Origin of the sequence: Citrobacter sp. Ce104 (assembly GCF_030334595.1) — a bacterium.
Taxonomy (GTDB): Bacteria; Pseudomonadota; Gammaproteobacteria; order Enterobacterales; family Enterobacteriaceae; genus Citrobacter; species Citrobacter europaeus.
Genome location: NZ_JAOWDP010000065.1, coordinates 55,422 through 106,660, shown reverse-complemented (window position 1 = coordinate 106,660; position 51,239 = coordinate 55,422). Strand labels below are relative to the sequence as shown.

At 51.0% G+C, this 51,239-nt stretch carries 74 protein-coding genes, 3 tRNA genes and 2 pseudogenes (2 of these 79 cut by a window edge); 41 read left to right on the top strand and 38 right to left on the bottom strand.

Annotation, left to right across the window (positions count from 1 at the left end):
- Window positions 1-349, top strand: partial view of a hypothetical protein gene (locus OGW16_RS15445; RefSeq protein WP_174329911.1) — the 3' portion only. It extends 230 nt beyond the left edge of the window; only the last 349 of its 579 coding nucleotides appear in the window; its start codon lies off the left edge, out of view; it ends in the stop codon at window positions 347-349.
- 32 nt (window positions 350-381) lie between these two features.
- Here the strand turns inward: OGW16_RS15445 and OGW16_RS15440 are convergent, their stop codons facing one another.
- From OGW16_RS15440 to OGW16_RS15415, 6 genes are read right to left on the bottom strand one after another with little or no spacing between them, the layout of a single operon-like run.
- The gene (locus OGW16_RS15440) at window positions 382-612 is read right to left on the bottom strand and encodes a hypothetical protein (protein WP_286518597.1); all 231 of its coding nucleotides are present in this window, start codon (window positions 610-612) and stop codon (window positions 382-384) included.
- Window positions 590-796 (bottom strand): hypothetical protein, encoded by a 207-nt coding sequence (locus OGW16_RS15435; protein ID WP_104651450.1) that lies wholly within the window; start codon window positions 794-796, stop codon window positions 590-592. Before OGW16_RS15435 ends, OGW16_RS15440 begins: the two co-directional genes overlap by 23 nt.
- Window positions 753-1,022 (bottom strand): hypothetical protein, encoded by a 270-nt coding sequence (locus tag OGW16_RS15430; protein WP_286518596.1) that lies wholly within the window; start codon window positions 1,020-1,022, stop codon window positions 753-755. The genes OGW16_RS15435 and OGW16_RS15430 overlap by 44 nt, the downstream gene beginning before the upstream one ends.
- A 7-nt stretch (window positions 1,023-1,029) precedes the next feature.
- The gene (locus tag OGW16_RS15425) at window positions 1,030-1,647 is read right to left on the bottom strand and encodes a glycoside hydrolase family 19 protein (protein WP_286518595.1); all 618 of its coding nucleotides are present in this window, start codon (window positions 1,645-1,647) and stop codon (window positions 1,030-1,032) included.
- A complete protein-coding gene (locus tag OGW16_RS15420; RefSeq protein ID WP_008323297.1) occupies window positions 1,647-1,928 on the bottom strand; it encodes a phage holin family protein in 282 nt (93 codons plus the stop codon). Before OGW16_RS15420 ends, OGW16_RS15425 begins: the two co-directional genes overlap by 1 nt.
- Window positions 1,915-2,310, bottom strand: a complete 396-nt coding sequence (locus OGW16_RS15415; protein ID WP_104651417.1) for a phage holin family protein — start codon at window positions 2,308-2,310, stop codon at window positions 1,915-1,917. The genes OGW16_RS15420 and OGW16_RS15415 overlap by 14 nt, the downstream gene beginning before the upstream one ends.
- A 287-nt stretch (window positions 2,311-2,597) precedes the next feature.
- Between OGW16_RS15415 and OGW16_RS15410 the strand changes: the two genes are divergently transcribed.
- On the top strand, window positions 2,598-3,617 hold the full coding sequence (locus tag OGW16_RS15410; protein WP_008323294.1) for a hypothetical protein: 1,020 nt from the start codon (window positions 2,598-2,600) through the stop codon (window positions 3,615-3,617).
- Between the two features lie 14 nt (window positions 3,618-3,631).
- On the opposite strand, the gene OGW16_RS15405 is transcribed toward OGW16_RS15410, so the two are convergent.
- The 10 genes from OGW16_RS15405 to OGW16_RS15360 all read right to left on the bottom strand — a co-directional run bounded on the left by OGW16_RS15405 (window position 3,632) and on the right by OGW16_RS15360 (window position 8,949).
- Complete coding sequence (locus OGW16_RS15405) at window positions 3,632-4,009, bottom strand: antiterminator Q family protein (protein ID WP_286518594.1); 378 nt, start codon at window positions 4,007-4,009, stop codon at window positions 3,632-3,634.
- A 14-nt stretch (window positions 4,010-4,023) separates the two neighbouring features.
- A complete protein-coding gene (locus tag OGW16_RS15400) occupies window positions 4,024-5,013 on the bottom strand; it encodes a DUF968 domain-containing protein (RefSeq protein WP_286518593.1) in 990 nt (329 codons plus the stop codon).
- Window positions 5,010-5,726, bottom strand: coding sequence for a phage antirepressor KilAC domain-containing protein (locus OGW16_RS15395; protein WP_286518592.1), 717 nt, complete (start codon window positions 5,724-5,726; stop codon window positions 5,010-5,012). Before OGW16_RS15395 ends, OGW16_RS15400 begins: the two co-directional genes overlap by 4 nt.
- 118 nt (window positions 5,727-5,844) lie before the next feature.
- Window positions 5,845-6,213: a RusA family crossover junction endodeoxyribonuclease gene (locus OGW16_RS15390; RefSeq protein WP_286518591.1), complete on the bottom strand. Its 369-nt coding sequence runs from the start codon at window positions 6,211-6,213 to the stop codon at window positions 5,845-5,847.
- Entirely contained in the window at window positions 6,210-6,530 is a 321-nt protein-coding gene (locus OGW16_RS15385; protein WP_009364418.1) for a LexA family protein, read from the bottom strand. The genes OGW16_RS15390 and OGW16_RS15385 overlap by 4 nt, the downstream gene beginning before the upstream one ends.
- 1 nt (window position 6,531) lies before the next feature.
- The gene (locus OGW16_RS15380; protein WP_286518590.1) at window positions 6,532-6,750 is read right to left on the bottom strand and encodes a hypothetical protein; all 219 of its coding nucleotides are present in this window, start codon (window positions 6,748-6,750) and stop codon (window positions 6,532-6,534) included.
- Complete coding sequence (locus OGW16_RS15375) at window positions 6,737-7,405, bottom strand: MT-A70 family methyltransferase (protein ID WP_286518589.1); 669 nt, start codon at window positions 7,403-7,405, stop codon at window positions 6,737-6,739. Before OGW16_RS15375 ends, OGW16_RS15380 begins: the two co-directional genes overlap by 14 nt.
- On the bottom strand, window positions 7,405-7,848 hold the full coding sequence (locus OGW16_RS15370; protein WP_284306406.1) for a hypothetical protein: 444 nt from the start codon (window positions 7,846-7,848) through the stop codon (window positions 7,405-7,407). The genes OGW16_RS15375 and OGW16_RS15370 overlap by 1 nt, the downstream gene beginning before the upstream one ends.
- Before the next feature lie 2 nt (window positions 7,849-7,850).
- Window positions 7,851-8,834 carry a phage replication protein O gene (locus tag OGW16_RS15365; protein ID WP_286518588.1) on the bottom strand — a complete coding sequence of 328 codons (984 nt, stop codon included), beginning with the start codon at window positions 8,832-8,834 and terminating at the stop codon, window positions 7,851-7,853.
- Window positions 8,791-8,949, bottom strand: a complete 159-nt coding sequence (locus OGW16_RS15360; protein WP_249974438.1) for a DUF4222 domain-containing protein — start codon at window positions 8,947-8,949, stop codon at window positions 8,791-8,793. The genes OGW16_RS15365 and OGW16_RS15360 overlap by 44 nt, the downstream gene beginning before the upstream one ends.
- On the opposite strand from OGW16_RS15360, the gene OGW16_RS26475 reads away from it, so the two are divergent.
- Entirely contained in the window at window positions 8,893-9,021 is a 129-nt protein-coding gene (locus tag OGW16_RS26475) for a hypothetical protein (RefSeq protein WP_414446572.1), read from the top strand. The genes OGW16_RS15360 and OGW16_RS26475 overlap by 57 nt on opposite strands.
- Window positions 9,022-9,243: 222 nt before the next feature.
- On the opposite strand, the gene OGW16_RS15355 is transcribed toward OGW16_RS26475, so the two are convergent.
- Window positions 9,244-9,708, bottom strand: a complete 465-nt coding sequence (locus OGW16_RS15355) for a YmfL family putative regulatory protein (protein WP_049002095.1) — start codon at window positions 9,706-9,708, stop codon at window positions 9,244-9,246.
- A gap of 41 nt (window positions 9,709-9,749) precedes the next feature.
- Window positions 9,750-9,968: a Cro/CI family transcriptional regulator gene (locus tag OGW16_RS15350; protein ID WP_047416137.1), complete on the bottom strand. Its 219-nt coding sequence runs from the start codon at window positions 9,966-9,968 to the stop codon at window positions 9,750-9,752.
- A gap of 97 nt (window positions 9,969-10,065) precedes the next feature.
- Between OGW16_RS15350 and OGW16_RS15345 the strand changes: the two genes are divergently transcribed.
- The 13 genes and pseudogenes from OGW16_RS15345 to OGW16_RS15290 all read left to right on the top strand — a co-directional run bounded on the left by OGW16_RS15345 (window position 10,066) and on the right by OGW16_RS15290 (window position 17,999).
- A complete protein-coding gene (locus OGW16_RS15345; RefSeq protein WP_047416133.1) occupies window positions 10,066-10,785 on the top strand; it encodes a LexA family protein in 720 nt (239 codons plus the stop codon).
- 1,404 nt (window positions 10,786-12,189) lie between these two features.
- A complete protein-coding gene (locus OGW16_RS15340) occupies window positions 12,190-12,549 on the top strand; it encodes a hypothetical protein (protein WP_286518587.1) in 360 nt (119 codons plus the stop codon).
- Window positions 12,549-13,379, top strand: a complete 831-nt coding sequence (locus OGW16_RS15335) for a ParB-like helix-turn-helix domain-containing protein (RefSeq protein WP_286518586.1) — start codon at window positions 12,549-12,551, stop codon at window positions 13,377-13,379. The genes OGW16_RS15340 and OGW16_RS15335 overlap by 1 nt, the downstream gene beginning before the upstream one ends.
- Window positions 13,376-13,840 (top strand): hypothetical protein, encoded by a 465-nt coding sequence (locus OGW16_RS15330; RefSeq protein ID WP_286518585.1) that lies wholly within the window; start codon window positions 13,376-13,378, stop codon window positions 13,838-13,840. Before OGW16_RS15335 ends, OGW16_RS15330 begins: the two co-directional genes overlap by 4 nt.
- On the top strand, window positions 13,837-14,484 hold the full coding sequence (locus OGW16_RS15325; RefSeq protein ID WP_137398807.1) for a hypothetical protein: 648 nt from the start codon (window positions 13,837-13,839) through the stop codon (window positions 14,482-14,484). The genes OGW16_RS15330 and OGW16_RS15325 overlap by 4 nt, the downstream gene beginning before the upstream one ends.
- On the top strand, window positions 14,481-14,996 hold the full coding sequence (locus tag OGW16_RS15320) for an ead/Ea22-like family protein (RefSeq protein WP_286518584.1): 516 nt from the start codon (window positions 14,481-14,483) through the stop codon (window positions 14,994-14,996). Before OGW16_RS15325 ends, OGW16_RS15320 begins: the two co-directional genes overlap by 4 nt.
- A 1-nt stretch (window position 14,997) precedes the next feature.
- Entirely contained in the window at window positions 14,998-15,417 is a 420-nt protein-coding gene (locus OGW16_RS15315) for an HNH endonuclease (RefSeq protein ID WP_079223876.1), read from the top strand.
- Window positions 15,414-15,740 carry a hypothetical protein gene (locus OGW16_RS15310; protein ID WP_286518583.1) on the top strand — a complete coding sequence of 109 codons (327 nt, stop codon included), beginning with the start codon at window positions 15,414-15,416 and terminating at the stop codon, window positions 15,738-15,740. Before OGW16_RS15315 ends, OGW16_RS15310 begins: the two co-directional genes overlap by 4 nt.
- A gap of 168 nt (window positions 15,741-15,908) precedes the next feature.
- Window positions 15,909-15,998 (top strand): annotated as a pseudogene (locus OGW16_RS26370) (DUF551 domain-containing protein); the annotation flags it as partial.
- Between the two features lie 23 nt (window positions 15,999-16,021).
- Complete coding sequence (locus OGW16_RS15305; protein ID WP_353655706.1) at window positions 16,022-16,162, top strand: DUF551 domain-containing protein; 141 nt, start codon at window positions 16,022-16,024, stop codon at window positions 16,160-16,162.
- On the top strand, window positions 16,155-16,466 hold the full coding sequence (locus OGW16_RS15300) for an ASCH domain-containing protein (protein ID WP_286518581.1): 312 nt from the start codon (window positions 16,155-16,157) through the stop codon (window positions 16,464-16,466). Before OGW16_RS15305 ends, OGW16_RS15300 begins: the two co-directional genes overlap by 8 nt.
- A 295-nt stretch (window positions 16,467-16,761) precedes the next feature.
- On the top strand, window positions 16,762-16,989 hold the full coding sequence (locus OGW16_RS15295) for a DUF4224 domain-containing protein (protein ID WP_065944714.1): 228 nt from the start codon (window positions 16,762-16,764) through the stop codon (window positions 16,987-16,989).
- Window positions 16,989-17,999, top strand: coding sequence for a tyrosine-type recombinase/integrase (locus OGW16_RS15290; RefSeq protein WP_286518580.1), 1,011 nt, complete (start codon window positions 16,989-16,991; stop codon window positions 17,997-17,999). The genes OGW16_RS15295 and OGW16_RS15290 overlap by 1 nt, the downstream gene beginning before the upstream one ends.
- 125 nt (window positions 18,000-18,124) lie before the next feature.
- On the opposite strand, the gene OGW16_RS15285 is transcribed toward OGW16_RS15290, so the two are convergent.
- From OGW16_RS15285 to uvrY, 6 genes are all read right to left on the bottom strand, one after another.
- A tRNA-Leu gene (locus OGW16_RS15285) sits at window positions 18,125-18,211 on the bottom strand.
- Window positions 18,212-18,223: 12 nt separating this feature from the next.
- Window positions 18,224-18,297 (bottom strand) — tRNA-Cys (locus tag OGW16_RS15280).
- A gap of 51 nt (window positions 18,298-18,348) precedes the next feature.
- A tRNA-Gly gene (locus tag OGW16_RS15275) sits at window positions 18,349-18,424 on the bottom strand.
- A 151-nt stretch (window positions 18,425-18,575) separates the two neighbouring features.
- Window positions 18,576-19,124 carry a CDP-diacylglycerol--glycerol-3-phosphate 3-phosphatidyltransferase gene (pgsA, locus tag OGW16_RS15270; RefSeq protein WP_043016768.1) on the bottom strand — a complete coding sequence of 183 codons (549 nt, stop codon included), beginning with the start codon at window positions 19,122-19,124 and terminating at the stop codon, window positions 18,576-18,578.
- Between the two features lie 55 nt (window positions 19,125-19,179).
- Entirely contained in the window at window positions 19,180-21,012 is a 1,833-nt protein-coding gene (gene uvrC / locus OGW16_RS15265) for an excinuclease ABC subunit UvrC (protein WP_286518579.1), read from the bottom strand.
- Window positions 21,009-21,665 (bottom strand): UvrY/SirA/GacA family response regulator transcription factor, encoded by a 657-nt coding sequence (gene uvrY, locus OGW16_RS15260; protein ID WP_286518578.1) that lies wholly within the window; start codon window positions 21,663-21,665, stop codon window positions 21,009-21,011. The genes uvrC and uvrY overlap by 4 nt, the downstream gene beginning before the upstream one ends.
- Window positions 21,666-21,961: 296 nt before the next feature.
- Between uvrY and OGW16_RS26470 the strand changes: the two are divergent.
- The 3 genes and pseudogenes from OGW16_RS26470 to OGW16_RS15250 all read left to right on the top strand — a co-directional run.
- Window positions 21,962-22,042 (top strand): annotated as a pseudogene (locus OGW16_RS26470) (hypothetical protein); the annotation flags it as partial.
- Window positions 22,015-22,128 (top strand): hypothetical protein, encoded by a 114-nt coding sequence (locus OGW16_RS15255; protein ID WP_101706132.1) that lies wholly within the window; start codon window positions 22,015-22,017, stop codon window positions 22,126-22,128. The pseudogene OGW16_RS26470 and the gene OGW16_RS15255, both read left to right, overlap by 28 nt.
- Complete coding sequence (locus tag OGW16_RS15250; RefSeq protein ID WP_043016770.1) at window positions 22,125-22,349, top strand: DUF2594 family protein; 225 nt, start codon at window positions 22,125-22,127, stop codon at window positions 22,347-22,349. Before OGW16_RS15255 ends, OGW16_RS15250 begins: the two co-directional genes overlap by 4 nt.
- Before the next feature lie 66 nt (window positions 22,350-22,415).
- Here the strand turns inward: OGW16_RS15250 and sdiA are convergent, their stop codons facing one another.
- The 8 genes from sdiA to OGW16_RS15210 all read right to left on the bottom strand — a co-directional run bounded on the left by sdiA (window position 22,416) and on the right by OGW16_RS15210 (window position 29,898).
- Window positions 22,416-23,138 carry a quorum-sensing transcriptional regulator SdiA gene (gene sdiA, locus OGW16_RS15245; protein ID WP_043016771.1) on the bottom strand — a complete coding sequence of 241 codons (723 nt, stop codon included), beginning with the start codon at window positions 23,136-23,138 and terminating at the stop codon, window positions 22,416-22,418.
- 231 nt (window positions 23,139-23,369) lie between these two features.
- Window positions 23,370-24,122, bottom strand: coding sequence for an L-cystine ABC transporter ATP-binding protein TcyN (gene tcyN / locus OGW16_RS15240; RefSeq protein WP_003030477.1), 753 nt, complete (start codon window positions 24,120-24,122; stop codon window positions 23,370-23,372).
- On the bottom strand, window positions 24,119-24,787 hold the full coding sequence (gene tcyL, locus OGW16_RS15235; protein ID WP_003030474.1) for a cystine ABC transporter permease: 669 nt from the start codon (window positions 24,785-24,787) through the stop codon (window positions 24,119-24,121). The genes tcyN and tcyL overlap by 4 nt, the downstream gene beginning before the upstream one ends.
- Window positions 24,788-24,808: 21 nt before the next feature.
- Complete coding sequence (gene dcyD / locus OGW16_RS15230; RefSeq protein WP_032943823.1) at window positions 24,809-25,795, bottom strand: D-cysteine desulfhydrase; 987 nt, start codon at window positions 25,793-25,795, stop codon at window positions 24,809-24,811.
- A 107-nt stretch (window positions 25,796-25,902) separates the two neighbouring features.
- The gene (gene tcyJ, locus OGW16_RS15225; RefSeq protein ID WP_043016773.1) at window positions 25,903-26,703 is read right to left on the bottom strand and encodes a cystine ABC transporter substrate-binding protein; all 801 of its coding nucleotides are present in this window, start codon (window positions 26,701-26,703) and stop codon (window positions 25,903-25,905) included.
- Between the two features lie 225 nt (window positions 26,704-26,928).
- The gene (gene fliZ / locus OGW16_RS15220; RefSeq protein ID WP_016153478.1) at window positions 26,929-27,480 is read right to left on the bottom strand and encodes a flagella biosynthesis regulatory protein FliZ; all 552 of its coding nucleotides are present in this window, start codon (window positions 27,478-27,480) and stop codon (window positions 26,929-26,931) included.
- Window positions 27,481-27,537: 57 nt separating this feature from the next.
- Window positions 27,538-28,257: an RNA polymerase sigma factor FliA gene (fliA, locus tag OGW16_RS15215; RefSeq protein WP_016153479.1), complete on the bottom strand. Its 720-nt coding sequence runs from the start codon at window positions 28,255-28,257 to the stop codon at window positions 27,538-27,540.
- Window positions 28,258-28,419: 162 nt separating this feature from the next.
- Window positions 28,420-29,898 (bottom strand): FliC/FljB family flagellin, encoded by a 1,479-nt coding sequence (locus tag OGW16_RS15210; RefSeq protein ID WP_043016776.1) that lies wholly within the window; start codon window positions 29,896-29,898, stop codon window positions 28,420-28,422.
- 255 nt (window positions 29,899-30,153) lie between these two features.
- Here OGW16_RS15210 and fliD point away from each other — a divergent pair, with 255 nt between their 5' ends.
- The 4 genes from fliD (at window position 30,154) to amyA (ending at window position 33,907) form a co-directional block, all read left to right on the top strand.
- On the top strand, window positions 30,154-31,557 hold the full coding sequence (fliD, locus tag OGW16_RS15205; protein ID WP_043016777.1) for a flagellar filament capping protein FliD: 1,404 nt from the start codon (window positions 30,154-30,156) through the stop codon (window positions 31,555-31,557).
- A 15-nt stretch (window positions 31,558-31,572) separates the two neighbouring features.
- Window positions 31,573-31,980: a flagellar export chaperone FliS gene (fliS, locus tag OGW16_RS15200; RefSeq protein WP_043016778.1), complete on the top strand. Its 408-nt coding sequence runs from the start codon at window positions 31,573-31,575 to the stop codon at window positions 31,978-31,980.
- Window positions 31,980-32,351 (top strand): flagella biosynthesis regulatory protein FliT, encoded by a 372-nt coding sequence (fliT, locus tag OGW16_RS15195; protein WP_003030458.1) that lies wholly within the window; start codon window positions 31,980-31,982, stop codon window positions 32,349-32,351. The genes fliS and fliT overlap by 1 nt, the downstream gene beginning before the upstream one ends.
- Before the next feature lie 68 nt (window positions 32,352-32,419).
- A complete protein-coding gene (gene amyA / locus OGW16_RS15190) occupies window positions 32,420-33,907 on the top strand; it encodes an alpha-amylase (RefSeq protein WP_043016779.1) in 1,488 nt (495 codons plus the stop codon).
- Window positions 33,908-33,947: 40 nt separating this feature from the next.
- Here the strand turns inward: amyA and yedD are convergent, their stop codons facing one another.
- Window positions 33,948-34,361 (bottom strand): lipoprotein YedD, encoded by a 414-nt coding sequence (gene yedD / locus OGW16_RS15185; RefSeq protein ID WP_043016780.1) that lies wholly within the window; start codon window positions 34,359-34,361, stop codon window positions 33,948-33,950.
- A gap of 164 nt (window positions 34,362-34,525) precedes the next feature.
- Here yedD and yedE point away from each other — a divergent pair, with 164 nt between their 5' ends.
- Window positions 34,526-35,752 carry a selenium metabolism membrane protein YedE/FdhT gene (yedE, locus tag OGW16_RS15180; protein ID WP_370867271.1) on the top strand — a complete coding sequence of 409 codons (1,227 nt, stop codon included), beginning with the start codon at window positions 34,526-34,528 and terminating at the stop codon, window positions 35,750-35,752.
- Entirely contained in the window at window positions 35,749-35,982 is a 234-nt protein-coding gene (gene yedF / locus OGW16_RS15175) for a sulfurtransferase-like selenium metabolism protein YedF (RefSeq protein ID WP_000790504.1), read from the top strand. Before yedE ends, yedF begins: the two co-directional genes overlap by 4 nt.
- Before the next feature lie 54 nt (window positions 35,983-36,036).
- Here yedF and fliE read toward each other — a convergent pair whose 3' ends face one another.
- The gene (gene fliE / locus OGW16_RS15170) at window positions 36,037-36,351 is read right to left on the bottom strand and encodes a flagellar hook-basal body complex protein FliE (RefSeq protein WP_043016782.1); all 315 of its coding nucleotides are present in this window, start codon (window positions 36,349-36,351) and stop codon (window positions 36,037-36,039) included.
- Between the two features lie 216 nt (window positions 36,352-36,567).
- On the opposite strand from fliE, the gene fliF reads away from it, so the two are divergent.
- The 14 genes from fliF to rcsA all read left to right on the top strand — a co-directional run bounded on the left by fliF (window position 36,568) and on the right by rcsA (window position 48,077).
- Window positions 36,568-38,250: a flagellar basal-body MS-ring/collar protein FliF gene (gene fliF, locus OGW16_RS15165; RefSeq protein WP_043016783.1), complete on the top strand. Its 1,683-nt coding sequence runs from the start codon at window positions 36,568-36,570 to the stop codon at window positions 38,248-38,250.
- Window positions 38,243-39,241: a flagellar motor switch protein FliG gene (gene fliG / locus OGW16_RS15160; RefSeq protein WP_003030443.1), complete on the top strand. Its 999-nt coding sequence runs from the start codon at window positions 38,243-38,245 to the stop codon at window positions 39,239-39,241. Before fliF ends, fliG begins: the two co-directional genes overlap by 8 nt.
- Window positions 39,234-39,941 (top strand): flagellar assembly protein FliH, encoded by a 708-nt coding sequence (fliH, locus tag OGW16_RS15155; protein WP_043016784.1) that lies wholly within the window; start codon window positions 39,234-39,236, stop codon window positions 39,939-39,941. The genes fliG and fliH overlap by 8 nt, the downstream gene beginning before the upstream one ends.
- Window positions 39,941-41,311, top strand: coding sequence for a flagellar protein export ATPase FliI (gene fliI / locus OGW16_RS15150; protein WP_047410431.1), 1,371 nt, complete (start codon window positions 39,941-39,943; stop codon window positions 41,309-41,311). Before fliH ends, fliI begins: the two co-directional genes overlap by 1 nt.
- A 21-nt stretch (window positions 41,312-41,332) precedes the next feature.
- Window positions 41,333-41,776: a flagellar export protein FliJ gene (fliJ, locus tag OGW16_RS15145; protein WP_003839084.1), complete on the top strand. Its 444-nt coding sequence runs from the start codon at window positions 41,333-41,335 to the stop codon at window positions 41,774-41,776.
- Window positions 41,773-42,987 (top strand): flagellar hook length control protein FliK, encoded by a 1,215-nt coding sequence (gene fliK / locus OGW16_RS15140; protein ID WP_286518577.1) that lies wholly within the window; start codon window positions 41,773-41,775, stop codon window positions 42,985-42,987. The genes fliJ and fliK overlap by 4 nt, the downstream gene beginning before the upstream one ends.
- 104 nt (window positions 42,988-43,091) lie before the next feature.
- On the top strand, window positions 43,092-43,559 hold the full coding sequence (fliL, locus tag OGW16_RS15135) for a flagellar basal body-associated protein FliL (protein ID WP_003030435.1): 468 nt from the start codon (window positions 43,092-43,094) through the stop codon (window positions 43,557-43,559).
- A 4-nt stretch (window positions 43,560-43,563) separates the two neighbouring features.
- Window positions 43,564-44,568, top strand: coding sequence for a flagellar motor switch protein FliM (fliM, locus tag OGW16_RS15130; protein ID WP_003030434.1), 1,005 nt, complete (start codon window positions 43,564-43,566; stop codon window positions 44,566-44,568).
- A complete protein-coding gene (gene fliN / locus OGW16_RS15125) occupies window positions 44,565-44,978 on the top strand; it encodes a flagellar motor switch protein FliN (RefSeq protein WP_003030433.1) in 414 nt (137 codons plus the stop codon). Before fliM ends, fliN begins: the two co-directional genes overlap by 4 nt.
- A gap of 2 nt (window positions 44,979-44,980) precedes the next feature.
- Window positions 44,981-45,355, top strand: coding sequence for a flagellar biosynthetic protein FliO (gene fliO / locus OGW16_RS15120; protein WP_080624994.1), 375 nt, complete (start codon window positions 44,981-44,983; stop codon window positions 45,353-45,355).
- A complete protein-coding gene (fliP, locus tag OGW16_RS15115) occupies window positions 45,355-46,092 on the top strand; it encodes a flagellar type III secretion system pore protein FliP (protein ID WP_006684053.1) in 738 nt (245 codons plus the stop codon). Before fliO ends, fliP begins: the two co-directional genes overlap by 1 nt.
- Window positions 46,093-46,101: 9 nt before the next feature.
- Window positions 46,102-46,371: a flagellar biosynthesis protein FliQ gene (gene fliQ / locus OGW16_RS15110; RefSeq protein WP_003030425.1), complete on the top strand. Its 270-nt coding sequence runs from the start codon at window positions 46,102-46,104 to the stop codon at window positions 46,369-46,371.
- Between the two features lie 8 nt (window positions 46,372-46,379).
- A complete protein-coding gene (gene fliR / locus OGW16_RS15105; protein WP_047410421.1) occupies window positions 46,380-47,165 on the top strand; it encodes a flagellar biosynthetic protein FliR in 786 nt (261 codons plus the stop codon).
- 288 nt (window positions 47,166-47,453) lie between these two features.
- A complete protein-coding gene (gene rcsA, locus OGW16_RS15100) occupies window positions 47,454-48,077 on the top strand; it encodes a transcriptional regulator RcsA (protein ID WP_043016789.1) in 624 nt (207 codons plus the stop codon).
- Window positions 48,078-48,128: 51 nt separating this feature from the next.
- Here rcsA and dsrB read toward each other — a convergent pair whose 3' ends face one another.
- Window positions 48,129-48,317 carry a protein DsrB gene (dsrB, locus tag OGW16_RS15095; protein ID WP_003030419.1) on the bottom strand — a complete coding sequence of 63 codons (189 nt, stop codon included), beginning with the start codon at window positions 48,315-48,317 and terminating at the stop codon, window positions 48,129-48,131.
- Window positions 48,318-48,480: 163 nt separating this feature from the next.
- Between dsrB and yodD the strand changes: the two genes are divergently transcribed.
- A complete protein-coding gene (gene yodD, locus OGW16_RS15090; protein WP_003030417.1) occupies window positions 48,481-48,708 on the top strand; it encodes a YodD family peroxide/acid resistance protein in 228 nt (75 codons plus the stop codon).
- Between the two features lie 206 nt (window positions 48,709-48,914).
- Here the strand turns inward: yodD and OGW16_RS15085 are convergent, their stop codons facing one another.
- Window positions 48,915-49,097, bottom strand: a complete 183-nt coding sequence (locus OGW16_RS15085) for a YodC family protein (RefSeq protein WP_087051384.1) — start codon at window positions 49,095-49,097, stop codon at window positions 48,915-48,917.
- Between the two features lie 77 nt (window positions 49,098-49,174).
- Window positions 49,175-50,089, bottom strand: a complete 915-nt coding sequence (locus tag OGW16_RS15080; protein WP_286518626.1) for a DUF808 domain-containing protein — start codon at window positions 50,087-50,089, stop codon at window positions 49,175-49,177.
- A 175-nt stretch (window positions 50,090-50,264) separates the two neighbouring features.
- Between OGW16_RS15080 and yedA the strand changes: the two genes are divergently transcribed.
- A complete protein-coding gene (gene yedA / locus OGW16_RS15075) occupies window positions 50,265-51,185 on the top strand; it encodes a drug/metabolite exporter YedA (protein ID WP_043016792.1) in 921 nt (306 codons plus the stop codon).
- Here yedA and OGW16_RS15070 read toward each other — a convergent pair.
- Window positions 51,177-51,239 carry the end of a very short patch repair endonuclease gene (locus OGW16_RS15070; protein ID WP_043016793.1) on the bottom strand. The gene runs 405 nt beyond the window's last position, so 63 of the gene's 468 nt are visible here — the last part of the coding sequence; its start codon lies off the right edge, out of view — the gene reads right to left on this strand; its stop codon occupies window positions 51,177-51,179. The two genes, yedA and OGW16_RS15070, sit on opposite strands and share 9 nt — an antisense overlap.

Genomic DNA, 51,239 nt, shown 5'->3' with positions numbered 1-51,239 from the left:
CAAACAGGCCAGAAACTCTGCGCATCATGGAATTGCTGATACATCAAAATTAGTGTCTGGCGGTTTCACTATTAACCCTGTCACTCCTGGCGGTATGGTAAGTATTGAATCTTTGACTATAGACGCCCATGGCAATGCTACTTTAATTCCAGGAGGACCAATGAAACTAAATGTTTACCCCAGTTCTATAGAGGCTGTGCCTTGTCATAATAGAGGGGTAACTTATAATCCACCAGCCCAACATTTAGGAGAATCTGTTGACTCTAAAAGTCCAATAACCATAGCTGAGCACGGATGTGTTTTTTATCAAAACTACCTTCATGATGCGGAAAAGGCGTTTCTTAAATAATCTCTCTTTAGACTGTTGTAATGCCTGATATCTTAAGAGAAAGAGAGCCCCAACTTAACCAGCGAGGCTTTCTTTTCCTCAATACGGCGATCAAGTTCAGCTACTGCATGCGGACGTATAGCCTCTAGAAAGGCATTATCTTGATAGGCAGACTGGATTGTCACACCAAGCCCAGCACCACTTTCCAGTATACCTTTCTGTCGCTGTAGCTCTTTCATCTCGTTGTAGATGTAATGCGCGTTACTTAGGTTCTCTACGTTCACGCCCTGACTCCTTCCTGCAGTTAGCCTGCACTGATTTGTTATGCGCCAATATGTCCCGCTTCGTTTGCTTATCCAGCACAGCAATATCGTGCTCGGTGAGGTAAATGATGTTCACCCAGTCACAGGCCGTGTCCGTTACTTCAGGTTTTGCGGGTAAAGTTTTCGCGCAACTCACGGTCAACATCGTCATCAGGAAGATGATTAACAGTCTGCTGTACATCCCTGGCTCCTTTTGTTGTTTCTACCCGGCGTTCTGCAACGGCTTCAGTAGCTGCTGCTCGTTCTTCAGTGCGTTGCTGGTCCGCTTTTGTCTCAGCGATGTTAGTACCGCGTGATTTACCCAGACCAAAAGCACCTGCAATTGCAGCCAGCACAGCAACAGCCAGGCCGATAATCATTTCAAGTCCCATTGCGACCTCATACCAGTGCAGTTTTTGCTTTGGCGTAACGTGCACGGCGGTCGTTAATGCCGTTCTGTCCACCATTGATGATCTGAGTGATGCGAACCAGATCGCCGGAGTAGCTCAGGCATCCGCTGGTGGCGTAGAACCATGCTGCTGATCGTGCTGCGTTGATATCCTTTTCCAGCAACTCAGGATTACTGACTAAATCCAGTTTTAATCCCGTTCCGCAGCGGCGGTAATTATCAAGACCGGTAATCTGAATCAGGCCACGGCCACGATATTTCCACCCATCGCCTGATGCTTTGTTACCGAGTCGATTGCTGTACACCAGATTTGCAATGGCTGGCTGATTTGCTGCCTGCCCTTTTTCTTTGTCACGCCCAAGCATATATGCCTGATAGTTCGTGATACGGCGTCCAAAGGTGGTCAGCAGAGCGGCTGGGGTGTAGTTGAAGCTCTCCACCAGCGCAGAGAATCCCGCTGATTCATGTCCTGACTGAGCAATAAACATTGCCTGGTCTTCAGGCTTAACAATGCCGAACTCTTTCATTGCCGCGTCAATGTGCGGAAACCAGCGCGTAGCTAACCCGACGCTTACACCAGCCGCCTGTTGAAATTGTGATTGGTTCATTAATGCCTCAGCGTATCAACGAGACGCGCCACGTTCCCACGAGCCCATAAGACGGCAGCGCAAATAAGAAGGTTTACGATGACCACCATCCAGTGTGACTCCTGGTAGAGGCCGAACAGATATCGGAATGGAACGCTGGCATAAACCAGCACAACGAAGTACGCCAGCAATGATATAGCGGGACGATGTCTTGCCCCTTCACGCTGGTAGAACATCAGGACAAGGACGATGACTGCACAAATACCTGCATTCACCATCGCTGACGGATCACTTGTTACCATTGCTGGCCCCTCCTCCACGGAATCGCGAAAGAATACTGAACAGGCTTCCCAAATCCTGACTGTTGAAAAATGTGAGCACTTTGATTGTCATCGCCGCCACTACAACAGCACCAAGTGCGTCTAATGGTCTGTCACTGTACCCGGTAGCTTGTGACAACTTTGAACCAACCAGGCCAGCAGCAAGAACGCCAACAATGAATGACGTCATGAAGTAAGCAACCAATCGTACTCGTGTGATATTTGCCGCTGTCGCTACATAAAATACTGCACCAGCGAATGCGCCAAATACCACGCCATAATCAATACCGGTTGCGAGACCAAATACGCTGGCTCCCATCAGGCCACCAGCCGCGACCGTAGTGCCAGAAACAGGATCGGACATTAAGCCCCCTCTTATTGCTGTGAGTCCTCTCAGAACGAGGGGAAATAAAAAGGGCCACCAATTGGCAGCCCTGAATACGACAAAACCCCGCTGCGGCGAGGTTTTTAAATGATGTTAAGTACGTGTCTAAGTGACCACTCTTAACACAATAATCCACAAAATGCGGACCGCGTTAGTGCTTTTTATCTGTTTTTCCATTATTTTCTTGCTACACAGCTAAAAACTAAAAGAAAAGCAGGCGTTGCCAAACCTCACGGTGACAGTTGGCTTAGAATGAGGACATACTTTTGGATAAGTTTGATGAGATTCATGTGGACATTGAATCTGAGCAGCAAGCCTTCGATTTGCTTGAAAGCTATCTTGATGGTTATGGTTTACCTGACAGCTTAAGTTTCAATGGATGGCCAAACCTTACCATCAAATTAACCGGTGAGAAATTTAACAGATCCCTTACACCTTCAGTTATGAAGGGTTTTGTTGAAATGCAGGCTCAAATCAACAAATCATATGCCCTTGCCAAGTACGGTGTCCCTGACGTCCGCAAACTGACCAAAGAAGAACTTGACGCCCTGGAAATTGAAGTTACGGTAGAACAAGGTTCTTCAATAGTAGAAATTAACATTGATGGTTTTTTAACCAAACTCACACAGGAACTTGTTGGTAAAATGAACGCAACTGAGATCATGTTTACTGTTCTCGGCGCAGCAGTCATCTGGGGCGGAGTAACAGTATTTAAACGGTTCTTGGACAACCGCAAAGATACTCGCCTTGCAGAAATTGCTAAGGATGGAGAGAAAGAACATCTCCGGACTATGCAGATCATGAGCGAGCAAGAAACTAAACGCCTGCGGGTCATTTCTGAAATGGTTGCGGAAAAGCCGCTTCTCGATAACATGGACCGTATGTCGTATGACGCTAAAACCCAGATGGTTAAATCCTTTGTGCGTTCAGATAGCGCCCAAATTGATGGCGTTACTATTGACTCTGAAATGGCGAAAGAGTTAGTTACCAATGCTCGTAGACGCTCATCAGAAATGAGAATCGATGGTATTTACCGGATTGAAGAAGTTAATAACACTGATCCAGAGAGCTTCAAAGTTAAGGTTCGCCGTGTCGATACCGACCAACGCCTAACCTGCGTAGTTCAGGATGTATTCCTTGATGAATCCGGAAATAAAGAAGCGTTGCAGCGAGCTGAATGGGAAAGAAAACCTGTTCATCTGAGTATTAACGCAAAACACGTCGATGGTGACATTAAATCAGCAGTAATTCTCTATGTTCGAGACGTGGAGAAAAAGCCCGAGTAATCGGGCTTCAAGCATCAATCTTTGACTTCCGGGTCTATCTCTAAACGAATTTCTAGCATCGAGAGGCAGCCATCAATAAACCCCTCGGCCATCTGTATCTCGATGCGTATCAGTTTCTCATCCTTCTTTCGCGCTTTAGCTATCTTCCGCTTCGAGATACCGTACAGGTAGTGAGCTACAAGAAGTGAATGCTCATATGGCTTTCGGCTTTTCAGCCGTGCTAGGCAACCTTCAATGATAAGCGCATCATCATCTGTACATGACAATCGGGTTTTGCTTGTCTGCGGTAAAAGTCCCTTGAATCCTGCCGCGATCGGGGAGTAATCCACACCTGAATTATCGCTTGATGCCCAACCGCCCCATCGCTCTAACACCATCTGAATATCGCGCATGTTATCTCCACTGTTCATGCAAGCACGCCGATTGCCAGCGCACGATCTATAACCCGAAACACGAGGACCAGTTGGTCACCGTGTTTCGCTTCAAATGCCACAGGATCAGCATGCAACTCGTCGTGATGCTCTCTGCACAGAGGAATCACAAACAGGTCGTGTGCCTTTGTACCCATTCCACCCTGCCCGTGGCCAATCAGGTGGTGGGGGTCGTCAGCTTGCTTGTTACAGCAGACACACGGCTGGGCCTTAACCCATCTCGTGTATTTCTCATTCACCCAGCGACGACGCTTGGGTTTAAGCATGAAGGATTCCGGCGTATCCGGATCTACCTTCATCGCCACTATCTTTTTCGCTTTCTCCTGTACCAGCTTTTGAGCAGGTAATGTCGGAACAATATCGCTTTCACGTGTTACCGACTGGTAAGTATCGTCCTTCAGACGAAGGGCTTTATGGGCTAAGGCTTCAGGTATCTCATCAGCCAGGTCGTTCCTGACCATCCACCAGCAAAACTCCGGCAGCGTAAGAACGTGGTCCTCACTGAAACCTAATTGGCCGTTTACGACCTTCAGTAGCCAGGATACCAGGTTTTCACGTGCTATACCCGCCAGACCTTCAGTGAACTGATCACGAATTTTTAAGTCACAGCCCCAGCACGTGCGGATTGAGCCAGGTGCATGCCGGGTGATGGTGTAGTTGCGATCGTGCCACTCGCTGTGTGGGTACTGACATTCCAGTTTTCTTTCGAGCCAAGCATCCAGTGAATTGAGTCCACCAGCACGATGTATGACCTTCTGATTTTCGAAGACAGCACGCATCAACGGATCGTTCTGAAGCTCCTGAGCAGTCTCCGGCAGCATGCCAGACGGTAACTCAGCCATTGACTCTGCCTGTGGCTCGATAAGAACACGCCCACGTCTGAACAGATGCATCAGTTCACTGCCTGGGCGAAATATTACTACCCCGGTCATCGGTGCCACTTCAGGTGTCAGTAATGCCCTCACGCTACTTGCCCCTTAGCAATATGCTCTGCCCACAGGCCGCCAATCCAGCGAACACCCTTGGCGGTGAAGCGGGACTGATTGAACGCGTAATTTGTCTGGTTTGTCGTGCCCGTCTTCACCTCAAAGCGCCCTGCTTCGATATGCTTGCTCTTTGGCGTGAGAACACGGTTAAGCCGGTACATGATGCCGTTCTCAATCAGGAACATCGCAAACTCCGGCTCTTTGGCGTTAAGCAGCTTGGCGACCTGTCGAAAAGTCATTGAGCCAGTAGCCGTAACATAACGATCAACGAACTCGGCCTTCGGTGCTGCAACTGCCAGTTCTTCACTCAGGCGCTGCTTCTGTTCTGCCAGATCAGCAGCAAGGCGCAGGGCCTCAGGAAGTGACCGGGGAACAATTATTCCGCCGTTGCTCTCCAGTTCCTGCCAGCGGTCAACAAGTCGGGCGGTAAACTCCGGCGATAATTGAGCAACGATCACATAGCTGTCTCGTTTGTTCACTTCGTAGTGATGGTATGTCTGCCCGTTCTGGGGATGGGTGTACTGCAATGCAGCATACCCACCAATCACACCGGAATTCATGAGGCGCTCTATCGTTACGCAGACATTGCTGTGTCGGGAATCAACCAGTTTCGCAATCTCACGGCTGGACATGGTGATCTGCTGCCCCGTTGTTGCGGCATGGTGGGTAGGACACATTACGGTTATGCTCATCTGCTGCATGTTCTGTCTCCACTTTTGAAATGCGAAGCGGGCTGCACCCCACTACGCGTGTTTCTGTATTTTACTGCCTGATATATGCGCTTGCATTGTGAGCTGTATGTTTGATCAGTTATTTATAGTGATTAATATTGATTTCTACTCTTCCGGGCTTTGCTACCGGTCCCCACTCGATAGCCATCCGTTTAACCTGACTGTCGTCTTCCCAGACTCTGGCATTCGTCAGTGCGTCGAACAGCGCTTTGTTGTAGTTGTCCAGATCCCGCCGTCTGTTATCTGGCGGGAAAAGAACTATGTTTACCTCAACGTTGACGTTAACTGGTTTCGGTATACCGCCGTACTGCTGCACAACAGAGGCATAAACGTTCTTCTTGAACTTCCTACCCATCTCACTGATCAGATGCTTACCCTTTAACGCTCCACGGTCAGGGAACCGGTAATAGGTGTTAACTGTTGGCGGGAATGGCAACGTTAATTTCATTGCTGAACACCTCTCGCTTCCAGCCATGACAAGGCGCGTTCTCTTGAATCACTATCACCATTAATGAGTGACTTGATGATCGATATCGCATCTACCTCATCGTTTGCTGAAATAACGGTAATCCCTCTGGAAACTCCAGGCGCAACTGAGATATATCCCTTCTTCGCTATGGCCTTCACATGCTCCGCTGCAGCGTTCGGTGATGAGCAACCAATCAGCCCAGCCAGTTCACATATCGTTGGAGGGAATCCGAACCGGCGCTGATAGTTCACGATCGAACCAAGTACTTCACTTTGTCTCACGGTAAGTTTGTTCACTTCAGCGCTCCTTAATCCGCTTGTTCAGAATCCCGACTTCGATATACAAATGAGATGGCGTAAAGCCAAGTTGCTTAACCATCCCCATGGCACCGTTAAAAATTGGCCTAGCTATTTCGTCACAATTCATGCCAGGGTTAGCCTTGCGTTTAGCAGTTATTTCCTCGTTGCATCTTCTGGCGATGTTACGAAGCGCATTACGTGCTTCAACGTCCTGCATAAGCAACCTCCAGCAGCGAACCAGGTTTACCAACGTAACCAGGAGACATGATTACATCAGGGTTTTCTGCCTGATTTCCCCAGTGATGCCATCCGGGTGCCGCGCAGCGGCTGAACAACTCAATGCGTGACACATCGCCGTATAATTGCTCCAGACGGTAACGCGCTTCTACTGGCTTCTGGCTGTGTTCGCCGAGTGGGCTGTAAATAACCTGCTTTACGCTCGCGTCCTGACGCTCAAGACCTTTCCCTCTGGTGGCAATTAGCAGATCCTCGGTATTGGCGCGGGTATGGTTACCACCATTCATTCGGGTCTGAGCGTTCAACAGGTCGAGGAAGTCGTAAAAGTCCTCTACTCCACCAGCCTGAAGCGCTTTGTTGATGTGCTGCTCAGCCAGAGAGTTGAACTTCACCCAGGTGAACCCCTTCATGGTCCGAACCTTAAACCCCCATGCTTCAGCCAGTTCGATCGCCTCACGGGTATGTGTACCGGTGAACCACATGGCCAGAACGGAATCTTCCGCAGCCAGCTCCCAGACGGGCAGACGTTTTATGTCGATGAGTTTCATCGTGCCGTAATGGTTTTCCGCTGCACCATTGCTGATGGTGTTCCCGTATTCCCACGGCGGATCGGCGTAAATCAGTGAATAGTTCATTAACGGCCTCCCGAAAATCGACCAGCCAGATAGCATCCGTCTTCGGTAATAACTGCTGGTTTAGCCAGGCCAAGGCAGCGCTGACGTTCTGCCAGTATTGCCGCTCTCTCTGATTCAATGGCTGATGCGCTGAACGCCTCCATGTAAATCGTCGCGGCACGGTGAAAAAGACCTTTCGACTCCAGGCCTTTCGCCGTTTCCATCAGGGCGCTGACTTCAGGAGTTGGTTCAAACACCTCGAAGTGGCAATCTGCTGGCGGTTCCGCGTAGTAACGGAATTGACGGCCATCACGTTTACGTGTTGCCAGTTCTGAACCATAAAGTCGGCAAACAGTGAGTTGAAGTTGGTCCTGGCTGTATTGGGTCAGACCTTCGATGATGTCCCTGGTCGTTGAGCCGGGATTCATGGCAATAAACATCTGGACCGTTTTCAGAATGCTCATAGCTACCCCCTGAATCCTTCAGGAATGCGTGTATCGCACTCGTATTTGGATTTAAACATTGGGTCCTCTCGAACCTCATGTTTGCTCGCTGACGCTGATAACTTCAGAGACAACTCATCCCATTTTTCACGCAGCTTCGAAGGACTGAGAATGTTTTTGCACCAGAAGGGATCGCGATTTACACGACCGTACAGTTCGCAGATCTGGCGGTGATTGCGATTATCTTGAGTGCACATCAGACGAACCTCGTTAGCCCAGGAAACCCAGTTAGGTTCTTTAGGGCGAACCAGTTCACCGTCAGACTCAGCGGCTTGCTCGTAAAGTCGGATAATCTTTCCCCAGATCCATTCTGCGCAGGTTAAATCTTCCTGAGTTCCCCATTGACGTTTTGCCGCACTGAAAACCACAGCTGTTGGATGACGAGACAGAAAATCATTTGGATTAACCAAAGCGTCCGGTTGCGAAGCTTCCGGACAAGAAGGGGTTTTATTCTCTGTAGTACTCTCTGTTGTATTCTCTGTAGGATCATCAGTGCATTTTGACCCGATGACAGCGGTTCGTTTTGACCTGATGGAGTGTGTCACTTTGGCCTCTTCCATCGTGTCATTTTGACCTGATGGAACAGTGCATTTTGACCTCTTCGATTCTGTCACTTTGACTTCATCTAAAAGCTCGCTTTCATAGTTGATCGTGTAGAAGTTGGTCATGTCGCGTTGAGACTTGTTCAGTTGCTCAATTTTGAGCACGCCGAGTGTCTTCAGGCGGGTGAAGGTACGCTTCAGGGTTGACTCAGACCAGAACGGGAACTGCTCCAGCCACTGTTCTGTCGTGTTGTAAATCCAGCGAACACCATCACTTTCCATGCCTGATTTGGTTTCTTGCAGCCAGTAATTAATCTGCTGCAAAGCAATCGCCTCATTCAGGCCAATGCTGTATGCAAGGTCAGGATTTATTACTATTGGCCGTGATGTCATTAACAGGCTCATTAGGACCCTCTATTTCCCTGAATTTACGCTGAAACTGTTCGAGAGGACTGAAGCACTCATGCTCGTATCCGTCGCGCAGGTATATAACCCGTTGAGTTTCTGGCTCCCACCGGATAACCCTGACTGGGACGCCGTAGCTGTCTTTGAACCGTCTGTTGAGTGCTCGCATTCGACCTTCTCCGCCTGACCGTTGAAATCACCTACAACCCAATCGGCAAACTGGTAGCAGACAGGCTCAAAGCATCCGGATACCATTACCCCATACACGAACTGCGCCGGACCTTTTCCACCCGGCATAGGTCGAGCAATAAGTTGCGACCTGCGGTACTGTGTTGTTACACTGTTCATGCGTTAGTTTCTCCACTGAATACGACACGCCACGACGCCAGGAGCTGCACACTCGCTGGCGTCACTTCTTTTGACGGCGGCTGAATAAGGCCACAATCGCGCGGATTTCTTCTTCACGCGCTGCCAGATGACGGCGGTGATGTTCCAGAATCTCTTCTGCTTCATGCTTTTCAATCACTCCATCCTCAAGCGCCTTCTGGATAATCTGATCAACCTGACCTCTTGCAGCTGCTGTACGCATTGCACGGCTGAACAAGTCAACACGGTCAAGATCTTCCAGGCTTGGTACGTCCACCAACAGTGCGCCGCGACGCTTGGCAAAGTAGTCAGCAACGAATGACGTATTGGAAATGTCCTCCATCGCTTCCAACTCGGTGACTTCAAAGAAACGGCAACCGTTTTTCTCGTAAAGGTTGTTGTTGAATTGGGTTTCTGACATGCCCAACGCACCAGCCATAGCCTGACGGCCTCCGGGATACGCTTTACACATCGCTTTCACCACTTCTTTCAGGGTTTGCTCTACCATCTTGTTTTTCCTTTGGTAGTTACTAAGTGCGTGATCATCAGTTACGGTGTTACTGCAACGTCTGGATCAGCGGGTTTATATTTATTTGGAAAAGGTCGAACTTCTTCAGCCTCGATTTTCCCGTCTTCCTTAACCAGGATGTTCACTCTTCGGTTGCGCTTCAGAGCTTTACTGATGGCGCTTTGGTAAACCCCAAGAGCCTCAGCTGTTTTGGCCTGGCCGTTTTCCAAAACATATTCAGATAGCGGAATAATTTTCATTAGATTTCCTCGTGGATGCACACAAGGAGTATCACTGTTAGTGATAATATTGTCAACACTAGCGGTGATTGGTAAATATGCCGTGCGGTGATAAATTATGAGAATGAAAAAGAAACCTTTGACCGCCGAACAATTGGCTGACGCCAGTAGGCTTAAAGCCATTTTTGAGTCCAAGAAGAAATCTCTTGGGCTCTCTCAGGAGACGCTGGCTGAACAGATGGGTATGGGTCAGAGTGGCGTTGCACAACTGCTTAATGGGACCAACGCAATTAATGCAACTCATGCAGCTCAGTTCGCTAAAATTCTGGGTGTGAAAGTTGACGACTTCAGCCCATCGCTTGCAGCTGAAATATCAGCAATGTTTGAAGCTATCGCAAACGGAAAAAACCATTCTTCAGTTTATGAATACCCACTACTAACCGAAGTTCAGGCTGGTTCCTTCTGTCCTGTAAGCTCTTACACTGAGCGAGATGCAAAGGAATGGGTTTCCACTACAGTTAAAGCCAGTGATTCAGCTTTTTGGCTTGAAGTTTCTGGACACTCAATGACCGCACCACCTGGTGTAAAGCCAAGCTTTCCTGAGGGTATGCTAATCCTCATAGATCCAGAACAGGATGTTGAGGCTGGTGATTTTTGCGTTGCTGGTATTTTTAACGATTCAGAAGTGACATTTAAGAGATTTGTTCGTGAGGATGGAAGGCCGTGGCTTGAACCACTCAATCCAAGCCCACGATACCAAGCAATTGAATGTAATGAACATTGCAGGATAATAGGTAAGGTTGTTAAGGCCCAATGGCCTGAAAATATCTTCGAATAAGGAGCCAATCGGCTCCTTTTTTTTGCACCTTTTTTCACCTTAATAATCATGGAGTTAACACTTTTAGTGATAATTTTATCACTAGAGGTGTTGACCAATTAATCACTATTGGTGATACTCATTATGCACCGCAGTGATACATTGTTAATTACAAGGAGACAGGTGTTTCAGTCAGTCCCGGTAAGCATCTCGCAGGATTCTTACCGGGACTGGAAGAGTTACCACTTGGAGACGGTCCTTATAAATGTCCTGGACAGTGGCGGTACCAGCACCGAGAACAGCGGCGGCAACTATGCAAACATGACAGGCCGTAAAAACTTGTTAGGCCGATGAGTTCAAATGGCAATAAAGAACTGACAGCCGGGAAAGACCGGCACACAACGATGAGAGCATTATCTGTGAATAAGCACATCGACCCGCAACGCGGACGTGATGCCCAACCGATAGCTGTTTAGAAGCATCATTTAGTGCTCTCTTCAATGTGTCTTAGCTGCTCGGCTGGCAACCTACTGCCATTAACACAGCTTTCCCTGCATGAGAGGCTAACTGCAGGGCGCGGACTCGACGCGTAGTACAGGTGTAACCCGCAACACGAAGTTCGAGTGACGTCCGTCTGGTAAGTGGCTACTGCCTGCAACTGGATGAAACGCCAAGGGTGACAGCCGGAGAGACGGAGGTATGTCCAATCCCTGAAGCTGGAACGGTGACTACTACTGATTATGTAGAGGCTTAGCCAATGAGCCATATCAAGCAAGCTGACAGTCGGAAATGAGCGACGGACGCGGGGAAAGAACCGTGACAGGAGGGAAGTAGACCCCACGAACACAACATGAAAGCGCACTCCTTTACTTACCAGTTATGGGTGACAGGTGTGAAACAGGTGGAGTGCGCTTCCAGTTGTGGTGAATGACGGGGCTGACCGTCAAACGGTTGAGAAAAGATAAGCAGGCGAAACGTTCTAAGCGAGCATAGGGACTGATCGAACGCGGATGGAACGGGCGGTTACGATATTGAAACACCGAGCCACTGAGCTGGAGATCAGCGCCAGCCACCACAAACCAAATCACGTAGCCAGCGTGGTACCAGGAAGTAAGAAAGCTGTGTGGAGTCTTGGCGGTACCAGTACCAACCTTTGAAGTCCCTGGTACCGCCCTTTTTACTCAACTGAAAGCGCGTTCTGTCACTTGTCATTAAGTGCCAGTTCGTTAAATCCAAAACCAGCGGAACGCGCTTTCAATTGAGTGGAGAAACTAAGCGGCGATTGCAGTCGCCCGTTTCACTAAGTGCCTCTTGATGGGGCATTTACTGAAACGAACCTAAAACTTTTATTCGCCTTTTGGCGAGGGATTCGTGCAACCAAAATTCAGCGCCGTGCAGGGCGCATATAACACGGAGAAACTAACCATGACGACCACACAGAACGTCACTGAGTTACAACCACGTATGACCAGAGAGCAACTGATCGATGCTGCCCGTAAAGCGGCCCCTCTCCTGCCAGCTGCTTCCCAATGGCTGATGAATGAACTGGCGAACCGCTACGATGTTCAGGGTGTCGCGCTGTGCGAGTCAATGGAGCAGCGTAAAGCTCTTGCCATCGAGAACACCGTTTTACGCGACGATGTTATCTGCTGGGCAAAAGAATGCGATCGCATTGTTGAAAGACACACAAAAACACGCAGCAACATGCACCTTCTGGAAGCCCAGCGCGAACTGCGTGATTTAACTCCGGTAACAAATGTTGTGATGAATGAAAGGGCTAAGTGATGGCCGCTAACTCATTCAAACAGATGTCCCGTGACGGGACCATCAAGCGCACCGATACCGGGATGTTTATCAGCCTTGACCATATCCACGTGCGTCAAGGTTTCAACAAGCGTGAAGACGACGAACGCACCCGCCAGGCAGATGACGATCTGTTTAACTATCTGATGAACGGTGGCACCGTTCCTCCGCTGGAGGTTATCGCACGTGATGAAGGCGGTGTGTGGGTTGTTGAAGGCCACCGCCGCCGTCGTTGCTACGCACGTTGTGCTGAAGCAGGTAAGCCAGTAGACCGCATTCATATCATGCCGTTTAACGGTAACGATGTGCAGCGTCTGGCTCGCATCATGACCAGTAATAACCAACTTCCCCTTTCCGATATTGAACAGGCTGCTGTTATTCAGGAACTTCATAACGCTTTCAACCAGACCACCAGCGAGATTGCAAAGCTGGTCAACAAGTCTTTACCGACAGTAGAAAAACTCCTGCTTCTCAGCACTGCTAACCACGACGTTCAGAATGAAGTTAAATCCGGGGCCGTGTCCGTAGATGTGGCAGTTGACCGCGTAAAAGAGTTCGGCGAAAAGGCCGGTGAGGTTCTCCAGAAGGATAAAGCTTCTGCTGCTGCCAAAGGCAAGAAAAAAGTCACCCGCAGCGTTATAGCGCCCGAAATTAGCATTAAGAAAGCGCGTCGCCTTGTAGAGCTGATCAGTCTGGTGGGTATAAGCGACACAGGTGTTATCGCTCTCGAAGGATTGGTACATGCAGAAGTCGTAGAAATTATCGACGAGCACAAAGCTATCGCCGCTCAGCGTCATGGAGAAACATCATGATTACCGAAAAAAATAATGTTTTTTATTGCGACTGCGGTTTTTCATGGCGGCGCGGTATGAGCGGTTCACATAATTGTGAGGATGGATTGCGGGCAAAACTCACAGACATGGCAGTACAGCTCGCTAACGCCGAGAGCAAGTGCAGGGAGCTGGCGGCGGAGAATGTAACGCTGAATGACAAAATGAATAAGCTCGCAACCTGGCCTGGTATTGAATTCTATTCGTCTGCATGGGAGTTCTGCAATCTTGATGGGAACGATGCGCTTGAGTTCATGTGCGATGTCAAAACCCCAGCGACAGACGCTTTCCTGGCTGAAGTGCGAGCGCAGGGTGTGGAAGGATTCTTGAAGTTTTGCGGTGAGGAAAATTCCGTATTTGTCGAGGCTAAAGCTTATTACCGTTCGCTATCGGATGCGGTTGATGAGTTTGCCGCCCAACTTCGCAAAGGAGCCGCGCTATGAGCAACCGATTCTACATGCTGTGTACACGAGAAACTGTCGGGAGCAACGCGTCATTCCACTGCCACAACGGCAACGGGTATAGCTCAAACATCGACCGCGCTCACGTGTATACCCGCGAAGAGGCACAACACAGCTGGGATTTAGGTAGAGAGATTGATCAGCCAGTTTGCGCAGACAGCGTTGATTCCTTGGCTACCTGGCATGTCGACTGCCAGTACATTCCTGCTGATAGTGTTATTGAACCCGGATGCGAGTCCTACGTGGCCTACAAAAAAGGAAGCTGGAACGGCAACGATGTGTACTGGCTGCAACATGGCGGACTTCCAACAGATGACTTCAGTAAGGCATTCATTTTTGTTTCCGCTAACAAAGCGGAGCCTGGAATTGTCTGGATTCCTTTTGCCTTGGCTGACAAGGCTAAGCGCCGCACATTCAGCATCAATGAATTTAATCGCCGCACCATGGTGCATGCGGCAGGGCTGGTTATGCCTGAATGGTTGAAAAAACAAAACCGCAGGAAAAAGGCGCGAAGCGGAAAGGTTCGCTGGAATTGCCCGCACTGCGGAAAAATCAGTTGGCAGTACAACCCATATGATTTTGATGGTTGCCGCGACTACTCATGCGAAGGATGGAGACCCCAATGACAGCACTCAACAAACAGGCGCTGCGTGAAGCGGCAGAGAAAGCGACGCCGGGACGCTGGGAATACTACCCGGGAAACACGAGCATTGAATATAACGTTGACTCGCTGGTCGAAGACCAGGGCTCAATCGTTTATGTCGATAGTGGAGACTTCACCCGGGATCAGACGGACCGGAACGGAGAGTTCATCGCCGCTGCCAACCCTGCCACGGTGCTGGCGCTGCTGGATGAGCTGGAAGAGTCAGGGCGTTTGCGTCTGAAGTTCCAGGAGGTTAACTGCGAGCTGTGCCAGAAGCTGGAAGCCGCAGAGAAGCGCATAGCAGAGCATAACTTTGAAAATCGGTTACTGGCTAATGCTGATCGCGATATCAAAGCATTACGACAGCGCATAGCCGAACTGGAGGCGCGTGAGGTGACGCTGCCATACCTGCCAGATGATTGCGACCGAACGGAGGCACATTTCAAATATCAGGCTGCGATTGCCGCCGCCGGCATTGGCGTGAAGGGGGAGTGAGATGGCGCTGACGAAAAAACAACGCGCAGAGCTACGCATGAAGTTTGGCGGTCGCTGTGCTTATTGTGGATGCGAACTACCAGAGAAAGGCTGGCATGCTGACCATGTTGAGGCTGCATTGCGGAAGTGGGAATTTGGCGAACGTCAGTCCAATGGAACCCGGCGTGCTGTTGCAACCGGGGAATTTTGGCGACCTGAGAATGATGCTATCGAAAATCTTTTCCCGGCTTGCGCACCGTGCAACCTGTTTAAAGCCACATTCAGCGTGGACTTATTCCGGGAAGAAATTACGCGGCAGGCAGAACGTGCTCGCGCATATAGCGTCAACTTCCGCACTGCTGAACGATTTGGCCTGGTTGAAGTTGTCGAAAAGCCGGTTGTGTTCTGGTTTGAAAAATATCAAGAAGGAGCGTCAGCATGACAACTAACAACCACCCGGCGCAAGGTCCTGTATCACTCGAGCGCCTGCACCAGATACGCGAAATACTCAGCAAAGCAGCAGCACAAAGCGACGGCGGTAATCTCGGATACGCAATGGCTGATGCTGTGAAGGTGATTGATGGGGCTATTGCTGTATTTGGCGCTGCGTCACAACGAAACCCTGTACTGGCCTACGCGGACAGTTATCGCGATATGGCTAAGCGTGGAGTTGAATCCATTCCGGTCTGGAGCGTAATAACCGACCTTGAAAGAAATATCGCTCCACTCTACACCGCCCCGCCAGCGCCGGTAGTGCCGGATTAATATCGTCACCTGAGCGAGTTGTATCACGCACAGGAAAAGCGATTATTCAAACTTGCTCAGCGCATCAAAGGGCTGTCATTTGATAAATACACTCATTCGCCTTCGCAGGCTATCGATGTGCTGGAAGCAGCTATATTTGGCGATAACGAAGACGCCTTCCGCGCCGCCATGCTTCAGGCTGGCAACTCTCCGGTAACTCCGGATGGTTGGATTCCGGTAAGCGAGCGGATGCCGGAACGCGATGTTGATGTGCAGGTTACTGCGCTGATAAGAAAGAGCAGATGGTTGGCTACATGGAACGACATGAAACAGAGGGATGGTTTAGGTTTGCATCGCTTCCTAATGGTGGTGGCGTTTATTGCAAACCAACTCACTGGATGCCACTGCCAGCAGAACCTCAGCAGGAGGTGAAACATGGCTAACCTTCAACTCGCAGTTAACGGTGAATACTTCGATCAGATGAAGTCAGGCGAGAAGACGGAAGAGTATCGCCTGGTGAATAAATACTGGTGTCGCAGGCTATCGCATGGTCACAACCAAAAGCTACCGCGACGATTTGATCGCCTTATTATCACCCGCGGATACCCAAAGCGTGATGATATGAGTAGGCGTATCGATATCCCGTATGACGGCTACGAAATCAAGGTGATTACTCATCCTCACTTCGGGCCAGAACCGGTTAAGGTGTTCGCTATCAAGGTGAATATTCATGCCCAGCAAACTTAAACAGCGGCGCTTGCGTCGCCTTAAATCGGATGTGGCATGGTGGAGATCTGAAGCTGAATACTGTAAGGCGAGAGTGTTCGAACAGGCAAACGAAATTGCTGAACTCAAAAGCATGGTGATTCGTATACCAATGCCGGTAATGGTGCCAGTAGAGATACTTCATCAGCTAAATGGGAAGGGTTCGAAAGAAAGTCCATTATGTCGCAATTGCAACGATGGAACCCGTCACGGGTGTTCATCGTGTGCTTACAGAATGAAGTAACCGGGTGCAGCCGGTTTAAGTGGAGAACTATGTATGAGCGGACAAATCCAACGTTTTCTTACCCCAGATGACCTCTATCAATTAACTGGTTATCGTCGCCCTTCCCTCCAGTGTAAAGCTCTGAGGGATAGTGGGGTATTTTTTATCCCACGTAAGGACGGCAGACCAGGAACAACATGGGATCATGTATCAAACCCGGTTGGCCTTAAGTTGATAGTGAGTAATCCAGAAGAAGAAGAACCAAACTTTAAGGATATGTAATGTCTAGAGCTCGCAAAAACCCCGATGATAACTGGATGCCTCCCCGCGTTCGTCGGGGAAAATCTGCTTATGAATTTCGTACAACAGATGGTCGTACCGTCAGGTTGTGCAATCCTGATCTAACAAAATCGCAGGTATGGGCAGCTTACGAAAACTTCATAAACGATTTAAAGGTTGGTTCGAACTTCAACGCACTTTGTGAAGAGTTCTTTAATTCCGGCGATTTCCACGAGTTAGCAACTGAAACACGCAAAGACTACAGAAAATACGGTTCAAAGGTAAATGTTGTCTTCGGGAAAATGAAGCCGGATAACATCAAGCCAGAGCACATCAGAAAATATATGGATAAGCGAGGTGTTAAGAGCAGAGTTCAGGCAAACCGAGAGAAAGCGTTTATGTCGAGGGTGTTTAGGTGGGCATATGAACGTGGCAAAGTGAAGATGAATCCATGCCAAGGTGTGAAGCAATTTAAGGAACAGGCACGCACCCGTTACGTCACGGACAAAGAATATGAAGCACTATTTAGCGTTTCGTCAGTACCGGTGAAGATTGCCATGGAGTTAGCCTATTTATGTTGCGCACGTCAGGGTGACATTCTTGATCTAAAAAAGAGTCAGATACTTGATGAAGGTATTCTAATTCAGCAAAGCAAGACGGCCGTGAGCCAGATTAAGGCTTGGACTGTGCGCCTATCGAATGCGATCACCCTGGCAGAGTCCCTTCCGTTAAACAACGGCATGGTGAGCCTGTACGTGCTCCACCAGCAGTCAGGTTCTCGTTACACCCGAGATGCATTTAATGCTCAGTGGATGAAAGCGAAAAAGTTAGCCGCTGAAAAATTTCCTGAGCTCGAATTTAACTTCACGTTCCATGATCTGAAAGCTAAGGGGATATCTGATCTGGAAGGAACGCTGCATGAGAAACAAGAAATATCAGGCCACAAAAATGCTTCGCAGACAGCAAGATATAACCGCAAAATATCTGTTGTTCCGGTCGTTGGGGGGCAGTAATGCCCTCTTTTTATGGCGAAGCTGAATGGCGAAACAATGGTGAACATTGAGTACAAAAACAAAAAAACCACCCGTAGGTGGTTTCACGACACTGCTTATTGCTTTGATTATTCTGTTCTTTCCCATGGTACCCGGAGTGGGACTTGAACCCACACAGCGCGAACGCCGAGGGATTTTAAATCCCTTGTGTCTACCGATTCCACCATCCGGGCTCGGGAAGAAATTGGAGGCGCGTTCCGGAGTCGAACCGGACTAGACGGATTTGCAATCCGCTACATAACCGCTTTGCTAACGCGCCGAAATCTTCTGGCTTTACAGCCGACATCCGCTATTGCCGATGTCTTTAATTTGGAGCGGGAAACGAGACTCGAACTCGCGACCCCGACCTTGGCAAGGTCGTGCTCTACCAACTGAGCTATTCCCGCATCACCAAGTAAGTTTGTTAATCACTTGATTTTGTTATCGTCTGGCAATCAGTGCTGCCGTTCGATGCGTTGCATTCTACTTACCTGACGCAATGAGTCAACGATATTTTTCACCACTGACGATCGTTTGCTGAAATTTGCGCCGAAACGATCACTGTTCAAGCAAATCTCCCCATGCAGCGCTCAAATACTGGAACATTGACCACAAAGTCAGTATCGCGGCGACGAAGAAAAGTGCGATCCCGGCGTACTCTACCCAGATATTTGGACGCCACAGCAACCATGCGAGCGCGGCCATTTGCGAAGTGGTTTTCACTTTACCGATCCAGGACACAGCCACACTGCTGCGTTTACCCAGCTCGGCCATCCATTCACGCAGCGCAGAGATAATTATTTCACGCGCAATCATCGTGGCGGCAGGCAGCGTCACCCACCAGCTGTGATAGTGTTCGGTCACCAACACCATCGCGATAGCCACCAGCACTTTATCAGCAACCGGATCGAGGAAGGCACCAAAACGGGTGCTTTGGTTCCAGCGACGTGCCAGAAAACCGTCAAACCAGTCGGTGACCGCCGCAATACAGAAGATCAGCGCACAAACGAAGGGAGCCCAGGTGAATGGCAGATAAAAAGCCAATACAAAGAATGGGATCAGGATGACGCGAAACAGCGTGAGCAACGTAGGGATATTAAATTGCATATGACGGATAACTATCTGTTGTCAGTGAAATTACCCCTATGTTGCTACAGAGGGCCTAATGTTTCAACGAGTAGAAGATCTTTTCTGCCAGAGCTTGCGAAATACCCGGCACTTTTGCAATTTCTTCGATACTCGCGTTACGAAGACCTTGCAAACCGCCCATATATTTCAACAACATCTGCCGACGCTTTGGACCAACGCCTTCAATGGTCTCAAGCGTACTGGTACTTTTCACCTTCGCCCGTTTTTTACGGTGCCCGCTAATCGCATGATCGTGAGATTCATCGCGGATATGCTGGATAACGTGCAATGCAGGCGAATCAGGCGGCAGGCTAAAGCCCTCACCTTCCGGCTCAAAGAACAGCGTTTCCAGTCCTGCTTTACGATCGGCCCCTTTTGCCACCCCTAGCAAGAGTGGGTGCTGTTTGTCCCAGGGAACATCCAGCTCAGCAAAAACGGCTTTCGCCTGCCCTAACTGACCCTTACCGCCGTCGATCAATATGACGTCCGGAATCTTACTTTCTTCAATCGCCTTACCGTAACGCCGACGCAGAACCTGATTCATGGCAGCATAATCGTCACCCGGCGTAATGCCGGTGATGTTATAGCGGCGATATTCTGCACGCAGCGGGCCATTGGCATCGAATACCACGCATGAGGCTACCGTCTGCTCGCCCATCGTGTGGCTGATATCAAAACATTCCATGCGTTTTACTGCCGGTAGCTTAAGTACCGATGCCAGCGCCGTCAGACGTTGGGTAATGGTCGACTGCTGGGAAAGCTTCGTGGTTAACGCCACCGCCGCGTTGGTTCGCGCCAGCTTCAGATAACGAGCGCGATCGCCTCGCGGTTTCGTCTGAACGTTAACCTTCCGCCCGGCCAGCTCAGACAAAGAATCCGCCAGCAGGGTTTTATCGCTAAGATTAAAATCGAGCAGGATCTCACCGGGGAAGGTGCGCATCTGGCTTCCCTGCAAATAGAACTGTCCGACAAAGGTTTCGACGACCTCGCCGAGTTCTGTTCCACTCGGTACTTTCGGGAAATAGCTGCGACTGCCTAACACTTTCCCCTGGCGAATGAACAGAACGTGCACACAGGCCATGCCAGCGTCAAACGCCACGCCGATGACGTCCAGATCGTCTCCGGTATTTGAGACAAACTGTTTTTCAGTCACGCGGCGTACGGCCTGAATTTGATCACGAATGCGGGCAGCCTCTTCAAATTCGAGATTTTGGCTGGCCTTTTCCATCCGGGCGATCAGTTGCGTTAATACCTGATCGTCTTTCCCGGACAGGAACAGCCGAACGTAATCAACCTGCTGCGCATACTCTTCTTCACTCACCAGACCCGCGACACACGGACCGAGGCAGCGACCAATCTGATATTGCAGACAAGGACGCGAGCGATTGCGATAAACACTGTTTTCGCACTGACGAATAGGGAAGATTTTCTGCAGCAGCGCCAGCGTCTCACGTACAGCATAACCGTTAGGGAACGGTCCAAAGTACTCGCCTTTGGCATGCTTAGCCCCACGATGCATCGCCAGGCGAGGATGGGTATCGCCGCTAAGGAAAATAAAAGGATAGGATTTATCATCGCGCAGCAAAACGTTATAGCGCGGCTGATACAGCTTGATGTAGTTGTGCTCAAGCAGTAACGCTTCGGTTTCGGTGTGCGTTACCGTGACATCAATCTGCTGTATTTGCGCGACCAGCGCTTCGGTCTTACGCGACGCGAGGTTGCTACGGAAGTAGCTGGAAAGCCTTTTTTTCAGGTCTTTCGCTTTCCCGACGTAGATGACCGTCCCGGCGATATCATACATACGATACACGCCGGGCTGACTGGTCACGGTTTTCAGGAACGCTTTGGCATCAAACTGATCGGTCACTGGCTTGTTAATGTCTCCGCATTACACAGGCCATGGCGAATTGCCAGATGAGTCAGCTCAACATCGCCGTGAATGTTTAATTTACTGAACATTCGATAGCGATAGCTGTTCACCGTTTTAGGACTAAGATTCAGCTGTTCTGAGATCTCATTGACCTTCTGACCTTTGGTGATCATCAGCATAATCTGCAACTCACGTTCAGACAAACTGGCAAACGGGGTTTCCGTTTTCTCAGGCTCAATCTGGCTGAGCGCCATTTGCTGAGCGATATCGGAGGCAATATATCGTTGGCCGGAAAAAACCGAACGAATCGCACTCACAACTTCCTGGGGCGCAGCCCCTTTACTGAGATAGCCCGCAGCTCCTGCCTGCATGACTTTTGCAGGCAACGGGTTTTCGGTATGGACCGTCAGCATGATCACTTTAATGTCAGCCGTTGAACGCGCAATTTTACGCGTTGCCTCAAGGCCACCAATACCGGGCATATTCATGTCCATCAGCACGACGTCAACGAAATTTGAGCGACACCATTTTACCGCATCTTCACCGCAGCACGCCTCACCGACAACTTTAATGCCTTTTATATCTTCAAGAATGCGTCGTATCCCTGCGCGCACCAGTTCGTGGTCATCAACAAGAAAAACGTTGATCAAAGGAATATCTCCAGAATAGGGATAACGCTACCGATAGTTAATCGGTCCTATGTTAACGGGTTTTATCTCAACTTTGAAATGTAAAAAACGCCCGACTTTCGATTTTGCTCTCGTTTTTGGAAATTAGATTGTACGACGGGTGGAAACATTCAGTACTGGCAACCTTCGGCCACAGTTATATCTGCATAGCTGTTTCATAATAGTGACAAAAAAATCATATTCCTTCGCTGAATGCGAACCAGGCAGTTAAAGTTGTAACAATAATTAACGAAGAAAATACTCGAAATAAACATCAAGTGGAGAAAATATATGCAGTGCAACATGTTGTTTATTTTAATGTCACCCACTTTTGTTTGCGCAAAAAACAACCGCTGATATTTTTAGCCTCGCTTATGGTATACTCCGCCGCCTTAAGATTTCACATCGCACTTTTTCATTGAAACATAACGAGGAAAATAAATGAGTACGCCTGACTTTTCCACTGCTGAGAATAACCAGGAACTGGCCAATGAAGTCACCTGCCTGAAAGCCATGTTAACGCTGATGCTGCAGGCAATGGGTCAAGCTGATGCAGGACGCGTGATTCTTAAAATGGAAAAACAGATCGCACAGATTGAAGATCAATCACAGGCTGCGGTATTTTCCAGCACTGTTAAGCAAATTAAACAGGCCTACCGCCAGTAATAAGAAACCGGCTGAAAGCATCGCTATCAGCCGGTTCTGCGTCTGACACTCAGAACGATAATTTATTCAGATAAGCCCGGTCGCAGCGGCGTAACAGGCAATCTGCGTTTTGTTTGGCGCATTGAATTTCTTTTGCATATTCTTCTGGTGAAAGTTAACAGTATTTTCAGAAATCGAGAGAATTATTGCTATTTCTGAAGATGTTTTGCCCTCAGCGGTCCATTTCAATATTTCTTTTTCCCGCTTGCTAAAGCGCATCTCTGGCGCCATGACCATGTCATCTTCCAGTCGCGTCAGAACGGATAAACTTTCCCGCACCAAAAGCTGCATCCTGAGCTCCACTTCATCATTCGCAAAGCGACTATTGCGGATACTTGCACGTGACACCGATAAAAATCCCAACGCTCGATTAGGTAACATTAAGCATTGCGTCATCCCTTTACGTAAACCATGATTGCGCGCGGCATCCCACAGGGGCTGCGCATCGCGAAATAAGGTGTCGTTCCAGGGTAAATGCCCCTGACTGAAGTTTTCAGGCTTCAGCACCGGATCAATCGCGAAATAATTCTCGGACTGATAATGCGCCACCCAGGCTTTGGGATACGTCGTGTGAAGTGATGTTTTGGGCCGGGTAAAAGGTACGGGATGACGAACACAGAGCGCGTAAAAATCGAACTCTAAGTGCTGCGTCTGTTGCTGTAATTCATTATAGACATCCTCTGCCGTCGCCATTTCCTGAAAGCGTAACAGCATGCTCCGTCGCCAGGTGAAGAAATCATGATCCTGCATACTAAGTGGTATTGCCCCTGAGATTGATAATCATCCAAACATATGAAACAAGCTAACACATAAATGTATTTTATATATGCAAATTATCGGACAAAGGAACAATTACTTGAGCGTTACTCAATGGCGAGAGGAAGTAACAGAATCGGGGGTTGATAATAAAGCAATATTTATAAATAGTTATGCGAGCAGTACTCACCCAAAAACATTATCGGTGAGTACTGTGTGCACAATTTATTGCATCAGAAACTTTTCAAGAAACTGACGGGTTCGTGGCTGTTGCGGATGCGTGAACAGGGATTTAGCGGGGCCCTGCTCCACGATCCTGCCTTGATCCATAAATATCGCCCGGTCGGCCACATCGCGGGCAAAGCTCATTTCATGCGTCACAATCACCATGGTGCGTTTTTCCTGCGCCAGTTGACGGATGGTATTAAGTACCTCGCCAACCAGTTCAGGATCGAGCGCAGAAGTCGGCTCATCAAAAAGAATAACCTCGGGTCGCATCGCCAGCGCCCGGGCAATAGCCACGCGCTGCTGCTGCCCACCGGACAAGCGCCGCGGATAGCTGGTTTCTTTACCTGCCAGGCCAACCTTCGCCAGCAGTTCGCGCGCACGTGCTGTCGCTTCGGCTTTCGGCTCGCCTTTAACAATCACCGGGCCTTCAATAATGTTTTCCAGCACCGTACGATGTGGGAACAAATTAAAGTTCTGAAACACAAACCCCACGTGCTGGCGCAACTGACGAATCAGGCCTTTTTGCTGAGTTAACGAACGTGCGGTATCAATGGTAATCTCACCCACTTTAATGGTGCCCGCCTCCGGTTGCTCCAGCAAATTAATGCTACGCAACAGCGTGGTTTTGCCGGAACCGCTCGGCCCGATAATCGCCACGACCTCACCGGGTTTAACGTCGAGATCGATCCCATGTAACACCGTTTGCCCATGGAATTTTTTGACCAGGTTTCTGACTTCGATAGCACTCATTTCGGCTCTCTCTCCTGGCGGTTCAGTTGTTCTTCAAAATAGTTTTGCAGTGCGGAAAGCACCGTCGCCATCACCCAGTAAATCAACGAGGCCGCCAGATACATTGTGAACACTTCCAGAGTACGCGAGGTAATCAGCTGCGCCTGGCGGAACAGTTCCGGTACCTGAATAGTGGCAGCCAGAGAGGTGTCCTTCACCAGGCTGATAAAGCTGTTGCTCAGCGGCGGGAGCGCAACCCGCGCGGCCTGCGGCAGGATCGCCCGGCGCATGGTTTGCCATCTCGTCATGCCAATACTGGCGCCCGCCTCCCACTGCCCTTTGTCGATGGAAGAGATTGCCGCACGCAGGGTTTCCGCAGCGTAGGCTGCTGTATTAAGCGACAAGCCAATCATCGCCGCCGGGATGGGATCCAGCTCAATACCAAACTGCGGCAGACCGTAATAGATCATGAACAGTTGGGCAATCAACGGCGTTCCGCGAAAGATTGAGATATAAAAGCGCGCCAGCCAGCGCACAGGCAACAGCGGCGACAGACGCATCAGCGCCAGGATAAACCCCAGCACGAGGCCAAAGAACATCCCGCCGATACTCAGTTGCAGCGTAAAAACCGCACCTTTGAGCAGGTACGGCAGAGAATCAATCACCAGTTGGATACTTTCATGCATTAGCGTTTTTCTACCTGGTCGTTACACGTGAGGGTGGTAGGCAAACAGCGCAGGCGCCCCACCAGTATGAATAAAGAGAATTGGCCCTTCATCTTTGAAGCGTTTCTGGCTGATGCCGTCAATCAGACCTGCCATCGCCTTGCCGGTATACACCGGATCCAACAAGATACCTTCCAGCCGTGCCAGCAGTTTTACCGCCTCCATGCCCTCTTCGTTTGGCGTACCGTAGCCCGGCGCAAAATAATCGTCCCATAGCAGGATATCCGCGGAGGCCGTCAGTTCCAGTTCTCGGGCAATATCCTGCTGCAGCGTAACAACTTTGGGTTTTTGATCCGCCACGCTGCGCGAGACAGTCACGCCGATAAGTTCGACGTCTGGCATCAATTGTTCCAGACCGACGGCCAGTCCGGCATGCGTTCCCGCACTGCCCGAGGCAACCACTACGGAAGAGAGCGCGACAGCGCCTTCACACTGTTGGGCTATTTCCAGCGCACTTTCCACATAACCCAGTGCGCCCAGCGCGTTAGAGCCCCCAACCGGGATCACATACGGGCGGAACCCTTGCGCTTCAATACGCGTCGCCAACTCCTGCAGTTGTGCATTCGGATCGGTCAGCGCATCGCACATTTCAATTTGCGTATTAAACAGATCCAGCAGCAGACGGTTGCCATTGGTGAGATAGTTTTCCGCAGTGGTGCCAATCGGATTTTCCAGCAGCGCCACACAGTGCAGACCGAGCTTAGCCGCTACCGCCGCCGTCTGGCGAACGTGGTTAGACTGAATCGCACCGGCGGTTATCAGCGTATCAGCGCCTTCACGCAGCGCGTCTGCGGCGAGAAATTCCAGCTTACGCAGCTTATTGCCGCCCATGGCCATCGGCGTGACGTCATCGCGTTTGATGAAAATATCGCGCCCGAGGTAGTCAGAGAAACGTGGAAGATATTCGAGCGGTGTTGGCGCGCCAATAAATTCCAGACGTGGAAAGCGCGTTAAGTTATGCAGCGGCATACAGCCTCCGGTATTCGTTGTTGTGATGTTCTTTTTATTATGCACGTTCAGGCGCAATGAAATAAAAAAAGGCGCTGTTAAAGGCGCCTTTTTTCATCGGATGACGATTATTTCGTCACATCCGCTCCAAACCATTTTTCAGACAGCGCTTTCAGCGTACCGTCTTTTTGCATTTCGGCAATGGCAGCATCAACCGCTTTCAGCAGATCTTCATTGCCTTTGCGCAGCGCCACGCCGGACTCCTGGCGGGAGAATGCTTCACCGGTAACGGCCAGCGTATCCTTGGTTTTTTTCACCAGGTCCAGTGCGGCCAGGCGGTCAACCAGAATGGCATCGATACGGCCTACGCGCAGATCCTGGTATTTGGTCGGATCATCATCATAGGTACGAATATCCACGCCCTGCACGTTCTGACGCAGCCACTCTTCATAGTTGGTACCCAGACCAACGCCGACTTTTTTACCTTTCAGATCGGCGGCAGTCTTAATAACGCCTTCATTGCCTTTCTTCACCAGCGCCTGAATACCAGACACAGTATACGGGGTAGAGAAATCGTATTTTTTCTTCCGTTCGTCAGAGATGGTCACCTGGTTGATGACCACGTCAATGCGTTTGGAATCAAGAGAGGCCAGCATACCGTCCCATTTGGTCGGCTTGAGCGAGGCTTTCACACCCAGATGTTTAGCCAGCTCCTCGGCAAATTCCACTTCAAAACCGGTCAGCTTGCCGTCATCGCCCTGAAAACTAAACGGGGGATAGGTCCCTTCCAGGCCCACCAGCAGCGTGCCGCGCTCTTTAACTTTATTTAACAGACCTTCATCCGCATAAGTCTTTACGCTCATTCCGGCGACAAGTGCAACAGCCATTACACCCATCAGAGCCTGACGTCCCAGAAGTGCTAATTTCATAGTTACCCCGAATATTGTCATTAGTGACTGCTATTTATACACAAAATCATTCTAGTTGCATCAAGGCGGCAAGCGAGTAAGTCCCCAGGAGCTTACTAAAGTAAGTGACTGGGGTGAATGAGCGCAACCAACACAGAAGCAACTTGAAGGATGACGTGTATATGAGCGTAGTGTAGAGCGCTTGTCGTGATCCACAAACATCACTCTGTTACACCTTATTCGTTTTTAATATATATCAGAACTGGCTGTCCAGGAGGATTTCTGCATATGTCCCATATGGGTATGGGCTTTGAACTGCTCATACTTACGCAAGGCGATGCGGTAATTGTTGGTGCTGGTTTCCGGCAGCCACGGGGCAAGGTTTTCGTCGAGGAACCCTTCCTGCAGCAGGTCGTGAGAGATATTTTGTTCGGTCAGATGATTTCCGAGGCGGCGCAGGCGGACAACGTATTCGCGTACCGTGCCGTGGCTCATTTCTGTCTGCTCGAATAAAAATTGTTTGAAGCCAATAATGTCAAAAAAGTCGCTCTGCTCTTTGCAGTGCAAATCACCGCAAAAACGACATAGTGCCACCCACTCTTTTTTTTCCTGTTCCCACTCAGCTTCATTCAGCAAAGTGTCCAGTCGGGCGATGGCGATTTTATTCACAATTTGCCCGCGGCGAACCAACGTGATCCGGTCGAGCAGCTTAAAGCAATGGGCGCAATGCGTCTGGCTGTGTTTGAAATCTTTGAGGTAGCGGCTTAGAGGCCGTCTTTTTGATTGCTGCACCGTCATGAGAACTCCTGGTAGTCAATTCGTAATGCGGCATTGTTCAGGGGTAATAATGTACCCCTATAGCTTACCCAGCTTGGTGCGTAGACGTTTGATGGCCTGACTGTGCAACTGGCTGACCCGTGATTCCCCGACTTCCAGTACCGCGCCAATCTCTTTCAGATTCAGCTCTTCCTGGTAGTACAGCGTTAACACCAGCTTTTCGCGCTCCGGCAACGCCTCGATCGCGTCCATCACGCGCTGGCGGAGGTTACCCTCAAGTAGCTGTTGTAACGGGTTTTCCTGCTGATGTTCTTCCGTCACCAGCTCAATACTATCGCCATGCTCTTCCCGCCACTCGTCATAAGAGAAGAGCTGGCTGTTATTGGTATCAAGCAACATCTGACGATACTCTTGCACAGGAATAGCCAGACGCTCCGCCACTTCGGTTTCCGTCGCGTTACGCCCTAATTCCTGCTCCAGTTGTCCCATCGCCTGTGCCACTTCGCGAGCATTGCGCCGAACGCTACGCGGTACCCAGTCCCGGCTACGTAGTTCGTCCAGCATCGCTCCACGAATACGCTGCACTGCGTAAGTGGTAAATGCCGTTCCTTGCAAAGCGTCATATCGGTCAACTGCATTCAATAACCCGATGCCGCCCGCTTGTAGCAGGTCATCCAGTTCTACGCTCGCCGGCAAACGCACCTGAAGGCGCAATGCTTCGTGACGCACCAACGGTACATAACGCTGCCACAGCGAGTGTTTATCCATTACACCTTCAGCGGTATACAGTGAATTCACGATAAACAGCCCTGCGTTAAATGAGTTATCGGCATGATTATCCGTTTCTGCAGGGGTTTTAATCGGGTGAATAGTGGGTGAAATGGGGGGTTATTTAGGGGTTACGGGTAAAGCTAATTATAAAAAACCCCGCCGGAGCGGGGTTTGCGCAGTAAGCGTAAATTAACGCAGCAGAGACAGAACGTTCTGCGTGGTCTGGTTAGCCTGTGCCAGTACAGAAGTACCTGCCTGTTGCAGAATGTTTGCACGAGACATGTTGGACACTTCGGTCGCGTAGTCAGCATCTTCGATACGGCTACGTGCTTCAGACAGGTTGTTTACGGTGTTACCCAGGTTGGTGATGGTAGAGTTGAAACGGTTCTGTACCGCACCCAGGTCAGAACGCAGGTCAGCAACCTGAGCCAGCGCCGCGTCGATTTTCGCCAGTGGGCCTTCAGTTTTCGCAGTAGCGACTTCATTCAGCGCTGCACCTGATTTGAAATCATGACCTTTCACACTGGAGGCCAGGTACTGTTTGCCAGCAACAGTTGCCACTTCAGTTTTGCCGTTCACGCCACCGAATTGGACAGCGGCTTTCTGGCCCACGCCTTTGTCATCAGTGTAATCAACAGTTTTAGCCGTGATTGTACCGGTTTTTGCATCGTAGTCAGCAGCGTAGTATTTGCCGTTGTTTTCCAGTGCATACCCGCCATCAATAGCTTTGCCGTTTTTGTCTTCAAAAGACATTTTAACCAGGGTGGTGTTGGCAGCAGTTGCACCGGTAACACCAGCGCCAGCCAATGCAGCAGCGGCTGTAGTAGTAACAGGCTTATTATTTTCAACCTGATTCTTAGTAACAGTAGTAGTATCAGCTTTGGTCAGCGTGGTTTCTTTTGCACCAATAGTAACGGCAGTACCAGCAACTGTAGCTTTATACAGGCCATTACCGGTAGAAGCGCCAGTTACGTTAACGTAGTAGTTACCGTCCTTGAACTCTACAGTTGCTGCACCTGTAGCACCAGTACCGCCGACAGCGGTATCAATATCAGCAGCGCTAATTGCCGCAAAGGTATCCGCACCATCAGCATAAGTACCATCACCCGGCACCGCTGTTGCAACAGTCTTATAAGCATCCTGAACGCTCAGGCTGTCCAGACCCAGAGTTTTGGAGTTGATTTCTTTCAGGTTGATATCGATGGTTTCGCCATCGTTGGCACCGACCTGGATGGTCAGGGTGTTGTCTTTCGCCAGCACTTTCACGCCGTTGAACTGGGTCTGACCGGATACGCGGTCGATTTCGTTCAGACGCTGAGTGATTTCAGCCTGGATAGAGTCGAGGTCAGACTGGGAGTTGGTACCAGTAGAGGACTGAACCGCCAGCTCACGAACACGCTGCAGGTTGTTGTTGATTTCAGACAGAGAACCTTCAGTGGTCTGCGCGATGGAGATACCATCGTTGGCGTTACGGGACGCCTGAGTCAGACCTTTGATGTTAGAGGTGAAGCGGTTAGCAATCGCCTGACCAGCAGCATCATCTTTCGCGCTGTTGATACGCAGACCAGAGGACAGACGCTCGATAGCGGAGCTCAGGGAAGACTGAGATTTGTTCAGGTTATTCTGGGTCAACAGCGACAGGCTGTTTGTATTGATGACTTGTGCCATGATCTTTTCCTTATCAATTACAACTTGATGTTATTGGGCTGTTGCCCACGGTTTCTCACCGTAACCCTTGTATCGGCACCTTAATTTCGAACTTTAGAAAATTTTTACTTTCCGTCGTTTTTTTTCTTAGCCGCTGAAATACCCTCTATATGCACCACTATTCCGCGCATTATTTTTGCAAAACTATTATTAAACTTTGCGCGCAGATTGCCGATAAAGCGGTTAACTACTGTTTGCAATCACAAGGAATTAGGCATGCCTTCATTTACATCACTGGGCGTTGGTTCGAACTTACCGCTGGATACATTGCTGACAAACTTAACCACTGCTGAGAAAAAGCGTTTAACGCCAATTACCCAGCAGCAGAGCGCTAACACCTCGCGTCTGACCGCGTATGGCACGCTAAAAAGTGCATTAGAAAAATTTCAGACTGCGAATACCGCACTGAACAATGCCGATCTGTTTAAAAGCACCACTGCTACCAGCAGCACAGAAGATTTAAAAGTCAGCACCACCGCGGGCGCTGCTCCAGGGAAATACACCGTCAGCGTCACTCAACTGGCGCAGGCACAGTCATTATCGACTACGGCGAAAATTACCTCGACTAAAGAACAGTTGGGCGATACCAGCGTCGATGAACGTACGATTACGATTTCGCAACCGGGCCGTAAAGAGCCACTGGAAATCAAATTAGGCAAAGGCGAAACCTCACTGGAAGATATTCGCGATGCCATAAATGATGCCGACAGCGGTATTTCCGCAAGTCTGGTGAAGGTTAAAGAAGACGACTACCAGTTGGTGTTAACCGCAGAAAGCGGCACTGAAAGTGAAATGACCATCTCGGTGTCCAACGACGCAAAACTGAGCGATTTACTGTCCTATGACAGCAAAGCCGGCAGCGGGAAAATGAAACAGCTGGTCGGGGCGCAAAATGCGCAATTGACGGTCAACGGCATTGATATTGAACGTCAAAGCAATACTGTAACTGACGCTCCGCAGGGCATCACGCTCCAGCTGACCAAAGAAGTAAAAGATGCGTCTATCACGGTAACAAAAAGTGATGAAAAAGCCACCACGGCGATCAAGGCCTGGGTAGAAGCCTATAACTCACTGGTGGATACCTTTGGCACGCTGACGAAATATAAAGAAGTTGAACCGGGTGAAGCGGCCAGCGCCGATAACGGCGCGTTACTGGGCGACAGTGTTCTCCGTACCATTCAAAACGGCATTCGTGCGCCATTTGCTAACAGCGGCAGCGAGTCCCCGTTTAAAACCATGTCTGAGATTGGCATTACTCAGGATGGCGGCACTGGCAAGTTAAAAATTGATGAAGAAAAACTGGCTAAGGCACTGAAAGATAACACGGCAGCGACCCGTGAACTGTTGGTGGGTGACGGCAAAGAGACCGGTATTACCACTAAGATTGCCACCGAAGTAAAAAGCTATCTGGCCGATGACGGCATTATCGATAATGCGCAAGACAATATTAACGCCAACCTGAAGCTGCTGACTAAACAGTATCTGACTGTCAGCAACAGTATTGATGAAGTCGTTGCTCGTTATAAAGCTCAGTTTACCCAACTGGATTCCATGATGAGTAAGCTGAACAGCACCAGTACCTATCTGGGCCAACAATTTTCAGCGATGAATAATTCCTGATAACACGAGGTAAGCATGTATACCGCGAGCGGTACCAAAGCCTATGCACAGGTCAGCGTGGAAAGCGCCGTAATGAGCGCCAATCCACATCAGCTGATTGAAATGTTGTTTGATGGTGCGAACAGCGCCCTGGTGCGCGCTCGCCTGTTTATGCAGCAGGGTGATATCGTCGCCAAAGGTGAAGCGTTAAGTAAAGCCATCAATATTATTGATAATGGCCTGAAAGCCGGCCTGGACCACGAAAAAGGGGGAGAACTCGCCACCCATCTCTCTTCATTGTATGACTATATGGTTCGCCGCTTACTGCACGCTAATCTGAATAATGATTGTCAAGCCATTGAAGAAGTCGAAGGGTTACTCGGCAACATTGCGGATGCCTGGAAACAGATCTCACCGAACGCGTCGTCCCAGGAGTCTCGTTAATGACCTCAGCCGTGGAGTTTATCAACCGTTGGCAGCGCATCGCGCTACTCAGTCACTCGCTGCTGGAACTGGCGCAGCGTGGTGAGTGGGACCTTTTACTGGAACAGGAAGTTACCTATCTGCAAAGTATTGAAGTGGTCATGGAAGAGCAAACTCCACCAGGCATTACGCGAAGTATTCAGGACTTAGTGGCCGGGTACATTAAACAGACGCTGGATAACGAACAACTGCTCAAAACATTGTTGCAGCAGCGCCTGGATGAACTCAGCAATCTCATCGGTCAGTCGACGCGCCAAAAGACGCTGAATAACGCCTATGGTCGTCTTTCCGGCATGCTGTTAGTCCCCGACGCCCCCACTGCCCCACAATAATTTCCCGTCTCGTCTGAATTATCTTCCATACTCCAGAGGTCGGCCAAACGACTTCTGGAGCACGGAAGATGAAAAATCCCACGTTATTGCAGTATTTTCACTGGTATTACCCTGAGGGCGGTCAACTCTGGCCCGAACTTGCCGAACGCGCAGGCGGACTCAATGACATCGGCATCAATATGGTGTGGTTACCTCCCGCCTATAAAGGCGCATCCGGCGGCTACTCCGTTGGCTACGACTCCTACGATCTGTTTGATCTGGGCGAATTCGACCAAAAGGGAACCGTCGCCACCAAATACGGCGATAAAAACCAGCTGCTGGCGGCGATAGACGCGCTAAAACACAATGATATTGCCGTACTGCTCGACGTGGTGGTCAACCACAAAATGGGCGCGGATGAGAAAGAGAATATCCGCGTTCAGCGGGTTAACGCCGACGATCGCACGCAAATAGATGATGAGGTAGTCGAATGCGAAGGCTGGACGCGTTACACCTTCCCTGCCCGCGCAGGCCAGTACTCGCAATTCATTTGGGACTTTAAATGTTTCAGCGGCATTGACCATATCGAAAATCCAACCGAAGACGGCATTTTTAAAATCGTTAACGACTACACCGGGGAAGGCTGGAACGATCAGGTTGATGATGAGTTGGGTAATTTTGATTATCTGATGGGAGAGAACATCGATTTCCGTAATCACGCGGTTACCGAGGAGATCAAATACTGGGCTCGCTGGGTGATGGAGCAAACCCAGTGCGACGGTTTTCGCTTAGATGCCGTGAAACATATTCCGGCATGGTTTTATAAAGAGTGGATCGAGCACGTACAGGAAGTCGCTCCCAGGCCCCTGTTTATCGTCGCGGAATACTGGTCCCACGAGGTCGATAAGCTACAAACCTACATTAATCAGGTGGAGGGGAAAACCATGTTGTTCGATGCCCCTTTGCAGATGAAATTCCACGAGGCCTCCCGTCAGGGTCGTGATTACGACATGAGCCAGATTTTCACCGACACGTTAGTGGAGGCCGATCCCTTTCATGCCGTAACTCTGGTAGCCAACCACGACACTCAGCCCTTACAGGCGCTCGAAGCCCCTGTCGAGCCGTGGTTTAAGCCGCTGGCCTATGCGTTGATCCTGTTACGAGAAAACGGCGTGCCGTCGGTGTTTTATCCTGACCTCTACGGAGCGCATTACGAAGACACTGGCGGAGATGGCGAAACCTATCCTATCGACATGCCGATCATCGAGCAGCTTGATGAACTGATCCTCGCGCGCCAACGCTTCGCGCACGGGGTACAGACGCTCTTTTTCGATCATCCTAACTGTATCGCTTTTAGCCGCAGCGGAACGGATGAAGATCCCGGCTGTGTGGTGGTCCTGTCTAACGGCGATGATGGCGAAAAGACCATCAATCTCGGCGCGAATTATGGCAATAAAACCTGGCGTGATTATCTGGGAAATCGCGAAGAAAGCGTGGTCACCGATGAAAACGGTGAAGCAACGTTTTTCTGTAACGGCGGTAGCGTCAGCGTGTGGGTAATTGAGGACGTGTTGTAAAACTTAACCCCGGTGGCCGTTGGCTACCGGGGCGTATAACTTATGGCAGTGGCGTGGCCAGCGGCGTTTTCTTTAACGCGTCAGCACATTCCTGCGTCGGGCGGTCGACCCGCTGCAGCGTCATACCGTCATATTCCAGCGTATTGCCTTCCCGCTCAATCTCATACAGCTCGCGTTTCACCGTCACGTTGGTGAGATCGCCTGAAATCATCGTCAGTTTCCCCGGCAGGGCAATGACCCGCTGCCACTGGCGACAATCCAGCGTATCGCCCTCTTTTGTTACCACCAGGCTGGCAATCGCTTCCGGGCTGACCAGGCTGCGTTGCGGACCTTTTGACTGCCAGTATCCTTCCAGACCGGCTGGCGCTGGCGTTTTCACCACGTCGTTATAATTTTCTACTTCGGCGCATCCGGTAAGCGCCAGAAATACACCAACGATTGCTAATTTTTTCATCATTCATCCTGCATGCGAAGAAAATGGGATTGTGGCATTAAAGGCCTGATGCCGCCAGCCTTTCGGCTGCGTTGAGAAAGATTGATCCAGACGGTATTACCTCTTATTACTCATAGTCAAAAATTCTGATCGGTGTAGTATCCACACTTCTTGTTACATACCTTCTGAGTTCAGAGGCAAAACGCATGTCATGGCAACACTTCAAACAGGCCTGGTTAATTAAATTTTGGGCCCCCGCCCCTGCGGTCATCGCAGCGGGTATTCTCTCTACTTATTATTTCGGCATTACGGGAACCTTCTGGGCCGTGACCGGCGAATTCACTCGCTGGGGTGGTCAAATCCTGCAACTTTTTGGCGTGCATGCCGAAGAGTGGGGTTACTACAAACTGATCCATCTCGAAGGCTCGCCCCTGACCCGCATTGACGGGATGATGATCCTCGGTATGTTCGGTGGCTGTTTTGCTGCCGCGCTGTGGGCAAACAACGTCAAATTACGCATGCCGCGCAGTCGGGTGCGCATTATGCAGGCGATAGTCGGCGGGATGATCGCCGGTTTCGGTGCCCGACTGGCAATGGGCTGTAACCTGGCCGCATTCTTCACCGGCATTCCGCAGTTCTCGCTACACGCCTGGTTTTTCGCGCTGGCAACGGCTATTGGCTCGTGGTTTGGCGCACGCTTTACCCTGCTGCCGATGTTCCGTATTCCGGTCAAAATGCAGAAAGTCTCCGCCGCTTCACCGTTGACGCAAAAACCGGACCAGGCCCGTCGCCGTTTTCGCCTCGGCATGCTGGTGTTTATCGCCATGATCGGCTGGGCGCTACTCACCGCAATGGATAAACCCAAGCTCGGTCTGGCGATGCTGTTTGGCGTTGGGTTTGGTCTGCTGATTGAACGGGCGCAGATCTGCTTCACCTCCGCCTTCCGCGACCTGTGGATTTCCGGTCGTACCCATATGGCAAAAGCGATCATCTTCGGGATGGCGGTCAGCGCCATCGGTATCTTTAGCTACGTGCAACTGGGCGTTGAGCCTAAAATCATGTGGGCGGGTCCAAATGCGGTGATCGGCGGCTTGCTTTTCGGCTTCGGTATTGTTTTAGCGGGCGGGTGTGAAACCGGCTGGATGTACCGCGCCGTTGAAGGTCAGGTACATTACTGGTGGGTTGGTCTGGGCAACGTAATTGGCTCGACCATTCTGGCTTACTACTGGGATGATTTTGCTCCCGCGCTTGCCACCAACTGGGACAAAGTGAATCTGCTCAACACCTTCGGCCCGCTCGGTGGTCTGCTGGTGACCTATCTGCTGTTATTTGCCGCGCTGATGCTGATTATTGGCTGGGAAAAACGTTTCTTCCGTCGCGCAGGGCTGACGCCTGCCAAGGAGTCTGTATGAAAAATATCGTGCCTGATTATCGCCTCGATATGGTCGGCGAACCGTGCCCGTACCCGGCTGTAGCCACGCTGGAAGCGATGCCGCAATTGAAGAAAGGTGAAATTCTGGAAGTGGTGAGCGATTGCCCGCAGTCAATCAACAATATTCCACTGGATGCGCGTAATCACGGTTATACGGTGCTGGATATTCAGCAGGATGGCCCAACGATCCGCTATTTGATTCAGAAATAACTCGTTGCCGGATGGCGCTGCGCTTATCCGGCAAACATTCTCTGCACGCAGTCCCTACACCTGCATCGACATCACTTCCTGATACGCCGACACCAGTTTGTTACGCACCTGAATACCCATCTGCATCGATACCGACGCTTTTTGCATATCGGTCATCACATCATTCAGCGCAATACCCGGTTCACCGAGGGTAAATTTCTCAGCCTGCACACGGGATGCGGTTTGCACATCGCTGATCCTGTCTAACGCTGCATGCAGTTGACCGGCAAAACTCACGGTCGGTTGTGGCTGCAAATCCTGCATTTTTGCTGACATCGCCGTGGTCTGTAGCTGGCTGATGACCCCTTCAATCCCCTGTATTGCCGACATTCTGATCCCCTGGATGATTTTTTACGTAGTTGAGATTACCAGTTAGTCAATAAGATAAAGGCGTTAAATAACGATAAAAAACCACGGTTTTTAACGCATAGAAAAATTCGAAACCGCAAATAATGAGACCGTCAATTTTTCGAGTTTGCTGACCCGGGAGTGAGTCTTGTTCCACTTTGCAAAAAACGCCGTCCACGATAAGCCACGAGGTGCGAGATGAGTGCGACAGCATCGACTGCAACCCAGCTTAAACCTCTCGAGTGGTTAAACCGCCTGCGCGCGAATCCCAGAATTCCTCTGATTGTGGCGGGAGCCGCTGCCGTCGCTATCATCGTGGCGATGGTCCTGTGGGCCAAAGCGCCTGACTACCGCACGCTGTTCAGCAATCTTTCCGATCAGGATGGTGGCGCGATTGTCACCCAACTGACGCAGATGAACGTTCCCTACCGTTTTACTGAGGGAAGCGGCGCCATTGAAGTTCCTGCCGATAAAGTCCATGAACTGCGCTTACGTCTGGCGCAACAAGGCCTGCCGAAAGGCGGTGCGGTGGGCTTTGAACTGCTGGATCAGGAAAAGTTTGGTATCAGCCAGTTTAGCGAGCAGGTCAACTACCAGCGTGCGCTGGAAGGTGAATTAGCCCGTACCATTGAAACGCTGGGACCGGTAAAACGCGCCCGCGTGCATCTGGCAATGCCGAAACCGTCGCTGTTTGTGCGTGAACAAAAAGCGCCTTCAGCCTCCGTCACCGTCAATCTCGAGCCGGGCCGCGCCCTCGATGAAGGTCAAATCAGCGCGGTCACGCATTTGGTCTCCAGCGCTGTTGCAGGCTTACCTCCGGGCAACGTTACGCTGGTCGACCAGGCGGGTCACCTGTTAACTCAGTCGAACACCAGCAGCCGCGATCTTAACGATGCGCAACTGAAATACGCCAGCGATGTTGAGGGCCGCGTTCAGCGTCGTATCGAATCGATCCTGTCGCCGATTGTCGGCAACGGTAATGTACACGCTCAGGTCACCGCACAGCTGGATTTTGCCAACAAAGAGCAAACCGAAGAGCAGTATCGTCCAAACGGTGATGAGTCCCAGGCCGTGCTGCGTTCACGTCAGTTGAACGTCAGCGAACAGGTTGGTAGCGGAGCGCCAGGCGGCGTCCCGGGCGCATTGTCTAATCAGCCTGCTCCGGCAAATACCGCGCCAATCGCCACCCCACCAGCTAATCAGCAAAACGCGCAAAATACGCAAAACCCGCAAACGGCGAATAACAGCAATAATGCCGGCCCGCGCAGTACGCAGCGCAATGAAACCAGCAACTATGAAGTCGACCGTACCATTCGCCACACCAAAATGAACGTTGGCGATGTACAGCGTCTCTCGGTGGCAGTAGTCGTCAACTATAAAACCTTGCCAGACGGCAAACCGTTGCCGTTAACCGCCGAGCAGATGAAACAGATTGAGGATCTGACCCGCGAAGCGATGGGCTTCTCCGACAAGCGTGGCGATACCCTGAACGTGGTGAACTCTCCCTTCACGGCGACCGACGATTCCATTGGCGAGCTACCGTTCTGGAAACAGCAGTCCTTTATTGATCAGTTAATGTCCGCAGGTCGTTGGTTACTGGTTCTGTTAGTCGCCTGGATCCTGTGGCGAAAAGCTGTTCGCCCGCAGTTGGTTCGTCGCAGCGAAGAAGCAAAAGCCGTTCAAGAGAAAACGCGTATCCGTCAGGAAACCGAAGAAGCGGTTGAAGTTCGACTTAGCAAAGACGAACAAACCCAGCAGCGTCGAACTAATCAGCGTCTGGGTGCAGAAGTCATGAGTCAGCGTATTCGTGAAATGTCAGATAACGATCCGCGCGTCGTGGCGCTGGTCATTCGCCAGTGGATGAGTAACGATCATGAGTAATGCCCTTACCGGTACCGATAAAAGCGTCATCCTGCTGATGACCATTGGCGAAGATCGCGCGGCGGAGGTGTTTAAGCACCTTTCCACGCGCGAAGTTCAGGCGCTCAGTACAGCGATGGCGAACGTACGCCAGATCTCCAACAAACAGTTGACGGAAGTGCTGGCCGAGTTTGAGCAAGAAGCAGAACAGTTTGCCGCACTGAATATCAACGCCAACGAATATCTACGCTCCGTGCTGGTGAAAGCGCTTGGCGAGGAACGTGCCTCCAGCCTGCTGGAAGATATTCTGGAAACCCGCGATACCACCAGCGGCATTGAAACGCTCAACTTTATGGAGCCGCAAAGCGCCGCCGACCTTATCCGCGACGAGCATCCGCAGATTATCGCCACCATTCTGGTGCACCTCAAACGAGGTCAGGCTGCCGATATTCTGGCGCTGTTTGACGAACGTTTACGTCATGACGTCATGCTGCGTATCGCCACATTCGGTGGCGTACAGCCTGCCGCGCTGGCAGAACTGACCGAGGTACTCAACGGTCTGCTCGATGGCCAGAACCTCAAGCGCAGCAAAATGGGCGGCGTGAGAACGGCGGCAGAAATTATCAACCTGATGAAAACCCAGCAGGAAGAAGCCGTTATTACCGCCGTACGCGAATTCGACGGCGAACTGGCACAGAAAATTATCGACGAGATGTTCCTGTTCGAAAACCTGGTGGACGTCGACGATCGCAGCATCCAGCGCCTGCTGCAGGAAGTGGATTCCGAATCGCTGCTGATTGCCCTGAAAGGTGCCGAACAGCCGCTGCGCGAGAAGTTCCTGCGCAACATGTCGCAACGTGCTGCCGATATTCTGCGCGACGACCTCGCCAACCGCGGTCCGGTGCGTTTGTCGCAAGTGGAAAACGAACAGAAAGCCATTCTGCTTATTGTGCGTCGTCTGGCGGAAACCGGCGAGATGGTGATAGGCAGCGGCGAGGATACCTATGTCTAACGAACTGCCATGGAAAGTCTGGACCCCGGACGATCTCGCCCCACCAATGGCGGAGTTCATACTGGCCGACCACAGCGAAACGCCGCTGTCAGAAGAGTCCGACGAGCCGGAACTCTCTGCAGAGCAACAGCTTGAGCAGCAGCTCGCACAGTTGCAAATGCAAGCCCATGAGCAAGGCTATAACGCGGGCCTGGCGGAAGGTCGACAAAAGGGCCACGAACAAGGTTATCAGGAAGGTCTGAACCAGGGACTGGAGCAAGGTCAGAGCCAGGCGCGCGCTCAGCATGCGCCGATTCATGCCCGCATGCAGCAGTTGGTGAGCGAATTTCAGAATACGCTGGACGCACTGGACAGCGTTATCGCCTCACGCCTGATGCAAATGGCGCTGGAAGCCGCGCGTCAGGTGATTGGTCAGACGCCAATCGTGGATAACGCGGCGTTGATTAAGCAAATCCAACAGCTGTTGCAGCAGGAGCCGTTGTTTAGCGGTAAACCGCAATTGCGTGTGCATCCGGACGATCTCCAGCGTGTGGAGGAGATGCTCGGTGCGACCCTCAGCCTGCACGGCTGGCGGTTGCGCGGCGATCCGACGCTGCATCACGGCGGTTGTAAAGTCTCAGCCGACGAAGGCGATCTGGATGCCAGCGTCGCCACGCGTTGGCAAGAACTCTGCCGTCTGGCAGCGCCGGGAGTCGTGTAATGACCACTCGCCTGACTCGCTGGCTCAATACACTGGACAACTTCGAAGAGAAAATGTCGCTACTGCCTGCGGTGCGCCGTTACGGTCGACTGACCCGTGCCACCGGACTGGTGCTGGAGGCCACGGGATTACAGTTGCCGCTAGGCGCCACCTGTGTTATTGAGCGCCAGGACGGCAACGAAACCCAGGAAGTCGAAAGTGAAGTTGTGGGCTTTAACGGTCAGCGTCTGTTTCTGATGCCGCTCGAAGAGGTCGAAGGCGTTTTGCCTGGCGCGCGCGTGTACGCAAAGAACATTGCTGGCGAAGGTCTGCAAAGCGGCAAGCAATTACCGCTTGGCCCTGCACTGCTCGGACGGGTGCTTGACGGTAGCGGCAAACCGCTCGACGGACTGCCGGCCCCGGATACCACCGAAACCGGGGCGTTGATTACGCCGCCGTTTAACCCGCTCCAACGTACCGCGATTGAACACGTACTGGATACCGGCGTACGTCCCATCAACGCGTTGTTAACCGTTGGTCGCGGCCAGCGTATGGGACTTTTCGCAGGCTCCGGCGTTGGTAAGAGCGTTCTGCTCGGCATGATGGCGCGCTATACCCAGGCCGATGTTATCGTCGTGGGCCTGATTGGCGAACGTGGCCGTGAAGTTAAAGATTTCATTGAAAATATCCTCGGAGCCGACGGTCGCGCACGCTCGGTGGTGATTGCCGCTCCGGCAGATGTCTCGCCGCTATTACGTATGCAAGGCGCGGCCTATGCTACGCGTATTGCTGAAGATTTCCGCGATCGTGGACAGCACGTATTGCTGATTATGGACTCCCTCACCCGCTACGCGATGGCGCAACGTGAGATAGCCCTGGCGATCGGCGAGCCGCCGGCAACCAAAGGTTATCCCCCTTCAGTATTCGCCAAATTACCGGCGCTGGTTGAACGTGCCGGGAACGGTATTCACGGCGGCGGTTCAGTTACCGCGTTTTATACGGTACTGACCGAAGGTGACGACCAGCAGGACCCCATTGCGGATTCCGCGCGCGCGATTCTGGACGGCCACATTGTGCTGTCACGTCATCTGGCTGAGGCGGGTCACTATCCGGCCATCGATATTGAAGCCTCGATCAGCCGCGCTATGACCGCGCTCATTAGTGAACAACACTATGCGCGGGTGCGTAACTTTAAACAGTTGCTATCCAGCTTCCAGCGCAACCGCGATCTGGTTAGCGTGGGGGCGTATGCCAAAGGCAGCGATCCCATGCTGGATAAAGCCATCGCCTTATGGCCGCAACTGGAAGCGTTCTTACAGCAAGGCATCTTTGAACGGGCTGACTGGGAAGATTCTCTGCAAGCTTTAGAACTGATTTTCCCTGGTGTGTGATTAAGCAGGAGAGCATAGGTCATGGCACAACATGGTGCATTAGCAACATTGAAAGACCTGGCTGAAAAAGAGGTAGATGACGCCGCTGTCTTATTGGGAGAGATGCGTCGTGGCTGTCAGCAGGCGGAAGAGCAGTTGAAGATGCTGATCGATTATCAGCATGAGTATCGCAACAATCTTAACACTGACATGGGTCAGGGGATTACCAGCAATCGCTGGATCAATTACCAGCAATTTATTCAGACGCTGGAAAAAGCCATTGAGCAACATCGCCAACAGCTCAATCAATGGACGCAGAAAGTGGACCAGGCTTTGAACAGTTGGCGTGATAAAAAACAACGTTTACAGGCATGGCAGACTCTGCAGGACAGACAAACCTCGGCGGCATTGCTGGCTGAAAACCGCCTGGATCAGAAAAAAATGGATGAATTTGCTCAGCGCGCAGCTATGAGGAAACCCGAATGATTACTTTACCCCAACTGATTACCACCGACACCGACGTAGCCGCAGGTCTTCAGTCTGGCAAAGCGGTAGATTCAGCCGAGGATTTTTTAGCGCTGCTGGCTGGCGCATTAGGTGCGGGCGACGCGCAGGGTAAAGACGCCCCGCTGTCGCTTGCCGACTTACAGGCGGCCGGTAGCAAACTGCAAAAAGGGTTGCTGCAAAAAAATGGCGATCCAACCCCGTCGCTCAAGTTATCCGAGCTGCTGGCGCAAAAAGAGATGCAAACCGATGCGTCTCTTGCCGACATGACAGACGCTCAGCAACTGTTGTCAGCCCTCACGCCCTCCTTGAAAGCTAATGCCCTGACAACACTGGGCAAAGTCGCTCAGCAGGATGAAAAAACCACCACGCTCAGCGATGACGATCTCGCCAACCTGAGCGCGTTGTTCGCCATGCTGCCAGGACAACCACTGGCTACGCCTGCCGTCAGCAGCGCGCCAGCCCCAGTTGATGCCGCACTTTCGGCGTTGTCACGCGGCACGGTACACGGCGCTATCGCCGATAACGCGGGCGAATTGCTGCCCGGTGATGCCAAAAAAGGCAAAGCGGATATTGCCAATCCTGGCAGCAGCCTGGATCAGACAAACAATCCGACGCTAACCCCGTTGGCGGCAGCAGCGACGACCAGAGCGGAAATTGACAGTTCCCCTTCGCCAACCAGCGTTGGCGTGACGGCGGCGCCGTTAAGTAGCCCGCAACCCCATGCTCAGCCGTTACCGACCGCCGCCCCCGTACTCAGCGCCCCATTGGGTAGCCACGAATGGCAGCAATCTCTGAGCCAGCACGTCACGCTGTTTACGCGTCAGGGTCAGCAAAGCGCAGAACTGCGCCTGCATCCACAGGATCTCGGCCAGGTGCATATTTCCCTCAAGCTGGATGACAACCTCGCGCAGCTGCAAATGGTATCGCCACACAGTCACGTACGTGCTGCGCTGGAAGCCGCGTTACCGATGCTGCGTACGCAGTTGGCTGAAAGCGGGATCCAGCTTGGGCAAAGCAGTATCAGTAGTGAAAGCTTTGCCGGCAATCAGCAGTCTTCCGGGCAGCAACAGCAGACGGGTCGCGCTCAGGGACAAGACATTTTTGCCGCTGAAGATGACGCCGTACTGGCTACGCCAGCCTCACTGCAAGCCGCAGCACGCGGTGATGGAGCAGTAGACATCTTCGCCTAACGCCAGAGGTAGCATGATTATCCGCGTCTTTTCCACGCTTTGTCGTGGACAGGACACGGGATAATCAGCCCATAAGCTGTACCGAAACAGGAAGCCCGTATCTGATGACTGACTCCGCGATTAACAAAAAAAGTAAACGCGCTATTTGGATCCCTCTGCTGGTATTAATTACCCTCGCCGCCTGCGCAACTGCGGGTTATAGCTACTGGCGCATGCAGCAGCAGCCGTCCGCCAGCGTCAAAGCGGAACCGGCTCCACCGCCAGCCCCGGTATTCTTCGCGCTGGATACCTTTACCGTCAATCTGGGTGATGCGGACCGTGTACTGTATATCGGTATCACACTGCGTATGAAAGACGAGGCGACGCGTTCACGTCTTAACGAATATCTGCCGGAAGTACGCAGCCGCTTGCTGCTGCTGTTTTCCCGCCAGAACGCGGCTACGCTCGCCACCGAAGAAGGTAAGCAACAGTTGATTACCGCCATCAAAGAGACGCTCGCGACTCCGCTCGTTGTTGGTCAACCCAAACAGGTTGTCACCGACGTTCTTTATACAGCTTTTATTCTGCGGTAAAGACATGGGCGACAGTATTCTTTCTCAGGCTGAAATCGACGCATTGCTTAACGGCGATAGCGAAACTAAAGACGAACCCATTTCCGGTATCGCAAAAGAAAGCGATATTCGTCCTTACGATCCCAACACCCAGCGCCGCGTAGTACGTGAGCGTTTACAGGCGCTGGAGATTATTAACGAACGCTTCGCGCGCCAGTTCCGTATGGGATTATTTAACCTGTTGCGCCGTAGCCCGGATATTACCGTGGGTGCGATCCGTATCCAGCCATACCACGAGTTTGCGCGTAACTTACCGGTTCCGACCAACCTGAACTTAATCCACCTGAAGCCGCTGCGCGGTACGGGTCTGGTGGTGTTCTCACCGAGTCTGGTATTTATCGCCGTTGATAACCTGTTCGGCGGTGATGGACGCTTCCCGACGAAAGTTGAAGGTCGGGAATTTACCCATACCGAACAGCGCGTTATCAACCGCATGCTGAAGCTGGCGCTGGAAAGCTACAGCGACGCGTGGAAGGCCATCAATCCGCTGGAAGTGGAATACGTTCGTTCCGAGATGCAGGTGAAATTTACCAATATCACCACCTCTCCTAACGACATCGTGGTGAATACTCCGTTCCACGTTGAAATTGGCAACCTGACCGGTGAATTTAACATCTGTCTGCCATTCAGCATGATTGAACCGTTGCGTGAGCTGCTGGTGAACCCGCCGCTGGAAAACTCGCGTAATGAAGATCAGAACTGGCGCAATAATCTGGTGCGTCAGGTTCAGCATTCTGAGCTGGAGCTGGTGGCAAACTTTGCCGACATTCCGCTGCGGCTATCCCAGATTTTAAAACTGAAACCCGGCGATGTACTGCCGATTGAAAAACCCGACCGCATTATTGCTCATGTGGACGGCGTGCCTGTACTGACCAGCCAGTATGGCACCGTAAACGGTCAGTATGCGTTACGCGTAGAACATCTGATAAACCCGATTTTGAATTCGCTGAATGAGGAACAGCCCAAATGAGTGATATGAATAATCCGTCCGATGAGAACACTGGCGCATTGGACGATCTGTGGGCTGACGCGTTAAACGAGCAAAAAACCACGCCCACCAAAAGTGCGGCCGATGCGGTATTCCAGCAGTTAGGCGGCGGCGACGTCAGCGGTGCTTTGCAGGACATCGATCTGATCATGGACATTCCGGTCAAACTGACCGTCGAATTGGGCCGTACCCGCATGACCATCAAAGAACTGCTGCGTCTGACGCAGGGTTCGGTCGTCGCATTGGATGGTCTGGCTGGCGAGCCGCTGGATATCCTGATCAACGGTTACCTGATTGCCCAGGGTGAAGTGGTGGTGGTCGCAGATAAATACGGCGTTCGTATCACCGACATTATTACCCCATCAGAACGCATGCGCCGTCTGAGCCGTTAAGCATGAATACCCAGGCGACAGTTTCTCAGCCAGCCGCCGTACCCGGCTCACCGCTGGTACAGGTAAGCGGCGCGCTGTTTGGGATCATCGTATTGATCCTGGCTGCGGCCTGGGTCATTAAGCGTCTGGGGTTTGCCCCCAAAAGCGCTGGTACGCGCGGACTGAAAGTTACTGCGAGCACCTCACTGGGTCCACGTGAGCGCGTGGTGATTGTTGAGGTTGAAGATGCGCGCCTGGTGCTGGGCGTCACGGCCTCGCAAATTAACGTATTGCACACCCTGCCCGCGGCGCCTGCCGAGGCAGAAGAAAAACCGGCCTCCCCTGCGGATTTCCAGGCCATGATGAAGAGTTTGCTCAAGCGTCCTGGGAGATCCTGATGCGCCGTTTGTTATCCATCACGCTGGCAGGCTTATGGCTTTTCAGCCCTGTTGCCCTCGCTCAGCTTCCGGGACTGGTAAGCCAGCCGTTGCCAGGCGGCGGACAAAGCTGGTCTTTGCCAGTGCAAACGCTGGTGTTTATCACCTCGCTGACATTCCTGCCCGCCATTTTATTGATGATGACCAGCTTCACCCGCATCATCATCGTTTTCGGCCTGTTACGAAATGCGCTGGGAACACCTTCTGCACCGCCGAACCAGGTGCTACTGGGGCTGGCGCTATTTTTGACCTTTTTCATCATGTCGCCAGTAATCGACAAAATTTACGTCGACGCGTATCAACCGTTCAGTGAAGAGAAGATCTCCATGCAGGAAGCCATGGAGAAAGGCGCACAGCCGCTGCGCGAGTTTATGCTGCGCCAAACCCGTGAAGCGGATCTGGCGCTGTTCGCTCGTCTGGCAAACAGCGGCCCACTGCAAGGACCAGAAGCCGTACCGATGCGAATTTTGCTTCCGGCCTATGTCACCAGCGAGCTGAAAACGGCATTCCAGATAGGTTTTACTATTTTTATTCCGTTTCTGATTATCGACCTGGTCATCGCCAGCGTGCTGATGGCGCTCGGGATGATGATGGTCCCCCCGGCCACGATCGCGCTGCCGTTCAAGCTGATGCTGTTTGTGTTGGTAGACGGTTGGCAGCTGCTTGTCGGCTCGCTGGCACAAAGCTTTTACAGTTAGAGGCGCGAAATGACTCCTGAATCGGTCATGATGATGGGCACAGAGGCGATGAAGGTCGCCCTGGCCCTTGCCGCGCCTTTGCTGTTGGTCGCCCTCGTCACAGGTCTTATCATCAGTATTTTGCAGGCGGCGACCCAGATTAACGAAATGACGCTGTCCTTCATTCCCAAAATTGTCGCGGTGTTTATTGCCATCATTGTTGCCGGACCGTGGATGCTTAACCTGCTGCTCGACTACGTACGTACGCTGTTCAGCAATATCCCCTATATCATCGGGTAGATGACATTATGCTGCAGGTGACCAGCGTTGAATGGCTCCACTGGCTAAACCTTTACTTCTGGCCTTTGCTGCGCATACTGGCGCTCATCTCAACGGCCCCTATTCTCAGCGAGCGCGCCATCCCCAAACGGGTAAAACTGGGGCTTGGATTAATGATAACTGTCGTTATCGCCCCATCGATTCCCCCCGTAGACGTCCCCATCTTTTCTGTTGGCGCGCTATGGCAGGCAATGCAACAAATCCTGATCGGCATCGCCATAGGCTTCACCATGCAGTTTGCATTTGCGGCAGTACGAACCGCCGGGGAATTGATCGGCCTCCAAATGGGCCTCTCCTTCGCAACCTTCTTCGACCCCGGTAGCCGTCTGAACATGCCGGTGCTGGCACGCCTGATCGACATGCTCGCCATGCTGTTGTTCCTTACGTTTAACGGTCATTTATGGCTTATTTCACTGCTGGTGGATACCTTTCATACCTTGCCAATCGGCGGCAATCCGGTGAACAGCAATGCGTTTCTCGCGCTGGCGCGGGCGGGTAGCCTGATTTTCCTCAACGGTCTAATGCTGGCCCTGCCGATAATGACGCTGCTACTCACACTGAACCTCGCACTCGGTTTGTTAAATCGTATGGCCCCCCAGTTGTCGATTTTCGTCATCGGCTTTCCACTCACCCTCACCGTGGGTATTTCATTAATGGCGGCGCTGATGCCATTAATTGCGCCATTCTGCGAACGATTATTCAGCGAAATTTTTAATTTATTGGCTGATATTGTCAGCGAAATGCCCGGAAAATAATAACCCTTATTTTTTATCCTGTTTTACTAAGGATTGTCCTAAATTTAAAAAGTGACAACATCCACCAGGATATCTCTGTCGCGGTTTATTTGTTTTTGCCTCACTCACATAACGCAACATTTACTTTACTTTAAGATGTTTCCTGGCAAATTATACGCAACTTTACGGGATAGTAATTTCGCCTGAAAAACAGCGAAAGCGTCATCTTGGGTCGTTATTATTCCGTTTAGTTGTGATGAAATAATCAGGTAAGGGGAATTATCGTTACGCATTGAGTGAGGGTATGCCATGTCAACGATTATTATGGATTTATGCAGTTACACCCGGCTAGGGTTGACCGGATATCTGGTAAGTCGGGGGGTGAAAAAAAGGGAAATCAACAACATTTCCAACGTTGATGAACTCAGTCTCGCCTGTGTCTCTCAACAGCCCGCTGTGGTGTTTATTAATGAGGACTGCTTTATCCACGATCCTGCTAATAGCCAGCAAATAAAGCAAATCATTAATCAACATCCCGGTACATTATTTATTGTGTTTATGGCAATTGCCAACGTACATTTTGATGAATATCTATTAGTAAGAAAAAATTTATTGATTAGTTCTAAGTCGATTAAACCAGATTCATTGGATACACTTCTTGGCGATATTCTGAAAAAGGAAGTGGATATTGTCATTGATGTTAATCTGCCGACACTGTCATTAAGCCGTACCGAGTCCAGCATGCTGCGCATGTGGATGGAGGGTCAGGGAACAATACAGATATCCGACCAAATGAATATCAAGGCCAAGACCGTGTCATCCCATAAGGGGAATATAAAACGAAAGATAAAGACGCATAATAAGCAAGTTATCTATCACGTTGTTCGACTCACGGATAATGTCACCAATGGTATCTTTGTGAATATGCGCTAAGACGTTCTGACTGGTGGCGGATCCACCAGTCAGAATCACTGCAGAACGGGTTTACTCCACTTTTTCCACAAAGATACCATCCTGATGACCTGACTCATTAAAGAACCAGATACCGAGCGGGTAGTCTTCCAGCGAAACCAGGTACATAGTGCCTTCACTAAACTCTTCAATAGCCAGTACCACGCCCGGTCGACGAGGACCGCCGTCCGTTTTGACTGTGACCCGATCATTCACCTTCATAGTTTTCCTCCTGTGGCTTTGTGCCAGTGTAGAACAATTTCCTTTTTCTGGCAGCGCCTGGCTCGTGCGATTGCGGGTTTTATCGACGGTCTATACTTAAGTTGTGCGTATCTGATGTCCGGATACGCTCCCCCGGTATCCTTAACGGTTGAGAGGTATGAGGATGAAAACCGCGAAAGAGTACAGCGATACGGCCAAGCGTGAAGTCAGCGTCGATGTGGACGCGCTGCTGAAGGCAATCAACGAAATCTGCGAGAGTGAAATTCATCGCAGCCAGGATGACCCGGAACGCGTCAGCGTCGACGGGCGTGATTACCATACATGGCATGAACTGGCCGACGCATTCGAGCTTGATATCCATGATTTTAGCGTGTCGGAAATCAACCGCTGACTGAGGGCGAAAAAAATCCCGGCCCTTATCGGGTCGGGATCAAACTTGCTTATGCAAGAAGCACTTGAAAATTCGTTACACCAGGAAATCTGATGTGAAACAAACCTTATCTGCAATTTTTTTGCCTGACAAGTAAATAATTCTCACTAAAATGATAAATATAACTAATGGTTGAGAGATCGCCCGGTTACGCGCAAGCCAGATGTTCAGGGATCCTGGCACAGCGATCTGCGCTCGCCCGGCACCAGTTCATCTTCACGGAATGCTTCCCGTTTGACGCCAAAGCCGTCGTACCAGCGACACTCCACCATTCCGCTGGCATATCCGGTAACGATCATGCGTGGGCCACCCTCTTTTGAGGTGACTTCCTCACTGACAGAAAAGACCATACCTGCCTCCTGTATCAAGAGAAACCTTTACACCTTAGACGACAAAGAGGCGTTTTGCGTAATCAACCCTGCGACATTTAGTGCGAAACTCCGCGCAGTCTGGCAACAGCGTTCACCAGCAGCACGACTATCCCGCCAATGATAAAACCAAGCACCAGATTCAGCAGGGTTGGAAGCATCAGCGCAATCAATGCACTTTGCTGTTGGGAAAAATGTTCAATCGCATGATGCAATGGTGATATTCCATGCACCACAATTCCGCCGCCGACCAAAAACATCGCCAGCGTGCCGACCACAGAAAGTGTTTTCATCAACCAGGGGGCAACGATCAGCAATCCTTTACCCAGCGACTGGGCAAACGCGCTACGTTTTTCTGCCAGCCAGTACCCAATATCATCGAGCTTAACGATAATCCCGACCAGACCATAGACCCCCACGGTCACCACTAACGCGATGCCCGATAACACCAATACCTGATTCAACAATGGCGCATCCGCTACGATCCCCAGCGTAATCGCGACAATCTCAGCAGATAAAATAAAGTCGGTACGTATCGCCCCTTTGATTTTATCCTTCTCAAAGGTGAGCGGATCCTGCGCCGCCAAAGATGTCAGACGCTGCTGACGTTCTTCCGGAGTTTCTTTGTGTTTACGCGCTTCCAGGGTATGGAGAACTTTTTCCACACCTTCAAAACAGAGAAACGCCCCGCCTACCATTAATAAGGGGGTAATCGCCCAGGGAATGAAGGCGCTTATCAATAGCGCCAACGGCACAAGGATAACTTTGTTAACAAACGATCCCTTCGCCACGCTCCAGACCACCGGGAGTTCGCGATTCGCCCGCACGCCCGACACCTGCTGCGCGTTAAGCGACAGGTCATCTCCCAGTACGCCCGCGGTTTTTTTCGCGGCCAGTTTTCCCATGACGGAGATATCATCCAGCAGCGTGGCGATATCATCGAGTAAGGTCAATAAGCTACTTCCTGCCAAAATTTTTACCCTCAATATTATTTTTTTGCAGTCATAAGTATGAAGTAAAACACGCAATGCTGAAACTGACCTTTCTGGTCAACAAATTTTTAACATCGGCAGGTAATTATAAATCTCGCCAGCAAGATAGTTTTAACGTTTACTATGTTGCACCTTTTTATTTCCACCGTGAGGGATTATGCGTTTCAGGCAATTGCTACCGCTTTTCAGTGCGCTTTTCGCGCTGTACATCATTTGGGGTTCCACGTACTTCGTTATTCGCATTGGCGTTGAAAGCTGGCCGCCGTTGATGATGGCTGGCGTTCGTTTTCTCTCTGCGGGAATTTTGTTAACCGCATTCTTATTTATTCGCGGACATAAGCTGCCGCCTCTGCGTCAGCTTTTGAATGCCGCGTTAATTGGTATCCTGCTGCTGGCTGTAGGTAACGGACTGGTGACTGTCGCTGAGCATCAAAACGTGCCTTCCGGTATTGCCGCCGTAGTGGTCGCCACCGTGCCGCTGTTTACGCTGTGCTTTAGCCACTTTTTTGGCATTAAAACGCGCAAGCTGGAGTGGATGGGGATCGCAATTGGACTCGCTGGGATCATCATGCTGAACAGCGGAGGTAATTTGAGTGGTAATCCGTGGGGCGCTGTTTTAATCCTGATAGGTTCAATGAGCTGGGCATTTGGATCGGTGTACGGTTCACGCATAACGCTGCCCGTTGGCATGATGGCCGGGGCCATTGAAATGTTAGCCGCCGGTATTGTGCTGATGTGCGCCTCGTTGCTTTCCGGGGAAAAGTTGACCACTATGCCAACATTTTCAGGCTTTATGGCGGTCGCCTATCTGGCCCTGTTTGGTTCTATTATTGCCATTAACGCGTATATGTACCTGATCCGCAACGTCAGTCCGGCATTAGCCACCAGCTATGCCTACGTGAACCCGGTTGTCGCCGTATTGTTAGGTACCGGTCTGGGAGGAGAAAGCCTGGCGCCCATCGAATGGCTGGCGCTTGGCGTGATTGTATTTGCGGTAGTACTGGTCACGCTCGGTAAATACTTATTTCCCGCTAAAGCGGACGCCGTTGTGACCCCGTCGGAAAAGACGTTACAGTAAATGAATACCGAGAGTGTCGATCTGCGCGCTGGCGCCACCACCGCAGATCCACTC

Excerpts from the sequence above, each read along its gene's own strand:
- OGW16_RS15435 (WP_104651450.1), bottom strand. The coding sequence starts at position 796 with ATGTTGACCGTGAGTTGCGCGAAAACTTTACCCGCAAAACCTGAAGTA.
- OGW16_RS15430 (WP_286518596.1), bottom strand. The coding sequence starts at position 1,022 with ATGGGACTTGAAATGATTATCGGCCTGGCTGTTGCTGTGCTGGCTGCA.
- OGW16_RS15425 (WP_286518595.1), bottom strand. The coding sequence starts at position 1,647 with ATGAACCAATCACAATTTCAACAGGCGGCTGGTGTAAGCGTCGGGTTA.
- OGW16_RS15420 (WP_008323297.1), bottom strand. The coding sequence starts at position 1,928 with ATGGTAACAAGTGATCCGTCAGCGATGGTGAATGCAGGTATTTGTGCA.
- OGW16_RS15415 (WP_104651417.1), bottom strand. The coding sequence starts at position 2,310 with ATGTCCGATCCTGTTTCTGGCACTACGGTCGCGGCTGGTGGCCTGATG.
- OGW16_RS15405 (WP_286518594.1), bottom strand. The coding sequence starts at position 4,009 with ATGCGCGATATTCAGATGGTGTTAGAGCGATGGGGCGGTTGGGCATCA.
- OGW16_RS15395 (WP_286518592.1), bottom strand. The coding sequence starts at position 5,726 with ATGAGCATAACCGTAATGTGTCCTACCCACCATGCCGCAACAACGGGG.
- OGW16_RS15390 (WP_286518591.1), bottom strand. The coding sequence starts at position 6,213 with ATGAAATTAACGTTGCCATTCCCGCCAACAGTTAACACCTATTACCGG.
- OGW16_RS15380 (WP_286518590.1), bottom strand. The coding sequence starts at position 6,750 with ATGCAGGACGTTGAAGCACGTAATGCGCTTCGTAACATCGCCAGAAGA.
- OGW16_RS15375 (WP_286518589.1), bottom strand. The coding sequence starts at position 7,405 with ATGAACTATTCACTGATTTACGCCGATCCGCCGTGGGAATACGGGAAC.
- OGW16_RS15370 (WP_284306406.1), bottom strand. The coding sequence starts at position 7,848 with ATGAGCATTCTGAAAACGGTCCAGATGTTTATTGCCATGAATCCCGGC.
- OGW16_RS15365 (WP_286518588.1), bottom strand. The coding sequence starts at position 8,834 with ATGAGCCTGTTAATGACATCACGGCCAATAGTAATAAATCCTGACCTT.
- OGW16_RS26475 (WP_414446572.1), top strand. The coding sequence starts at position 8,893 with ATGCTCGTATCCGTCGCGCAGGTATATAACCCGTTGAGTTTCTGGCTC.
- OGW16_RS15355 (WP_049002095.1), bottom strand. The coding sequence starts at position 9,708 with ATGGTAGAGCAAACCCTGAAAGAAGTGGTGAAAGCGATGTGTAAAGCG.
- OGW16_RS15350 (WP_047416137.1), bottom strand. The coding sequence starts at position 9,968 with ATGAAAATTATTCCGCTATCTGAATATGTTTTGGAAAACGGCCAGGCC.
- OGW16_RS15345 (WP_047416133.1), top strand. The coding sequence starts at position 10,066 with ATGAGAATGAAAAAGAAACCTTTGACCGCCGAACAATTGGCTGACGCC.
- OGW16_RS15340 (WP_286518587.1), top strand. The coding sequence starts at position 12,190 with ATGACGACCACACAGAACGTCACTGAGTTACAACCACGTATGACCAGA.
- OGW16_RS15335 (WP_286518586.1), top strand. The coding sequence starts at position 12,549 with ATGGCCGCTAACTCATTCAAACAGATGTCCCGTGACGGGACCATCAAG.
- OGW16_RS15330 (WP_286518585.1), top strand. The coding sequence starts at position 13,376 with ATGATTACCGAAAAAAATAATGTTTTTTATTGCGACTGCGGTTTTTCA.
- OGW16_RS15325 (WP_137398807.1), top strand. The coding sequence starts at position 13,837 with ATGAGCAACCGATTCTACATGCTGTGTACACGAGAAACTGTCGGGAGC.
- OGW16_RS15320 (WP_286518584.1), top strand. The coding sequence starts at position 14,481 with ATGACAGCACTCAACAAACAGGCGCTGCGTGAAGCGGCAGAGAAAGCG.
- OGW16_RS15315 (WP_079223876.1), top strand. The coding sequence starts at position 14,998 with ATGGCGCTGACGAAAAAACAACGCGCAGAGCTACGCATGAAGTTTGGC.
- OGW16_RS15310 (WP_286518583.1), top strand. The coding sequence starts at position 15,414 with ATGACAACTAACAACCACCCGGCGCAAGGTCCTGTATCACTCGAGCGC.
- OGW16_RS15305 (WP_353655706.1), top strand. The coding sequence starts at position 16,022 with ATGGTTGGCTACATGGAACGACATGAAACAGAGGGATGGTTTAGGTTT.
- OGW16_RS15300 (WP_286518581.1), top strand. The coding sequence starts at position 16,155 with ATGGCTAACCTTCAACTCGCAGTTAACGGTGAATACTTCGATCAGATG.
- OGW16_RS15295 (WP_065944714.1), top strand. The coding sequence starts at position 16,762 with ATGAGCGGACAAATCCAACGTTTTCTTACCCCAGATGACCTCTATCAA.
- OGW16_RS15290 (WP_286518580.1), top strand. The coding sequence starts at position 16,989 with ATGTCTAGAGCTCGCAAAAACCCCGATGATAACTGGATGCCTCCCCGC.
- pgsA (WP_043016768.1), bottom strand. The coding sequence starts at position 19,124 with ATGCAATTTAATATCCCTACGTTGCTCACGCTGTTTCGCGTCATCCTG.
- OGW16_RS15250 (WP_043016770.1), top strand. The coding sequence starts at position 22,125 with ATGAGTACGCCTGACTTTTCCACTGCTGAGAATAACCAGGAACTGGCC.
- sdiA (WP_043016771.1), bottom strand. The coding sequence starts at position 23,138 with ATGCAGGATCATGATTTCTTCACCTGGCGACGGAGCATGCTGTTACGC.
- tcyN (WP_003030477.1), bottom strand. The coding sequence starts at position 24,122 with ATGAGTGCTATCGAAGTCAGAAACCTGGTCAAAAAATTCCATGGGCAA.
- tcyL (WP_003030474.1), bottom strand. The coding sequence starts at position 24,787 with ATGCATGAAAGTATCCAACTGGTGATTGATTCTCTGCCGTACCTGCTC.
- dcyD (WP_032943823.1), bottom strand. The coding sequence starts at position 25,795 with ATGCCGCTGCATAACTTAACGCGCTTTCCACGTCTGGAATTTATTGGC.
- tcyJ (WP_043016773.1), bottom strand. The coding sequence starts at position 26,703 with ATGAAATTAGCACTTCTGGGACGTCAGGCTCTGATGGGTGTAATGGCT.
- fliZ (WP_016153478.1), bottom strand. The coding sequence starts at position 27,480 with ATGACGGTGCAGCAATCAAAAAGACGGCCTCTAAGCCGCTACCTCAAA.
- OGW16_RS15210 (WP_043016776.1), bottom strand. The coding sequence starts at position 29,898 with ATGGCACAAGTCATCAATACAAACAGCCTGTCGCTGTTGACCCAGAAT.
- fliD (WP_043016777.1), top strand. The coding sequence starts at position 30,154 with ATGCCTTCATTTACATCACTGGGCGTTGGTTCGAACTTACCGCTGGAT.
- fliS (WP_043016778.1), top strand. The coding sequence starts at position 31,573 with ATGTATACCGCGAGCGGTACCAAAGCCTATGCACAGGTCAGCGTGGAA.
- fliT (WP_003030458.1), top strand. The coding sequence starts at position 31,980 with ATGACCTCAGCCGTGGAGTTTATCAACCGTTGGCAGCGCATCGCGCTA.
- amyA (WP_043016779.1), top strand. The coding sequence starts at position 32,420 with ATGAAAAATCCCACGTTATTGCAGTATTTTCACTGGTATTACCCTGAG.
- yedD (WP_043016780.1), bottom strand. The coding sequence starts at position 34,361 with ATGAAAAAATTAGCAATCGTTGGTGTATTTCTGGCGCTTACCGGATGC.
- yedF (WP_000790504.1), top strand. The coding sequence starts at position 35,749 with ATGAAAAATATCGTGCCTGATTATCGCCTCGATATGGTCGGCGAACCG.
- fliE (WP_043016782.1), bottom strand. The coding sequence starts at position 36,351 with ATGTCGGCAATACAGGGGATTGAAGGGGTCATCAGCCAGCTACAGACC.
- fliF (WP_043016783.1), top strand. The coding sequence starts at position 36,568 with ATGAGTGCGACAGCATCGACTGCAACCCAGCTTAAACCTCTCGAGTGG.
- fliG (WP_003030443.1), top strand. The coding sequence starts at position 38,243 with ATGAGTAATGCCCTTACCGGTACCGATAAAAGCGTCATCCTGCTGATG.
- fliH (WP_043016784.1), top strand. The coding sequence starts at position 39,234 with ATGTCTAACGAACTGCCATGGAAAGTCTGGACCCCGGACGATCTCGCC.
- fliI (WP_047410431.1), top strand. The coding sequence starts at position 39,941 with ATGACCACTCGCCTGACTCGCTGGCTCAATACACTGGACAACTTCGAA.
- fliJ (WP_003839084.1), top strand. The coding sequence starts at position 41,333 with ATGGCACAACATGGTGCATTAGCAACATTGAAAGACCTGGCTGAAAAA.
- fliK (WP_286518577.1), top strand. The coding sequence starts at position 41,773 with ATGATTACTTTACCCCAACTGATTACCACCGACACCGACGTAGCCGCA.
- fliL (WP_003030435.1), top strand. The coding sequence starts at position 43,092 with ATGACTGACTCCGCGATTAACAAAAAAAGTAAACGCGCTATTTGGATC.
- fliM (WP_003030434.1), top strand. The coding sequence starts at position 43,564 with ATGGGCGACAGTATTCTTTCTCAGGCTGAAATCGACGCATTGCTTAAC.
- fliN (WP_003030433.1), top strand. The coding sequence starts at position 44,565 with ATGAGTGATATGAATAATCCGTCCGATGAGAACACTGGCGCATTGGAC.
- fliO (WP_080624994.1), top strand. The coding sequence starts at position 44,981 with ATGAATACCCAGGCGACAGTTTCTCAGCCAGCCGCCGTACCCGGCTCA.
- fliP (WP_006684053.1), top strand. The coding sequence starts at position 45,355 with ATGCGCCGTTTGTTATCCATCACGCTGGCAGGCTTATGGCTTTTCAGC.
- fliQ (WP_003030425.1), top strand. The coding sequence starts at position 46,102 with ATGACTCCTGAATCGGTCATGATGATGGGCACAGAGGCGATGAAGGTC.
- fliR (WP_047410421.1), top strand. The coding sequence starts at position 46,380 with ATGCTGCAGGTGACCAGCGTTGAATGGCTCCACTGGCTAAACCTTTAC.
- rcsA (WP_043016789.1), top strand. The coding sequence starts at position 47,454 with ATGTCAACGATTATTATGGATTTATGCAGTTACACCCGGCTAGGGTTG.
- dsrB (WP_003030419.1), bottom strand. The coding sequence starts at position 48,317 with ATGAAGGTGAATGATCGGGTCACAGTCAAAACGGACGGCGGTCCTCGT.
- yodD (WP_003030417.1), top strand. The coding sequence starts at position 48,481 with ATGAAAACCGCGAAAGAGTACAGCGATACGGCCAAGCGTGAAGTCAGC.
- OGW16_RS15085 (WP_087051384.1), bottom strand. The coding sequence starts at position 49,097 with ATGGTCTTTTCTGTCAGTGAGGAAGTCACCTCAAAAGAGGGTGGCCCA.
- yedA (WP_043016792.1), top strand. The coding sequence starts at position 50,265 with ATGCGTTTCAGGCAATTGCTACCGCTTTTCAGTGCGCTTTTCGCGCTG.